We start from the raw sequence: 57,148 nt of genomic DNA, 5'->3' as shown, positions 1-57,148 counted from the left end.
ATAGTAAACTTGTTTCAGTTGAATTTTCTATTGTTAGACAATTATTAAAGGGAATTTATAGAAGAAATTTTAATCTTGTACGCAAATCTATATGTAACCTTATGTATTTAATTTACTTTCTTGTATCTAAAAACAAACAAATTATTATTGGCGCTGCACCTTATGATTCAATTATATGGTACTTATTAATTTTGAAAAAAAGACATAATGTAATATATTACTCCTCATGGCCTTATTGGGATTTCTCAAATTACCCTAAATATGTATACATAAAAAAACAAGTTGTATTATGGGAAAAATTCTTAAAAGGAATACAGGTAGTTGCTGTAACTGATGATGTAAAAAAAGGTTTAAAAAAATATACAGATAATACTACAATAATACCTCATTGCATTAACTCAATAACATTTACACCATCAAATCGCTTTAACGATTCAAATATAATAAGAATATTATACGTTGGAAGATTGATACCTGAAAAAGGTGTTGATATTATTATTGAATTAATAAAGGATCTTAGAGAGACAAAGCATATTGAATGGTGGTTTATAGGGGACGGTATTTTAAGAAATGAGATTATAGATCTTCAAACCCAATTTAAAAATGTTAGTTATTTAGGTTTAGTTAAAGACCAAACGAAATTAGCGAAGCTTTATCAACAATGTGATATACTGTTGCTTCCTTCATATTCTGTAAAAGGATGGGAAGAACTTTTTGGAATAGTTTTAATTGAGGCAATGGCGTGCGGAGTAGTACCTATTTCCACAGTTTGTGTGGGTCCAAAAACAATTATTACTGATGAGAATGATGGATTCTTAGTGCCCATTGGAGATAAGACTGCATTCAAGAAAAAAATAGAATATCTTACAAATAACAATGAAGTATTAAAAAGAATGGCTTCTGAAGCACGAAAAACCGCTGAAAAAAGGTATTCAATTGAAATAACTGCAAGCTTGTGGGAAGACGTATTAATAAATTAGATACGAGGAATTGGAAAAATGTCCCTAATTAATCGCGGAGCTAAAGCTTCTAAGTGGGCAGCTCTCTCAATGATAGTCCTGACGATTGTCCAGTTTGTACAATTAATAATCTTATCTAGATTATTGCAACCGAGTGATTTTGGATTAATGGGAATGACTATGGTAATTATTAGTTTTTCCCAAGCTTTTGTAGACATGGGTGTTTCAAATGCACTAATATCTCATAAAGAAATTAGTAGTAATCAACGTCAAAGTTTGTATTGGTTTAATATTTTTACAGGTTTTTTCATTTTTATAATAATTTTTTCAAGTGCTACATTGATTTCTAGTTTTTATAATGAACCACAGTTAATACAGCTTATTAGATTGATGTCTTTAATATTTTTGATTATTCCAATTGGTCAACAAATTCAGATTTTACTTCAAAAAGAGTTAAATTTTAAATTGATATCTTACATAGAAATAACCTCCGCCATGTTAGGTTTTTTAATGTCATTTATGACTGCTTATAATGGATTTGGGGTTTTTTCACTTGCGGTTGGGCAAATAGTAAATTTTTTTATTAAATCTTTGCTCTTACTTTTAGTTGGAATGCGTAAATGGCCAATTCAACTACACTTCTCGTTAAGTGAGATAAGACGCTATATTAATTTCGGTTTATTTCAAATTGGTGAAAGATCCGTACATTTTCTAAGCTACAATTTAGATTATATTATCATAGGCCGTTTTTTAGGTGCTGAAGCACTTGGTTTCTATACATTTGCCTATCAATTAATAGTACTGCCAATATTAAAAATTAATCCAGTTATTACTCAAGTTGCTTTTCCCTTATTAGCAAAGGTTCAATATGACACCATAAGATTGAAAATAGGTTATTTAAAAGTAATAAAATATTTAAGTTATATTAATTACCCTATTTATTTTGGTTTATTTATCACAGGACCAATGATTGTACCGCTACTATTTGGTGAAAAATGGAGTGACAGTATTGTTTTGATACAAATTCTTTGCGCGATGGGTTTGCTTCGTTCTTCTATAAGTCCTGTAAACACATTGCTATTATCAAAAGGGAGAGCTGACTTAGGTTTTAAATGGAGTTTAATTTCTATGGCTTTACTGATACCAGCGATATCACTTGGAGCTTATTTAAACGGAGTAGTTGGAATATGCATTTCTTACGTAATACTTCAATTCATTTTACTGCTTTTGAATTATTTTTTGTTAATTAAAAAAATATTAGGTCAATGTTTAATACAATATGCTTTTAGTATGCTTCCAGCATTTTTATTCAGTAGTGTAATGTTAATTACTTTATGGATAATATTAAATTATATGAAACTTGGAATTATGTGGTTGGAACTTTCTATTCAAATAATAATTGGAATAATAGTATATTTAAGTCAAATTTACCTCTTTAAATATCATGTATTTAAAGAAATGTTACACTTAATAATAAGTAAACAAAAAATTGACAAAGATGAAGGGGCAACTATTTGAATTTTTGAAGGAGTGTAAATTAATGAAAATAACTGTTATTGGGACAGGATACGTCGGACTTGTTTCTGGAGTTTGTTTTGCGGAAACTGGAAATCATGTTACATGTGTTGACAAAGTTTCTGGAAAAATTGATATGCTTAACGAAGGAATTGTACCAATTTATGAGCCTGGATTAGAAGAGCTGATGATGAAAAATATGGTTCGTGGAAATTTAAATTTTACTACTAATATTACCAAGGCCATTAAGGATGCAGAACTTATAATTATTGCCGTAGGTACACCTTCGTTAACTAATGGGGAGGCGGATTTATCATCTGTAGAAGAAGTAGCAAGACAAATTGGCGTAGAATTAAATAGTTATAAAATTATCGTCACAAAAAGTACTGTTCCTGTTGGTACTAATGATATTATTAAGTCAATTATTAATGAGTTAACGACTATTCCATTTGATGTAGCCTCGGTTCCTGAATTTTTACGAGAAGGGTCAGCAGTTCAGGATACTTTAAATCCAGATCGGGTTGTTATTGGCTCACAATGTGAGCACGTACACGATATATTAATAAGCTTGCATACTCCCTTAACGAATAATTTCTTGATAACTGATATACGAAGTGCTGAAATGATTAAATATGCTTCTAATGCATTTTTAGCTACTAAGATTTCATTTATAAACGAAATCGCAAATATATGCGAAAAAGTTGGGGCAGATGTTCAAGAAGTAGCTAAAGGAATGGGCTTGGATAAAAGAATTGGCTCTTCATTTTTAAGAGCTGGAATCGGTTATGGTGGATCGTGCTTCCCAAAAGATACAAATGCTCTTGTGCAGCTTGCAGGGAATGTAGACTACGACTTTAAACTGCTGAAGTCAGTTATTGAAGTGAATCAAAATCAACGATTTAGTATTATAAGTAAATTGAAAAGTTCCTTAATTGATCTATATGGAAAAACCATAGGTATTTGGGGACTATCCTTTAAACCTAATACGGATGATATAAGGTATTCGCCTGCAATTGAGATAATTGAAGAGATTATAAAAGCAGGTGCTAATGTCAGAGTTTATGATCCAATCGCATTAAACAATTTTAGAAATTTTTTCAATAACGGAAATATAGAGTGGTGTGATAGTGCAATTAAAGCATCCCAAAATTGTCATGCTCTATGTTTATTGACTGAATGGGAAGAATTTAAAAATATTGATTTGTTTGCTGTGGAAAAATCTATGCATACCCCTATATTAATTGATGGAAGAAATGTATATTCATACGAAGAAATTAATAATACAAACTTTATTTATTTTTCTATTGGTAGACCTAATAAAAAATCAGAAAGATATGTTTCTGCTTAATCAAGATCTTAACTACCAGTTGATTAAGATATATTTTTAGGTATCTTTCCGAAGAAATTGAAAAAGGGAGTGTGTATATGAAAGGAATCATTTTAGCCGGTGGAACAGGTTCACGTCTCTACCCATTAACAAAGGTAACAAACAAACACTTGTTACCAGTCGGGCAATACCCAATGATCTATCACGCAATCTACAAATTAAAAGAAGCTGACATTAACGACATCCTCATTGTCACTGGACGTGACCATATGGGCGATGTCGTTAATTTATTAGGAAGCGGTTATGAGTTCGGGGTAACTTTTACGTATAAAGTGCAAGATCAGGCTGGTGGTATAGCACAGGCATTAGGTTTGGCTAAAGATTTTGTGGGTAACGATTCAATGATTGTAATTCTTGGAGATAACGTGTTCTCAGATGATATTTCTGAGTATGTAAAGAACTACATTTCTCAAGCATCCGGTGCAAAAATATTACTTAAGGAAGTTCATGATCCTCAAAGATATGGCGTTGCAGAACTCGCGGGTAAACAGATTGTTTCAATTGAAGAAAAGCCTGCTCAACCCAAAAGCTCCTATGCCGTTACAGGTATCTACATGTTCGACAATAATGTATTTAATATCATCAAAACGTTGAAGCCTTCTAATCGGGGAGAACTTGAAATAACAGATGTTAATAATGCCTACATCCAAAGCTCACAATTGACATTTGATATTCTATCCGGATGGTGGACGGATGCTGGTACGCATGAATCACTAGCTTACGCTAACGAACTGGTTCGCGACTATGATTTTGATTTAGACTTTGGTCGTAAGGTTGCCGTTGCTACAGCTAAGTAAGCAAAAAAAGGTTTAAGGAAGTGAAGCATTGAAATGAAAATTCATGAAACAAAGTTTGATGGAGTACTTATCATTGAGTGTGATGTCTATGGTGATCATCGTGGATTCTTTACGGAAAGCTACAGCAAACAAAAATTTGAAAAAGAAGGTATACACTTCGATTTTGTTCAAGACAATCATTCTTTATCGGCTGAACCAGGTACATTAAGAGGGTTGCACTTTCAAATAGAACCTAAAGCACAGACAAAATTAGTAAGGGTAATTTCAGGTGCTATTTATGATGTAGTTGTAGATATCAGATCGACTTCGAGAACTTATGGAGAATGGTTCGGAGTCATTTTAAGTGAACACAATAAACAACAATTGCTAGTACCCAAAGGTTTTGCTCATGGATTTTGCACTATATCTCCTAATACTCAAGTGGTTTACAAAGTAGATGAATATTATTCACCGGAATATGATAGAGGAATAATTTGGAACGATCCTGATATTGGAATTCAGTGGCCGGTCGTTAACCCGATACTTTCGGACAAAGACGGGAAACACCCTAGCTTAAAAGAGATTAATTATATATTTGCATAGGAGAGTTACATATATGAATTTATTAGTAACTGGCGGGGCGGGGTTTATCGGAAGTAACTTTATCAGATACATGCTTAATCAATATGACGATATTTTTATAGTCAATTATGATAAATTGACCTACGCCGGAAATCTGGAAAATTTAATTGACATTGAGGAGCATCCTAACTATGTTTTTACAAAAGGAGATATTTGTAACAAGGAACTGGTAGCCTACCTCGTTAAAAAATACGACATAGATATCATTGTGAATTTCGCAGCCGAATCCCATGTTGACCGAAGTATTTTGAACCCAGAATTATTTTTGAATACCAATGTATTGGGAACGCAGGCTTTACTTGACATCGCAAGAGATTATAACTTAAAGAAATATGTGCAAATATCCACTGACGAAGTATATGGATCATTAGGGGAAACGGGGTATTTTACGGAGGGGACTCCTATTGCACCCAATAGTCCTTACTCGGCAAGTAAAGCAGGGGCAGATTTAATCGTAAGAGCTTATCATGAGACGTACGGGCTTCATACCAATATTACTCGTTGTTCCAACAATTATGGCCCCTTTCATTTTCCTGAGAAGTTAATTCCGCTTATGATTTCGAACGCAATGGAAAATCAACCTCTACCGGTTTATGGGGACGGTAACAATGTAAGGGATTGGCTGCATGTTATGGACCACGCTTCGGCAATTGATTTGGTTATTCGTAAAGGTGAGCCCGGCGAGATCTATAATATTGGCGGACACAATGAAAGACGAAACATTGAAATTGTTGAACAGATATTGAAAACTTTAGACAAACCAAACCACTTAATCCAATTTGTGGATGATCGGCTTGGTCACGATAGAAGATATGCTATTGATCCCAGCAAAATACAAAAGAACTTAGGGTGGATTCCTAAATATACATTTGAAGTAGGACTTCAAGAAACGATTCAATGGTATATTGATAACCCAACCTGGTGGAAACGTATCAAATCGGGTGAATATATGTCGTATTACGATAAACAATACGGGGTACGCTTATATGGATAAGCCAATAAAAATTCTGGTAACAGGCGCAAGTGGGCAGTTAGGAACGGATATGATTCGTTTATTAGCAAATTCTGGCTGCGATGTTTATGGATACGTTAAATCTGAATTGGATATCACCGATATAGAGGGAGTCAAATCGCTGCTCCATATGGTTTTACCCGATGTAGTCATTCATGCTGCTGCTTATACCAAAGTTGATTTGGCTGAATCGGAATGCGAAGATGCGTTCTTAATTAATTCATTCGGTACAAGGAATATTGCAGTAATTGCGGAGCAAATCAAAGCAAAGCTGGTATATATAAGTACTGATTATGTTTTCAATGGTGAAAAGAAAACGCCACTAAACGAATTTGAACAAACTGAGCCGATCAATATTTACGGAATGTCAAAATTAATGGGTGAACATTTCGTGCAAAGTTTTCACTCCAGGTACTTTATCGTTAGGACATCGTGGGTGTATGGTCAACATGGTTCTAATTTTGTAAAAACGATGCTGAATTTGGCAAAAACACATCGGCAATTAACCGTTGTCGATGATCAAACCGGATGTCCAACATTTACTGAGGATTTGGCGAAATGTATTCATGACCTTATTCTAACGGATAAATATGGAATCTATCATGTTTCCAATGCAGGTAACTGTACATGGTATGAGTTTGCCAAAGCTATTTTTGAAACAGCTAAAATGGATGTTGGGGTTCTTCCTGTATCTTCAGAGCGGTTTCCAAGACCGGCGAAGCGTCCGAGTTTTTCTGTTTTTGATCACATGTCTCTTAGATTAAACGGCTTTCATGAAATGAGGCATTGGAGGGAAGCGTTAACTGAGTTTATCGAAAAATATAATACAGTAGAAAATCAAAAAATATCGGAGGAAGTTTGATGAAACTTATCTTGCTATCCGGTGGCTCCGGCAAAAGGCTATGGCCGCTATCGAATGATGCTAGGTCAAAGCAGTTCTTGAAGGTGCTAAAGAATGACTTAGGCGAGAATGAGTCGATGGTGCAGAGGGTATGGAGACAATTAGGCAATGTCGGTTTACGTGAGGAAGCTTGTGTTGCTACAGGAAAAGGGCAGGTTGAAATGATTGTGTCTCAATTAGGATCATCTGTTCCGATTGTTATAGAACCATCACGCAGGGATACATTCCCTGCCATTGCCTTATCAGCTACGTACTTATACTCCATTCTGGGAATTAGTTTAAATGAAGTCATCGTTGTTCTGCCGGTTGATCCATATGTTGAGGATGATTTTTTTCAGAAGGTTAGACAGCTGGAAGATATTATGAAGCATTCCAATGCAGATTTAGGTTTGATTGGTATCAAACCCACCTATCCTTCAGAGAAATATGGCTATATCGTACCGGATCAAGATCTTCTTTCAGAAGGAACGGATTATGTACAAGTAAGCCATTTTAAAGAAAAACCCCGCGAGGAAGAAGCGAAAGCCTTACTTAAGGCTCATGCGCTTTGGAATGGCGGGGTTTTTGCATTCAAGCTTAACTATCTGATTAATATGCTGATCGACAAGGGTCTGCCCATTCAATATGAAGAAATGCAGCGGCAATTTGATAAAATGCCTAAGATCAGCTTTGACTATGAGGTCGTTGAGAGAGCTAAACAAATCGTTGTTGCACCATATGATGGCTATTGGAAGGACTTAGGGACCTGGAACACACTGACAGAAGAAATGAACATGAATATTATGGGGCAAGGGCTCATTTGTGATCAATCCCAGAATACTCATGTGGTCAATGAGCTAGATATCCCAATTACGGTTTTGGGTGTTTCCAATGTCGTAGTGGCAGTTAGTCCAGACGGGATATTAGTCACGGATAAAGAAAGCAGTCCGAAGCTGAAAGACATGCTCAAAGATTTAGATCAGCGTCCGATGTATGAAGAACGCCGTTGGGGCCATTACCGGGTGATGGATTACCAACAAACGGATGAGGGACATGAAGTATTGACCAAGAAAATTGAAGTAACTGCAGGACAATGCCTAAGTTATCATTCACACCAAAACCGGAGTGAATGCTGGACCATTCTGTCTGGACGCGGGGAATTCGTATTAAATCATAAATTCATACCGATTGGACCAGGGGATGTGCTGCAAATACCGGCGGGCTCGATTCATAGTGTTCGCGCATTAACGGATCTGGAGTGGATTGAGGTTCAGATCGGGTCTGACTTAATGGATGAGGATACTACTAGAATGTATGTTCATTGGGATGACATTGAGAAGCATTGCCGATCGGTCAGCTAATCCAAGGAAAAGGATGCGTAGGTTTTGAGAGTGAGAAAACGCAGCAGGAGCGGGAACTCCTTCTGGAGTCATTGGTTGCCGCTCCTCTTTTGGATGTCGGTGATTTTCTTTATGTCGGCGCAGTCCTATGAAAAGCAGGATCTGAAACCATGGCTGCAGAGCAGTAAGGCGGAACAAGCCGTGAAAGAGCATTTCTCCGAAATGCAGCTGAACTATGGCGGTAAAGAGATTAGTGTACACAAGAATGGGGCTGCCGCGTTTATTGAGTTTTTCATCCGGAAATTAGCTCATATCCTGGAATATTTGATTCTAGGTTTTCTTATCATTCGACTTTTGACAATAATCATCCGCGATAAGGCTAAGATAAGTATGGTCTTATCCCTTCTTCTATGCGGGATCTATGCCGGATTGGATGAGATGCATCAAATCTATACCACCGGCAGGACACCTATGGCAGCGGATGTCATTCTGGATACTTGCGGAGCGGCACTCGGAATTATGACCTACTACTTATTTAAACAAATGCTTCAGAGACGCGGTGATACGAATTGAGTATGAAGTTAAAACAACCGGTGCGTTGGTGGAAATGGTGTTGTATTGGATTTTTGGGAATCATGTTGTGCTTAATTATTTATATAGGCTATATGTATGGGCAGATTCGCTCTACAACGATTGAAGATGTGGTTCAGCGGCAGCAAGGGCAAGAGAATACGAACGGGGAACAGGAAGTACCTGGGAGTTCATCGCCTATAATAGGGTCAACCCTGGAGAAAGCGAATGAATTCGCGAACAAGCCGATCAGCAAGCAGGATGCGATGGATGCGGCAGCCATTCTGTTAAATTCCGGGTTGTCCATGCGGGATATTTATTTCTTGCTGGGTCAGGCCACCGATAAGTTAAGCAATGAGGAGAAACAGCATATACGGGATTTTCTGCTCCAAAAACTAACTCAAGAGGAGATTGAAGCTTTAAGAAAAATCACTGGCAAATACGGAAAACACCTGATCATCTTAGACCCTGACTATCCTATTGAATTAGTAGGCGTATATGATGAGGAAGAACGTCAGAAGATTAAGAATGAACTGGAGGAACGTAAAAAGAATCAGGAAAGGATGGAAGAGACTCAGGCTCAAGCCGTTATTACCCTGCCTGAGACATCTCCTTCAACACCCTCTGTACAACAACGGGAGAACGTGTTGGTATCTTCCGGAATGGAGAAAAAATATAGAGCTCAGCTGGAGCAGCTTAAGGGTAGATGCCAAGCAGAAGCTGACGGGATCGTAAATGAAATTGCGGCAGCTATGGGCGGCCAGGAGCAATTGGACGAGAAGTTTCTTCAAATGCTAAAGGACAAATATCTCAAACGAATTGCCGATGCTGAGAAACGGTGCAGCGGTCAGGTAGATCGTATTATTCAGAATGCGAAGCAAGAACTGCGTGAAGCCGGATTAGATGACACTGGGCCGAACGCATGGAAGCAGGAGTACGAATCGGTCAAGAACCAAGCCCAATCCAAAGCAATAAATCAATTACAAAGAAGATGATCTAGAAGCTAAAACCAAATTTAAAACAGTTTAAAGGTGATATTATGATTGGAAAGCGTATTCAAGAATTAAGGCAAAAAAAACGATTGTCACTCTCGGAGCTTGCCAGCCGGGCGGGAGTGGCCAAATCGTATTTAAGCTCCATTGAGAGGAATATTCAACATAACCCTTCTATCGAATTTTTGAATAAAATTGCTATGGTATTAAGTGTAGATATTCATAACCTTATTAGAGAAGAAGGGCAGTGCGAGGTTGAATATCTGGAAAGGGAATGGGTGCAGCTGGCCAGAGAGGTACGTGCCTCCGGATTAAGTATTGAGGAGGTCAGAAGCTATTTAAGCCAATATAGATAGCCACTCTTTGGGGTGGCAGATCTATAATTCATGCACAGTCACTTCGCTGCGAACAAACAAACGGGCATTGAGTCCAGTCTGACCGATCCCCTTGGAGATATAATAGGCTCCGTATGGCCCTTGATGCAGTCCTTTATAGATGCCCATGGCAGGCAGCTTGCCCATGGGTCGAAACCGGTAAAAGAACGGGAGATTCAATTGCTTGCCGTGGAGATGTCCCGCCATAAGATAATCGAAGGGCTCCTTGATCTCAAGCACAATATTCGGATCATGGGTGATCACGATGCGCGGCCGTTCGGTGCTTGCTGTCTGGAACGCCTGGCCGATATCACTTTTGCCGCTGTCGTAGTCGTCGATCCCGATGAGCTCAAACCCGGGCAGCCGAACCGATTCGTTGCGCAGCAGATGGATTCCGCTTTGCTGAAGCAGCTTGACAAGCTTGCTTACTTTCCGCTGCTGGTAATCGTGATTCCCGAGAACGGCATATACAGGAATACCGCTCGCTTGAAATACGTTCAGATAGCGTTTCAGCCGGGGAAGGTATGCTTCGAGCTTGGTATAATCTCCTGTCAGGAAGAGATAGTCCGGCCGCTCCTGTTCAATCATCTGCGCTAATTGCTTCGGACGGATCCGAAGACGCTCCACATGCATATCGCTAATCTGCAATACCTTCAGGTTTAGTCCCATTGAGCGGCTGACACGTTCCACCTTCAGCCATTGCGTAGGAAGAATCAACAGCAGATAACCGGCCGCCATGGCTATGATCGTTCCCCAAAACAAAAGTCTACCCCTCGTTTCTTCCCTCATATTGACATTTAGTATCATATTACTATAATTCCAATGAATTTGATACATAATGTTTCGTTTTTGATAAAGAAACCCCATCCACTCTAATCTGCCGGCGGATCTAAATAGTTCATCATCCGGCTGTGCAGCTCCGTAGGATCGGTTAGAGCATGCAGATCGACTTTGTTCAATGGGTGGTATTTGAAAAACAATTGTCCTTTGATTTGCTTGATCTCCTGTTCTATTCTGTCCATGCAGGGAAGTAAATTGGAATTGTATACGATCAAATGTTCTATATTTTCCCGAACCTTGTTTAAAATAATGAATTCCCTTAATAACTCCTCGGCATTCATGGATGATCTATTCGGTCCCATTGAGATTTTCTCCTATATTCAATAGTCTAAAAGTATTATATCACTGATAGGAGTTAGTTCTAAATACCTAATTTACCAAATTTACAAAAAAAATTTGCAATAAGAAGGTCAAGCTCATTTCATTAATAAATCTTTATCTTTACCGACATCCTTCGAGTTACTTTTTAGTAGTAAACTGGTAAAGTAACCTTCGTAGACATTATTTCGGAGGTAAACGGTATTGAGCTTCTTCAAGTGGTCTATCGTAGCGCTATTGCTTGTATCGAATGTCGGGGTTATTGTGTTGGGGAAGAGGCATTTTGAGAATCAGGCTTCCGCTGCAGGCAGTTATGTACAGACAAACATCGTCAGCGTTAAAGAAGCGGTCTATGAAGACTCTATAAATCGGGTGGTCAAATAATGAATAATAAAATTGAAATTGATGTAAAAAAAATATTACTATCCTTAAATCTGGACTCCAAATATCCTTATCCGGTAAATGGAGAATATCTGCAACATCCGATAGCATCAGGTCTGGATTCCCCGCAGCCGCAGATTCAGTCTATGATGCCTGGCGTGATGGATGAAATAGAGAATTGAATATGGGGAATGGCTTAGTACTAATATAAGAAAGAGTGCACCTGTCAGGTGCACTCTTTTAACAATTCGCATTTTAGAAAATGGATAAATCTCATGGCGCTTTCGGTGGATAACGGTTCCCCTTCATGGGTAAAAGAAAATTTCTCCATGATTACATCTTCCGGAAGATGTAAGCTGTTCACTAATTCCTGTACGTCTTGATCAATAAAGCTTTGCATGATGCTCCAACCCCTTCCCATTTGTCCCACATCAATCAACGGAAGCCAGTATTCGGCAGCTGGCAGGCATTTTGAAGCGAATAGCTCAAGGCAGCCCCTATAGCTTTGCGTCACCACTTTTCAATGGTTTTGCCAATTTTTCGTTATATGGTGGTTGTAAATCTATCATATACGAATTTTCAATGAACAACAACATCATTTCTCAAGTTTTCGTTGTTGTTCTTTTATAAATTTTCTTTTACACCTGTAGAGCACGAGGATGATATCTGGTATGTCTGGTATGAAGCCTTTGGGTCAACTATTGAGGCTTTCAGCGCGGCGTATCGGAAAATAAATGTTCTCCTTTGGATCTTATGATCAATCCTTCCCCAAATTCCTCCACCATGACGTTATATCTATCGCTAATCCGCGGAGCAGCAGCCCTCTAATAACACCTTCGTTTTTGGTGCCCTTGGAATAACCGTCACAGGATATGGGCTTAAGGATATCCTTCGTAAACAGGTAAAAGATTCGAGGGGTGACCGTTCCATTTTCGATACACAATGTTTCTGGATATGTATATGTTTTTCTGGTTGAAATTGTTTATTTAAGTGTTGAAAATTTCGACGGAATTAGCTAATATAATGTTACAAAATGTATCTAAAGTAGGAAGGTAGATGGTTCATGCCGCCAAGACTTATGAGAAAAGTACCAAGGGAAAGAAAGATGACGATCGTTGAAGAGCCGGAGAAGATTACTTTTCCGGTCCTGCAGAAGACGAATAAAGATTTCAGCCCTTTTTTCGTAGGAACGGAGAAAGGAATGGACTTTGTATGCGGCTCCTGCAATCTGGTACTGCACAAAAATGTCAGAATTGTATCTCTTCCTATTCTGGCGGTATATGAATGCCCCCAATGTAAACAATTAAACACCCTTTAACCTTTATGGCCGTTGGCCAGCGGAAAATGCTCGATGGCTTCATACATCGGATTCTGATGCAGATGACTTTGGTACAAGACCACGCTTTGAACCCGCCACGCCTGCTGGACTGTAGAGGATTCAGCGGGATCATCTGTCCATGGAGTCGCTGGGAACGCGGTTTTTCCAATATATCTTCTAGCCAGAGTAATGTGAGGGCTGTATGGGCGCGCCTCGTGCTCGAATCCGGCTTGGCCGGCTGCCTGCTCGACTTTGGACTGCAGCATGGATAAGCGGGGCAAATCACCCCCGACCCCTGCCCAGAGGATACGGGGGGAAGCGAGACGGCCGAAAGCTCCCCAGCCTTCCAGACGGAGCTCAAATGCAGGGTAAGACCCGGTAAGCCCGGACAAGTCTTGCGCAATTTGACGGTGGGCTGCTGCGGAGGCTGCCCCCAAAAATTTCAATGTAATATGCAGATCCTGGGGATGAACCCAGGTGTGAAAAGCATATTCCTTCTTCATGGCCTGCATGTTCTCTTTCAAGACGGTTCGAATGTCATCCGGAATAGGGATGGCGATAAACAATCGCGGATCGGTCATGCGATATTCACCTCGTTGTGTCGGCTGCTGCCGCTTTATAGCCTTATACTTTACAAAGTAGGGCAATCTGATGAATCCTGTAAACAAATACTTGATGAAGCGTGACGAACTTTGCTATCATAGCGTATATCCTATGAAAAGCGAAGGTGTGAAACCAGTGACTAAGCGCGCATATAATTTCAATGCGGGACCGGCTGCGCTGCCTTTGGAAGTGCTTCAGAAGGCGCAGGCGGAATTCGTGGAGTATCAGGGAATCGGTATGTCCATTATGGAAATTTCCCACCGCAGCTCACAGTACGAACAATTAAATGCGGAAACGCAGAGCCTGCTTAAAGAATTGTTCGCTATCCCGGACGGCTACAAGGTATTGTTTATGCAGGGCGGGGCAAGCACTCAGTTTGCCGCAATTCCGATGAATTTCTTGAAGGCCGGTCAGGCGGCAGGCTACGTTCATACCGGAGCCTGGGCGGATAAAGCGCTCAAGGAAGCGAAGCTGTTCGGTGAAACGAAGATCTTAGCCAGCTCGGAAGCGGACAAGTTTACCCGTATTCCGGATGTAAGCCAATTGGCCTTGGATCCCGGCACGGCTTACGTGCATATCACTTCGAATGAAACGATTGAGGGAACTCAATACCAGCAGTATCCGGATACCGGCAGCGTTCCGCTGATCGCCGACATGTCCAGCGACATTCTGTGCCGTCCTGTAGATATTTCCAAATTCGGGATGATTTATGCAGGGGCGCAAAAAAATCTCGGTCCATCGGGTGTGACGGTTGTCATTTTGCGGGAGGACATGGTTCAGGATACGCCGAAGCACATTCCGACCATGCTCCGTTATGAAACGCATGTAAAGAACGATTCCTTGTACAATACTCCGCCGGTTTACTCCGTATACATGGTGAATCTGGTGCTGAAGTGGATTAAGGACAACGGCGGGCTGGCGGCTATGGAGAAGCACAACCGCGAGAAGACGAACCTGATCTACAATGCGATTGACGAAAGCGGCGGCTTCTACCGCGGCGTTGTTGATCCGGAAAGCCGCTCCATCATGAACATTACCTTCCGTCTGAAGGATGATGAGCTGGAGAAGCAGTTTATTAAAGAGTCGGAGCAGCACGGCTTCGTAGGCCTCAAAGGGCACCGCAGCGTCGGCGGACTGCGCGCATCGACATACAATGCCGTACCGTATGAGGCTTGCAAGGCATTGGCTGAATTTATGGCTGATTTTCAGAAGCGCAACGGTTAAGAACGATAACTCGAAGATGCCGGTGAAGGGGTTTGCCGGCATCTTTTTTTATACTTTTTGATACATAATGTTTCGTGCTCTGTTGAATATATATGAAGAAATGTAGGATTTCCACCCTAAATATTTCTTGAAATTCATAATAAATGATGGAAAAAAGGCAGAGGATAAGATACAATTTGTATCATGTAGATGCATAGTCTCGTATCGGATGGAGGAGGACTTGATTTTGGGAGTTGGAAGCCGGTTATGGAAACGTACGGTTTGGGTAACCGCCTTATTAGGTATGGTTACAACGGCTGAGGTTAGCGCCAATGAAGCTTTTAGCGATTTGAAGGATTCCTATGCACAAACCGAAATATTGCGGTTGGTCGAAGCGGGGATTATCAGCGGGTATGAGGATGGGACTTTCCGGCCTGATCAAGCCGTAACCCGTGCGGCTCTTGCCAAAATTCTCGTGATATCCCTGCAGCTTTCCGAAGAGCCGGAGTCCGCATCGGGATTTGAGGATGTTCCGGAGGATGCCTGGTACAGAGGCTACGCAGGAGCATTGGTGAAAGCAGGAATAACGCAGGGGACTTCTGCAGCGGCATTCTCCCCGAATGAACCCGTTACAAGAGAACAGATGGCCGTTTTTTTTGTTCGTGCGTTCGGTCTGGAAGACAAGGCCGGCAAAGCGGCTCTGGAGCTGCCCTTTACGGATAAGGATCAGGTGTCTGATTGGGCGAAACCCTATGTAGCGCTGGCCTATCATATGGGCTTTATTCAGGGAATCTCTCATGCGGAGGGGATATTGAGCTTTGCTCCGGGCGAGCCTGCCCAAAGACAAGCGCTGGCCAGGCTGGCCTTTCAATTCAAATATAATCGCGATCCCTATCTCGCGGCTGCCCATCGCATCGTCAATGAACGCTCCGGTGCCGCCGACCCGGGGCAGGCTCCGGGCTCTGGCAGGGGCGGGGAGGATAAACCTGCTGCTCCGGGAACCAATCCGGCTTCAGGTACGGGAGGAGCACCGGCTTCCCCGGGTTCGGGTACAGGCGGAGGCGGAGGTGCTGTCCCGGCGCCTGTTCCTGCCGTTCAACAGGCGATTCGAGCGGCTATCGATGCCATTCACGCTTTACCTAGCGCAGATCAGCTCACCCTAAGCCATAAACAGGCGGTAACAGCGGCCCGAGAGAAAGTAGAAGCGGCAAAGGGCCAAGGAGCCGCCGATACGGATATCACGAATCTGAACCTTCTGCTTGCAGCCGAGGCCAAAATGACAGAGCTGGAATCGGTGCCCCAGCCTGGAAGCGGGCCGAGGATTCAGTCCGCGCTTGCTCATATTGGCGGGCAAAGCATTGCCGCCGAGATCGGTGAAGGCAATGTGATCTCATTTACGATACCGGGTTCTGTTGCTGATTCAGAACGTTTCACCGGCTTTTCTATTCAAGCCTCTCCGGATGTCCAGTCCATTTCCGTGACCGCATTGGGGATGACAAGAAGCATTACATTCCATAACGGTACAGCCCATCTTGAGGTGAGCCACATATTGGGAGGTGCAGATCCGCAAGGTGACGGTGTCACGATCCAGACGCTAAGGTTACTGTCGGGAGGCTCGACGATTCATCTTCAAGCCAGAGTCAGTCTTCAGTCCGGTGCGACGGAGCAGCTCACACTTGTGCTTAATCCATAGCGTTTAATCAAGGAAGCCGGGATAAGAATTTACCAAGGAAGCGGGGGAATGCTGCTTGTATTCCATGAAAATCAATTCGGTTCGTTATTATCTGTCCATCCTTTTAATTGTATCGATGGTCTTATCGATGTTCGGTGCGGGAACCGCACGTTCCGCAGAGGCGGATCCCGGTGCGGCGGTTGAAACGGCGGAGCAGCTGTATTCGTTCTCCGATATTGCCGACTCATATGCCGTACAGGAAATTCAGTCTTTAGTGCAGGCGGGAATTCTCTCGGGCTATGAAGACGGGAGCTTCAAGCCGCGGGAGGCGATGACGCGTGCTCAGCTGGCCAAGGTTCTGGTCCTGGCATTGGGACTGGAAGAAGACGCTGCGGCGGCCGGAGTGTTTGCCGATGTTCCTGCCGGCTCTTGGTTCCAGGGATATGTAGGGGCGCTTCTCCAAACCAGCATGACAGACGGGACGTCCGAGACCACATTTTCTCCGGATCAACCTGTAACCAGAGAGCAGCTTGCTGTATTTTTTATCCGCGCGTTGGGTCTGGAAGCTCTGGCGGCGAGGCTGCCTTCGGATATGGCGTTATCGGATGCCGGTCAGATTTCGGATTGGGCGAAGCCTCATGTGGCGCTCGCGTTCAAAATCGGTTTCCTGCAGGGCATCGATAATGGGGACGCAACGCTGCGGTTTAGTCCGCAGGATGCTGCCGACAGGCAAGCTTTGGCGAGATTGGCTTACGAATTTAAATTTAACCGGACGATATATATGAGCAGAGCCAACCAGCTTGACCCGAGTGGAGCATGGGCAGCGGCGGTGAAAGCGGCCAATGAGGCCATCGCTGCGCTGCCGGCCGTTTCCGCTTTAACGATCAATGACAAAGCGGCTGTGGAAGCAGCCAGGGCAAAGGTCGAGGCCGCACGGAAGCTGGGGGCATTAGACAAGGACTTTCCAGGTCTGGGCAGGCTGGCGGATGCCGAGAAAAAGATAGAAGAATTAAGCAAGTCCTCGGGCAGTATTGGCGGGGGCGGCGGTGGTGGCGGAGGCGGCGGCGGATCTGTCGGCGGACCGCAGACCTTATGTACAATCAATGCAGGCACGTATACCGGCCGTATTAAAGTTTGTTCCGGAGTAAAAGTATTCGGACCGGAGCAGGGGCTTGCCACGATCCAGGGAACGCTTATTCTTGACCCTGGTTCTGCCGGGGAGCTGGAGCTTCGTAATATTAAAGCGGACAATGTCGAGATTCTATCCGGTGCCGGGAACTCGATTCACTTCTCTACGAATGTGACCATTACGAATTTGTACATCAGTGCATCCGGTCAAACGAATCAGGTAAGAGTGGTTACCTCTGCTACCACCGTTGTGACCCGAACTCTGGTTTCGTCCCAGGCGATTCTGGAGTCGCAAGACGGTACTTTAGGAAATATTGATTTGCTTGGAGGTGCCGCCAACAGAAGAGTGGAGCTTCGGGGAACGATCAACGGGAGTGTCAATGTCCGTGCGGCGAGCTCAACGCTGGTCATTGCTCCAAACACGACGGTTGCGCAAGTCAGCGTAGCGACCAGCGTCTCGGTCGTATCCAGCGGTACAGTAAATCAGCTTACGGTAACGTCGGCTGCGGTTAACAGTACGGTCAATTTGTCAGGCTCGTTCACAACGACAACGGTCAGCGTGGCCGGAGCAGGGGCGACCTTAAACGTAGGCCAAAATACAACGGTGTCGCAGGTTCAGGTTTCCGCGGCGGCAACCATCAGCTCCAACGGCCGGGTAAGTCAAATCAGTGTTACATCGGCCGTAGCCGTCAGCCTGTCGGGTTCCTTCACGACAACAACGGTAACCGTTGCAGCTTCAGGGTCTACACTCAATGTAGGTCAAAATACTACCGTATCTGCGGTAGTCATTTCTCAGACGGTTACCAGTGTCACACTGACTGCGAACGGCAGCATCACAACGATAGAAGCCACTTCGACAACGACCATTGTGTTGACGGGCAGCACCACGGACCAGATAAGGAACAACGCCAAACAAGCAGCGCTTCAAGCCATCAGTGCTTTGCCTGCCGATATTACTTTTAATGATAAGGCAGCCATTGAGGCCGCTCAGAGAAAAGTAAACGGTGCAAAAGGAGTAGGGGCGGCCTTTACCTCTGATGAATTAAGCAAACTGGTGAATGCGCAAAACAAGCTCATCGAAATTAAGAATAAAGCGATTCAGGATGCCATGAATGCGATCGCAGCGCTTCCGGCTGTCATTACATTGGCCGATAAACCGGCTATCCAGGCAGCCCGTGCCAAAGTGGAAGACGCTGTAGCCAAAGGCGCAGCATACGCTGATATTAGCAACCTGCAAGTGTTGATTAATGCCGAAAGCAAAGTGGCAGATAACGAACCGCCGGTCATTCTCTCGGGATCTGCGACGATCGGAGGGGCATCGGTGCCTGCAGTCGTATCCAACAATGAGGTTACCTTCACATTGGGGCATTCCTTGAACAACTCGGACATGATCACGGCCTTTGCGATGGCGGCATCACCCGACGCAAATAAGCTGATCGTTACGGCATCCGGCTTGAGCAGAACGATAACGTTCACCAGCGGCACGGCCCATATGACCGTAGCCCAGCTGCTTGGCCCCGGCTTTGATCCGCAGGGGGACGGAGTTGCCGTAGGTACCATGAGAAGCCATCTTGCCGGCGGCAATCTGGAGTTAACAGGAGAACTGTCCGATCAGGTAGGCAATAAATCCGTAGTCAAGCTGAAAATAGTCAAAGAAGCGGGTGCTCCGGCCCCTGTGATTACCTCAGCTTCCGCTGTGATTGGAAACCAGACGATTCCTGTCGTCATGACTGTGCCCAATTACATTGCATTCATCATCGACGATGCTTTGCCGGATTCGGCTATGCTCACCAGCCTGACGGTGGCGGCTTCTCAAGGCGCCAATAATCTAACGTTTACCGATAGCGGGCAAACCAGAACGATTACCTTGGTTAACGGAATGCAGCGCACCGTGCCGGTAAGCGAACTGCTCGGACCCGCATTGGATCGGCAGAATGACGGTGTATCTGTAGGAAAGCTGAGATCGCTGCTTCAAAACGGAAACATTACGGTGCGGGGGATATTGACCGATACCAGCGGATCTCATTCGCCTGTGACCTTAACGATCATCAAAGGAAACCATGACTCGGTGCCTTCGTTGATCGCCGCTGCAGCTCTCATCGACGGGATTACCGAACCTGCCGTCATTACCTCCGGCAATACCATCACGTTTACTTTAAGCGGAGCCTTGAACGATTCCCAAATGTTAAAGGGCCTTGCTATCCATGCTTCAGGCAATGCCGACATGCTTACGATAACGGAATCCGGCATCACAAGAACGATTCACTTCTCCAACGGCTCAGCGAATTCGACGGTAAGTCAGCTGCTCGGAAGCGCCTTTGATCCTCAAGGCAATGGGGTTTCCGTCGGAAAATTAAGAAGTACGTTCGGAAGCGGAACCATCACCGTTACCGGAAAACTGTCGAATTATCAAGGGGTTACCAACGATGTTACAGTAACGGTGATCGTGGAGTAGTTGGAATGAGAAAATAAAGCTCTAGACTGACTGCCCGGTTCATTAAACTAACGGGCAGGTTCGACAAGTTCCGCTATAAGCGCTACGGCGTGAAAAGCGGGAGATTACATGACTAATCTTAACTTTACAATCGAGGATGGGAATGACGGAGCCATGTTTCCTGAAACCATCCCGCCAATACTCCTGCATGCGTCATGCCTGACAGGCTATGGGGTATGGAGTACAGGTAGATTCGGCAGAACGAAGGCTGAAGCCATTCAAACTGAAAAGGGATGCCAACGGATATGCCGCGCGGAGTGCTTTGGAAACTGTCACGCTCCGTGCGGAGCAGGGCAAAGCTGGAGATCACATCAAACGCTTACCTATTGCTGCGTTAGTTGAACAAGTTGTAAATATAGCATTTTAAAGTAAGAGCATTTCTTTGTAATGAGAAATGCTTTTTTTTTTTGCTTAAAATAAAAAGAATATTCCATTAACAATAACAATATAATAAAAAACGATATGAATTTATTGTAAAACAATAAATTGCGTGTTAAAGTCATTTTATAATTAAATTAGCGAGGTGCTCTTTATGAAACGGGGAACAACACTCTTTTTGAAGATGGCTGTTATTCTTATTGGAATCCCAATTCTTGCTTTGTGCATATTTTTAGTGCCTAAGATCGGGAATTTTGCTGGAGAATTGTATCCAGATATCGCTTATATGAAATCTCTCGTTTTAATCGATATGTACGCGGCAGCGATACCTTTTTACTTTGCTCTGTATCAAGCTTTTAAACTTTTAAGATATATTGATAAGAACCAAGCGTTCTCGGAATTATCCGTAAAGGCTTTAAAGAATATAAAATACTGTGCCATCACAATCAGTACCTTGTACCTGCTAGGTATGCCACTCTACTATCTCATGGCGAGGAGAGTTGACCCTCCAGTGATCACAGTCACCGGATTGGTCATTATTTTCGCTTCTATGGTGATCGCCGTTTTTGCTGCTGTTCTCCAAAGACTTTTACAGGAAGCTATAAATATAAAATCAGAAAATGATTTAACGATCTGAGGTGAATAACATGGCGATTATCATCAATATTGATGTGATGCTAGCAAAACGAAAAATGAGCGTAACGGAGCTTGCGGAGAGGGTTGGAATTACTATGGCGAATCTTTCCATTCTGAAAAATGGGAAAGCAAAAGCGGTTCGTTTTTCAACATTAGAAGCAATATGTAAGATTTTGGATTGTCAGCCAGGTGATATTTTGGAGTACAAAAGCGACGAAGACACTCAATAAAAACAGACAACAAATTTATTTAACTAACGTTTCCCATTAGCTCAACGGCAAAGCTTTTTTTGCAAAACAATGGCTTGGATATCATTTACAAGTTGTTTGTATTATGATATTATTTATTTACGTAAATACGTATTACGTAAATAAATAATACGGGGTGAAGTTTTTGACTCGTGACTATGGTGTAGAACTGGATGTACTCAAGACACAGCTGGCTGAACTTCAAGAGATTGTTAAACAGACCGCGAAAAACTCTTCAAGCAAAGAAACACGAATCAAAGAAGATTGCGACCAATCGGGCAAACCTCTTGTAGACATTAACACTGGACAGGGAGAATTGGGTGGTATATTTTTTTCAGGTCAATACCTTGGCGAGAAGTCGCGTTATAGATGGGAACCACACGGACGGGATGTCAAACAGCTGTTAGATCTCGATAGTGATAAAGTTGCGAAAATTTTATCTGCACTTGGCCATAAACAACGTATCGATATCATAAGAGCCGTCTTACAACAACCCTTGACGGGCGCCGAACTCGTAGATCGCTTAAATATGGGTACCACAGGACAATTGTATCACCATATTAAAGCATTGCTAGGAGCTGACCTCCTAACGCAAGAAGAACGCGGCGGTAACTACACATTTCCTGGACATCGAGCACTCCCATTTTTGCTTTTATTAGCTGCAGTATCAGAGTTGCTTGATACAAGTGACTACATGGAGTTATCGGAAGCTAGAAATAACGCAGGTGATTATTTAGGCACCTCACCAGAGGAATACGATCCACACCTATTGCTTCGGTCAGTATTGGAGAATACAATCCTTGAACATCAGGCGGGCTATTGTTCCGATGTTAGTGTGGTTTTTCATAGCGACGGCAGCGTGACTGTTGCCGATAACGGTCGAGGGATTCCTGTTCAGGCTTTTTCAAACTCGGAAAAGCCGCGTGTTCAAGCTGTTCTCACCGAAATAAGCCGTTTTTCTGCTTCATTCAATGCACCGAACAGCCAAAAGGGTATCACGATTCCAATCGTTAACGCGTTGTCACAAAGGCTTACGGTAGAAGTGCGAAGAGAAGGCAAGGTGTTCCGTCAGGAATACAAGCACGGTATCCCTCAAACTTCTCTTCTCACTGTCGGACTTACAAATGAAACAGGAACAAGCCTTACGTTTTTTCCCGACAAAGAAATATTCCATTCAGGCTTCGACCAAAGTCTGTTTGCCAATGAAATCGCCGACATTTCGGAAACATTTCCAAATCTGAAAATACATCTGCTCACTGACTGATTGGCAAGGTGGAGGCTCCTCTTTACAGGGAGTCTCTTTTTCTATATACGAATCATTTATGACAATAGAAAAGGCCGTAGGCGTCCTGACAAAAAGTATCCGTTAGTATAAACTGCTGCCCGTTAGTATCAATAAAAAGGACGCTCCCGCGTCTTCCGAAACAATCAAAAGAGCACCGGCCATGATGGCCGGTGCTCTTCCGCTTTTATGCCAACGATTCTTTGGCGTTAGGCTCCGTTAATTTGTATCCGACGTTGCGAATGGTTAAAATATATTCTGGACTGCGAGTTTGAACCTCGATTTTGTCGCGGAGATGACTGATGTGCACATCGACGATGCGGGTATCTCCCAGGAAATGATAATCCCAGACGCCATGAAGCAGCTGCTGCCGGCTGAGGACTTTGCCCTGGTGCTTGCACAAGAATAGGAGCAGGTCGAATTCCTTGGGCGTAAGCTCGATGAATTCATCTCTTACTTTCACCTCGCGCTGCTCCGGCAGGATCTCGATGTCACCGATCATGAGAGGCGATTCATCCCCGGCCGACGGGAGCAATTGAGAGCGGCGCAAAATGGCCTGGATGCGCGAGATCAGCTCCTGCGGGCTGAACGGCTTGGTCATGTAATCATCCGCTCCATTGTCGAGTCCGGCAATTTTGTCGGAAAGATCATGCATGGCGGTAAGCATAATAATAGGAACCAGATTATTTTGGGCGCGCAGCCGGCGGCAGACCTGGATACCGTCTACCTTGGGCAGCATGAGATCCAGAACAATCAAGTCCGGACGATAGTCCTTGATGGCGCTGAATACGGATTCTCCATCATAAATGCAATGGACGTCATAGCCGACCAGTTTGAGGTTGAATTCAATGAGCATCGAAATCGAAGGTTCGTCGTCAACGACAAGAATTTTTTTCTTCAACATTCGAGAATCTCCTTTTTATGTGCGCTTGATGGTTGTATTATCGCACCGCAGGATCATCCGCGTATTAAGAAAGCGTAAAATGTATGTTAAAATTGACAAACTTTTGTAGTATAATGGTTGACGTTGAAAGAGGAGTGAAGAAAGAGCAATGGCATTTCATATCGTATTGGTTGAACCGGAAATTCCCGCAAATACCGGCAATATCGCCAGAACCTGCGCAGCGACGGGAACCTGGCTTCATCTGGTTAGACCGCTGGGCTTTAACACGGATGACAGGACGTTAAAGCGGGCAGGCCTGGATTACTGGCATGCAGTTAATATCGAATATCATGATTCGTTTCAGGAAGTGAAGGATAAATACAAGGATTCCCGTTTTTTCCTGGCAACGACGAAAGCAAACAAGCTGTACACGGATATTGCATTCCAGGACGAAGATTTTTTGGTCTTTGGCAAGGAAACCAAAGGACTGTCTCCCGAGATTTTGGAGCAGCATCCCGAGACGCTGATGCGTATGCCTATGACCGATGCGGTCCGTTCGCTGAACCTGTCCAATTCCGCTGCCATCATATTGTATGAAGGACTGCGGCAAACCGGCTTTCAAGGGTTGAAATAAGCACGACGGAAGGAATTCTCTCATGAGCGTCGAACTGTATAGTAGAATGGAGACAGTTTGTCGATAAGTGAGGTGAATTGATGATGAAACCGGCAGGTGTGGTTAGAAAAGTTGACCAATTGGGGCGGATTGTACTGCCTAAGTCTTTACGTAAACGGTATCAAATGAATGAGGGCGATCCTGTGGAGATCTTGGTAAGCGGTGATCATATCATTTTGGAGAGGTACCGTCCGCGCTGCGTTTTTTGCGGCTCGATGGAACAGGTGAACGAATTCAGAGAAAGACATATATGTGCCGAGTGTCTGGGTGAAATGAAATTATTGAGGCACAATGAAGAATAGAGAAAAGCATCACGTCTCCGGGTCATCATTGAGACGCGATGCTTTTTTCTTTGTTCGGGTCCATTTACGCAGTTCTTTTTTATTATTGGTTAATTTTTGAATCGCCACCATGCGTTCGATTAAGCCTTCATCATTCGGATCGGAATACAGGCAGCTGCTGATAAACTGGGCGGCCTCCTCAAATTGCTTCAGCCTGCAGCAGTAATCCGCTGCCCACAAGGCGAGCTTCTCCCAGTCCCGAACGAATTTCTCCTTTAATGAAAGAGAAAAGGTATCGTAGCAGCCCGGCAGGATATGCTGGGTCGCACGCGGCAGAATAAGCTTGCACATCGCATATTTCAGCACGGGATCCTTCTCCTCAAGGCCCCGGCTCATTTCCTCCATCAATTCCGCCAAATCGCATTCGATCGTACATGTAAAATAAATCGAATCCCGGTCTATGACCAAGCATGACGGCTCATCAGGCTGAGGCTCGAACAGCTTCGCAAAATGATTGAGATACACCCTCAGATTGCCCAGCGCCTTCTTGAGCTCCATATCCGGAAAAAGCGTATCGCATAATTCTTCCCTGGTGGCGGTTTGGTGAAATGCCAAGTAGATTAGAATATTTTTGGCATAACGGGTGTTCAAGCCCTCCCGAATCAGCCGGCCGTTCATTTCGATTTCAAAGCCGCCCATACATTGTATAGAGATCTTGTTCCTTGCAAAAAGCCGGTTATACCCCTCGAGAAAAGTCTGTTGCAGCAACCCCTCAGTGAAGAGATGATGATCTGTTCTTATATTTTTCGGCTTTTGAATAAATTGCAGGATCCATTCTCCGGTAACCACCGGCTGATCGAAAAAAACCATATTCGAAGCGTCCGGAACAATGAGGAACCTGGAATGATGAAGAAAGGAATTATACAGGGATGTGAAAGCAGGCGGAAACAGAGGATCCGCTTCACCCGACAAGACAAGTGCAGGTTTATGAATCCGGCGCAAAAACTCCAGCTTAAAATGAATTGCGATTTCCAAATGATTCATATACATGTTTACAGGAAGTCGCGCATAGGATTGAACAATCCTTTTCACAACCAACGGATCCTTATGCTTCACGGTTAGGCGTTGAGCCGTGAATTCTCCAAGCTTATCCAGCGTTTGGGCTTTGGCCAGTTCTCCCCTTAATTCCTTCTCCTTGATCAAAGGCGGCAGGGGCAAAAAAATCTGGGGCGAGATCAATATCAGGCTTTCGACATGCGGTTCATATTTATAGGCAAAATGAACAGCGATGGCGGCCCCGAAGGAATGACCGACGATGACCGGCTTGAGAAGCCCCAAGCCCTGCACCAGCGATAACAAATCATCGCAAAGCAGATCTAAAGTCACCGTCTTGCTGCCGTCCCCGCTTTGGCCATGGCCTCTTAAATCATAAAGCAGTATGGAGCAGCGCTGCCTTAAGATCGGGATAAGATAGTGAAAATAACTGCTGTCGAGTCCCGTTTCATGAATAAATACGACGGTTGCCAAAGACGAAGATGCGGATTCATAATATTCATAATAAGATTGAATATCGCCGGTTTGCAGTTCATTCATGTGCTGGAAGTCCTCCGTTATCCAAAGAAGTAGTCTTTAAGAACTAGGACCCGTGGGTTAATTATAGGAAACTTTTATGTAAATTAAAAGAATCGTTGAAAATCAAATGAAATAACTGGAATTTGTAACTATTTTGTAACGCTGGATTTGGTAAGATAGTCAAGAGGAGGAAAATAATCGAAAATATCCCGGATTACGCAGACTGGTCTCAGTTTGAGCTATATATAGGTCCATAGAAACGGAGTGTTGAAATGGTGTCGGAGCCTGTGGAAATCATTCATATCGATGTTGCTAAATTATTGAATCAACTTGGAATCAGCACTCAAAAATTCCCGTTGAAAAATCAAGTGATGCCGACGGAATGGACTTGGAACCAGGAAAAAGCGGAATTAACCAAGGTGTTAAAGGCTGAAAATCATGATCAGATTGGCAATATGGATCAGTTGTTGTAATTCTAACCAGGTTAAGGATGTACGATAACCCTCATTATGATACAATATGTATCTAAAGTCAAATGAGAAGGCGATGAGGGCTTGCAGCCTAAAGCAAGCCAAAACCCCTAAAAAAATAGTATCAACCCGTCTCATGACAGGCCGATACTATTTTTTTCGATCACAGACCCTTTGTTTTATCATCATTATAGGCTGCTGTAAGTATCGCGGTGATGAACATCAAGAAGATCAGATTCATAATCCAGAACGTGGCTGACATCAAAATTGCACCTCCCATTGCATATTATACCCAACGGTACATGAAAAGAAAACGTATAAATATGTGAACAAGCTTCCAGTATATCATTTCGATTTAGAAGGAATGGAAATCATGATCGATATACACACGCATATTCTCCCCGGAATCGACGACGGCGCGAAGGATGAGCAGGAAGCGATCCTTATGGCGCGGGCTGCAGTGGAAGAAGGAATCGCCGTCATTCTGGCGACTCCGCACCATGCCAATGGAAGATTCGATAATCCGGGAAAGGAGATCCAAAACCATGTTCAAGCCCTCAACCTGGTGCTCAGCCATCAGGAAATCCCTCTAAAGGTGCTGCCCGGGCAGGAGGCTCGAATTCATCAGGGCTTGCTGGAGGAGCTTGAACAAGGACATGCGATCGCTTTGGCCGATTCGAATTACCTTTTGCTCGAGCTTCCGTCCAGCTTTGTTCCTCCGTATACGGAGGAGATGATTCATGAATTGAGAGTCCTGGGCATTACCCCTATTATCGCCCATCCGGAGCGGAACGCGGAATTGGCGGCGTCTGCGTCCGGGCTGATGCGGTTATTGGAGCGGGGAGCCTTGACGCAGCTGACCTCGCATTCGGTTGACGGGCGATTCGGTCGCAAGCTGCAAAAGCTGTGCCTGGAATGGTGCAGACAGGGCATGGTGCATTTGATTTCATCCGATGCGCATGATATAAGCGATAGGCCCTTTGGACTTAACCAAGCCTATTCGTTGATCTCCTCTCAAGTGAACAGCACCGCGGCGGCGGAGCTTAAAGATAATGCCGAGCGATTGATCAGCGGATTCGAGCTTCGGACGTTACAACCGGTATTGCTGGACAAGAAATGGTGGAAGCTGTGGTAAAACCTCATTTAAAGAACAAAAAGTGTGTGGGCAGCCGTCTAAGCTTTCCATTATCCGATGGCCTGTTTATGACTTGTCCTTCAAAAATCAGGCTTGAAGACCCGCCTCCGTCCAGATTGTAAGCATCCTTTACTCCCAGAGAGAGGAGCTTGTCCTGAAGCTCGGCCAGCGTAGCCCCCGAATTCCCGCTCTCGTTGTAGCCGTCGGTCACAAGGAACAGCAGCTGATCATTCTTAAAATTGCCTACGACCGTCCGCGGCGCACGAGCCGGTGATGTGAGCCACTGCTGCGGGATCGCCTGTTTATTCCCGTTTTGAAGCAGAACAGGGACAAAGGTCGCTCCGAAGCTGGGATTCAGCTTGTCCAGGTCCGCCTGCCTTGAAAATTTCCCCCCGATCAGCTTACGGTCCTTGTTCAGTCCGATGAACGCCAGGTCCTCAAAGGTCGGCTCGAACCCGTATACATACTTGCCGTTATACATTGTCGTGCTGAGAGGATACCGTCTGCCGCTCCGGCTGTCGTCGGCAAACCCGCCGGCATTCACACCGGCCACGGCGCCATAGCGGCTTGCTGCTTCAAGCGTCGTCTCGCTGCCGCCGACCTTATCCTGCCCCAGTATCATTTGCATCGCTTTATCCGATTTCAAATCCACTTTAAGCGCATAAGCTTTATAATTCGGTTCGTTAAAGGTATACAGCTTGATATCCGCATTTCCGCCTGACGAGGCACGTACAGCACCGCCTCCCAGCTTGAGCCCGATCCGGGCGTCAAAAATCGCTTTGGGACGCTGTGAAGCGAGCTCCGCCGTCTGGATCATGCCGGCTGCTTCGGCAGCGCTCTTGGTATATAGCTCGTAATGCTTCTCAATCGTCGTCCGGGTCAAAGCGGCATCCGCTCTGGCCTTGTCCAGCTTGCTTACGGCCGTCTGCACACTGTCCTGCAGATTCCAGCCGGCTGCGGGAATAGGCTCCTGCTGCGGAAGAGCCACGGTCATCTGCGCAAGGAGCAGGTAAAGCATAACGCCTGCAAAAGGCGCGCAAACGAGCAGCATCAAACGGTTTATGTGCTGTAATTTGTTCATGACGCCGGCACCTTCCTTATTACTTCAGCGCGTCGAGCTGATTCTTCAGCTCATCGAGCTTCTGCCTTACGTCGGCTAATTGGGTGTAAAGCTGATTGCTGTTATCGGTTCTGCTGCTGGCACTGTCCTTGGTAAAAGAGAGCAGCTCGTTTACGGAATCGATTTTGGTCTGGAGCTTGGCCATATCCGCCGTCATGCTTTCCTTCAAGCCGGCAATCTCCTGCTGGTATTGCCTTTGAATGGCATCGAGCTGATCGCTGGTCTGACGGGCGATTTCCTCTGTCAATTGAACCTTCAGATGGTCGGTATACAGCTTGGCGCCCCAGGCACCCAAACCGGCCAGAAGCACCCAGGCCGCAATCAGCACCACGTAGGCTTTTTTCTTCGCATTTACTCTGCCGGGGCCTTCGATCTTTTGAGGCGCCCGCGGCTCGAGAGGTGTATTCATGGCTGGTTCACCTTCCTGTATTCGTTCGGGGATACGCCAACCGCCTTCTTGAACACTTTGCTGAAATATTTCTCGTCATCATACCCGACCATAGCTGCGACCTGGGCAATGCGAAGGTGGGGATTTAACAACAGCAGCTTCGCCTTGTCGATCCGAATGCCGCTGATATAATCGGAAATATTAACCTGGAATTCCTGCTTAAACTTGCGAGAGATATATTCCCGGCTCAAGTAAAAATGATTGGCGATCTCCTGAAGCGTAATATCCTGATGATAGTGGTGCTGAATATACTTGGCAATTTCAAAAATGACATTGCTGTCCTGCTGCTGCCGCGTAAGCAGAAGACGGGACAGCTCCGTCAAGCTGCGAACAAGCTGCTGCTCCCACAAATCGATGGAGAACGTCCCTTCCTCGTTCATCGGGACAGTGAAAACCGAGTCTTCGTTCTGTCCGAAGAAGGGAGGCCCTTCCCCGAACATCTCGGTCAGCCACCGGTTCCGAAACGCATTGTACTCATGCCACCACAGCTCCAGCTGATCGATCGTAATGAGGGTCAGCTCGCGCACGGCGGAGGTCCATTCCAGGACCGCTTTGCGGATCTGCTGCTCACTGCCGCTCTGTACGGCCAGCTTGGAGCCTTCCGCATAGTCTGTAAAGGAAATCCTCTTGGGCGGCGCAGGCGGGCTGGGGTCAAATGTATATACGGCCTTGGTTTTGGCCAGCAGATTACGGCTCCTTAGCGCAAGACGCGCTTCCGTATAAGCCTGCGGCAAACCGCTTGGGAACGGCTTGCGCAAGCTGATGCCGATATCCGGCGTGTTCCCCAGAACAGAGCGGACCCCCTGCTGCAGCCGTCCAAGCAGCTGCTCTGCGGCATCCAGCTCCTCGTATAACAAGATCAATACCTCATTGTCGCTGTTCCAATACCGGTAAGCCACCCCTTGGCGCCTGCCGCTTTCGGCAAGCAGTTCATTACCGATGTTCGTTAAAGAGAAGAAAAGTAAGTCCGTATGCTTATCAAATTTTTGCTTCAGTGCGGCGCTAAGCGTATCGACGCTCAAAATCGCCACTCTGCATTCGCGAACGTTCCGGCTTAAGTCAAACTCCTCCTGCAGGGCATCGGCCATGAGCTCGTACCCTGACGGTTCGGTGATCAGCCCCGATAGATTCTTCTCCCAGTATACCGGCCGGAGCTGGTTCCTCTCGATGTTGCGTTCGGTTTGCTTGAACCGCTCGGCTTCCTCCTCGCGGATGCGCGTTACGGCTTTGCCGAGTGCGGCATGCAGCTGCTCGGCGTCGATGGGCTTGAGAATATAGTCGATGCCGCCGTATTTAATGACATGCCGGAGCAGCTCAAAGTCGTCATGTCCGCTCACTACAATCGTTTTCCCCGAAGGATAGTGCGTTTGAAGCCATTCCAGCAGCTCCATACCGCTCTTGAGCGGCATCATCATATCCGTAAATATAATTTGCGGTTTATGCTCTTCTATTTGCTTGATGGCCTCCACGCCGTCCTGGGCTTCCAGCACGGCGGTAATGCCAAAGTCATTCCAGGGCACGAGCAGCTTGATGGCATCGCGCACATGCTTCTCATCATCTACAATGATGGCTTTCATAATCTTAAGGAGCCTCCTTTGGCTGTGTCGGTATGCGAAGGGTTACCGTAACTCCGGAAGGCTCGTTATGCCCGATGATCATTTCCGCTTCATCCTCGTAAAAAAGCTTCAAACGGGACATGACATTGATGAGGCCAATGCTTTCTTCTCCCTGTTGAAGCTGAAGCCGGGCTTCGAGCTTGCGCCGCAGCTTCAAAAGCGTATCATCGCTCATGCCTGTTCCCTCATCCTGTATCCGGATCTCCATGCGTCCGTCCTCTGTGAGACCGGCGGCTATCGTCAACGTTTCCGAGCCCGATCGCTGATCGAAGCCGTGCTTAAAATAATTTTCCACGAGCGGCTGCAGGATCATTTTGGGCACTGGAATAGGCAGCAAATGCTCATCCACTTCATAATGAACCGTCAGCTGATGTTCAAAACGCTGCATTTGCAGCCCCAGATAAGCTTTCACATGGGAAAGCTCGCTTGCAAACGGGACAATCGTATCGCTGTTCATGCTGTATCGCATCAATTTGGCCAGCGAGGAAAGCAAGGAGTAGACCTGCGGAGCGTTGAGCTGCAAAGCCAGCGTCCCGATCGACTGCAGTGAATTGTACAAAAAGTGCGGATTGATTTGGGCCTGCAGCGCCTTGAGCTGATTGGTCTTGTTGGCGATTTCGAGCCGGTATTCCCGCATGATCAAATTATTGATCGTTTCCATCATACTGCGGAAGCGTCCGGCCAAAATGGCAAGCTCGTCACTGCCTTTGACGTCGATATCGGCATGCATGTTGCCGGTTTGAATTTTTCCGATCGTTCCGATCAACCGTTTGATAGGTGTCGTGAACCGGATCGAGATCGCCAGCGTGGCGAGAATGACAACGATCATGAATGCAATCAAAATCAGCATATTGATTTCCGTCAATTGTCTGGCGCTGCTGTTGAGCACCTCGTTTGGAATCCGTTTGACCAGCACCCAATGACTGAAGGGCGAATCCATGCGTTCATAAATGTGAATGCCCTTAAACCCGTCGCTGTCCCATTCGAAGCTGCCGCTCGGCTGGTTCAACAGCAGCAGATGCTTTACCCAGCCGGCTTCAATGGTTTGGCCCAGCTGGGCGGAATCAGAGCCGTAAATGACCGTGCCGTTCGTATCGAGAATGTACAGCTCCTCTTTTCCGTGATCGTACAGCTGATCGGAAATGGACTGTATCACATTCAGGTTCACATCGATCGATAGCGTTCCGAATTCCTGCATCGTCACGGCGTTCGTAATGGAACGGTGTAAGGTAAACACGGGAACGGAGGGAAGCGGGTTAAAGCCGCTCGATTGGTACGTATGGCTTACATGCGTCGGCTCCAATACGGTTTCGAATTTGCCTACCTGAGGGATATATTTCGGCTCGGTTCCTTCGTTGCGGAATATATTCCCGTGTGAGAATAGATAAGATTTGTCGGATTTGGACAAATATAAATAGGCTTGTTGAATTTCCTTTACGGACGTGGCGATGGCCTGCATGCCCCGGAAGATTTCATTGCGGTCCAGGTAATCGACTGCGCCGTTCTCGACCGCACTGTAAAGAGACGTATCGTTATAAATGGATAACGAAGCTTGCTGAATAACGTTCAAATGGTTTGTAATATTGGTTTTGCCCTGATAGATCAAGTTGGAATTCGTCCGGATCGCCTCATCGATCACATTGTGCTTCGTTATATAATAAGTCATTGCAATGGAGGTGGAGAACGGGATGATGGTTGCGGCTAACAGGAATACGATCAGCTTGTTCCGGATGCTGTTGCGAATCATGTCGAAAGGTCCTCCTCCAAGTGTTTGCGCCCTTATTGTATCAGGTGAGGTCAATAAATTCCACCTGTTACGTCACCAGAATCCGTGTTGTTCCCAACCGTCGGCTTCTATACTAAGGGTATACTTTCCCTGCCATCTGCAAAATGTATAAAAAACTTCTATGTAAGGAAAAAGGGGGCGTAAAGCCATGAAAAAGAAACAGCGTTCGTCTGAGCTGCTGCAGCAGCTCGTGTTCGTCGGACCGGCATTATTGTTCTTTTTGATTATCATCATCATTCCGTTTCTCATGAGCATCTACTACTCCTTCACGGAGTGGAACGGCGTCACTTCGGATGTAAAGTGGGCCGGATTCGATAACTTTACACATATCCTGCTTACGGATACAGACTTTCACAAATCGTTCTGGTTTACCACCCGGTTTACGATAACCAACGTCATCCTGGCTAACGTTCTTGGTTTCCTGCTGGCTCTTTTGCTGTCCCAGGCCTTAAAGACCAAAAACATGCTGCGCACCATCTTTTTTATGCCTAACGTTATCGGGGGGCTGCTGCTGGGCTTTATTTGGCAGTTTATTTTCGTCAAAGGCTTTGCCACAATCGGAGAGCTGACCCAGCTTGCTTTCTTCCAGCTGCCTTGGCTCGGAGATGCGCCTACAGCCTTCTGGGGCTTGATCATCGTCAGCGTTTGGCAAACGGCCGGTTATTTGATGGTCATCTATATCGCGGGCCTGGCCAACGTGCCTAAGGAGCTGACGGAAGCGGCATACATTGACGGGGCTACCCGGTTTCAAACCCTGCGTCACATTACGCTGCCTATGATTATGCCGGCCGTCACGGTTTGCTTGTTCCTGACGATCTCCTGGGCGTTCAAAATGTACGATCTGAACGTTTCGTTGACCCAAGGCGGACCTTTCAACTCGACTCAATCGGTTGCGCTCAACATTTATGAAGAAGCGTTCCGCAATAACCGTTACGGTCTCGGGACGGCGAAAGCCTTTATTTTCTTCGTTGTCGTGGCGCTGATTACGCTGGTTCAGGTGAGCATCACGAAGAAAAGGGAGGTTGAGGTATAATGCAATCGACCAAAAATTACAACAGCCGTACTTTCCTGCTGGAGGTGCTCGGGGTCCTGCTGGCCGTGCTGTTCCTGGTACCGTTCTATTTCGTCATCGTCAATTCCATGAAGACATTTGGAGATTTGCTGGTCAACTCGGCCAACCTGCCGAAGTCGCTTAATTTTGATAACTATGTCAAAGCATGGGACATCATGAAGTTTCCGAAGGTGTTCATGAACTCCTTGTGGATCACGGTGGTTAGTAATGCGGGGCTTGTGATTATCAGCTCCATGGCCGCCTACCGGCTCGTCCGCCGGCCTTCGAAGTTCAATAACCTGATTTTTCTTGCGTTCGTTGCCGCCATGGTCATTCCGTTCCAATCCATCATGATTCCGCTGGTACGAGTGGCAAGCGAGCTCAACCTGATGGACAGCCGGACCGGACTTATCATTTGCTATTTCGGCTTTGGCGTATCGTTGAACGTGTTCTTGTATCACGGATTCATTAAATCGATCCCTAAGGAAATCGAGGAATCGGCGACCGTAGACGGCTGTACCCCTTTCGGCGTGTTCTGGAAAATTATTTTCCCTCTGCTCAAGCCGATGAGCGTAACCGTCATTCTATTGAACAGCTTGTGGATTTGGAACGACTTCCTGCTTCCGCTGCTGGTGTTGAACAGCCCTGATCTGCGGACGATTCCGCTGGCCACCTTCGCCTTCTTCGGCCAGTATACGAAGCAGTGGGATCTGGCTTTGGCGGCTTTGGTGCTGGGCGTCATTCCGATTATCCTGTTCTTCCTGTCGATGCAAAAGTACATTATTGAAGGGATTACGGCGGGTTCGGTCAAAGGCTGATCCAACGCGAGGGAAGCGCAATGAAAGCGGTTGTTCAAAATGTTCCACCTTTTCGATCAATATTCTCGGTGTTCGAAGTGAGGGGCGTTTTATACAATAAACATGCAAGCTAGATAAAAAGAGGCAAAAAAATAGGGAGGTTCCCACAATGAAACTTAAAAAGTTTGCAGGCATGAGCCTGGCAGCCGTGATGCTGATGTCGGTGGCCGTAGGCTGCGCGAAGCAAGAGGAAGCGCCTGGCGCAGGCACGGACGGTGCTGCCGGCGGTAAGAACGTAACACTGAAGATGTTCCAGTTTAAAGTGGAAATCGCCGAGCCGCTTGCCAAGCTGGCTGCTGAATATGAGAAAGAAAATCCTGGCGTAAAAATTCAAATCGATACCGTCGGCGGCGGCACGGATTACGGCGCGGCATTGATGGCTAAATTTAACTCCGGAGATAAGCCCGATATTTTCAACAACGGCGGTTTCTCAGACCTGGATAAGTGGGTCGAGCATCTGGAGGACTTGTCCGACCAGCCTTGGGTGAAGGATCTGGTGCCGGTAGCCAAGGAGCCTATGACCAAGGACGGCAAGCTGTACGGCCAGCCGCTGAACCTCGAAGGCTACGGCTTCCTGTACAACAAAGACCTGTTCGCGCAAGCGGGCATCACCGAGCTGCCGAAGACGTTGTCCCAGCTTGAGGATGCGGCGAAGAAGCTTCAAGCCAATGGCATTACTCCGTTCGTAAACGGTTATGGGGAATGGTGGGTGCTCGGCAACCACTTTGTGAACATTCCTTTCGCCCAGCAGCCTGACGTGAATGCCTTCGTAAAAGGCCTTAACGACGGAACGGCGAAAATTCCGGGGAATCCGGTGTTTGATAACTGGGTAAAACTGTTCGACCTGCAGCTTCAATACGGCAACAAGAACCCGCTGCAAACCGACTACAAAACACAAGTTACCGATTTTGCTACAGGCAAAGCGGCAATGACACAGCAGGGCAACTGGACGCAGCTGCAGCTGACCCAAACGAATCCGAACCTGAATGTCGGCTTCCTGCCGATGCCGATCAGCGACGATGCGGCTGCTAACGACAAGCTGCCGGTAGGCGTTCCGAATAACTGGGTAATCAACAAAAACTCCCCGAACAAAGAAGAAGCCAAGAAGTTCCTGAACTGGCTGGTAACTTCCGATATGGGTAAGAAATACATGGTGGAAGAGTTCAAGTTTATTCCGGCCTTCACCAACATTCAAGGCGACGAGAAAATCCTCGGACCTTTGGCGGCCGATATCATGAAATACAGCAAAGAGAACAAAACGCTCAGCTGGAACTGGTTTAAATTCCCTGGCGGCGAAGCGTCCAGCAAGAAATTCTCGGCAACCATGCAAGCTTACGTTGCGAAGCAGAAGACCAAGGACCAAATGCTGACCGAGTTTCAACAAACCTGGGACAGCTTGAAGAAGTAAAGCACATTAGCCTGGCGGCAAAGCATGCGCGCCAGGCTTTTTTGCGCGGTCTGAACAAGCATCGCCGGAAGCGGCATAGAGAGGCTTTTTTTATTTGTGCGAAAGGCTGTTAGTCGATACGTATGTAAAAAAAGGGAAGTGGGAAGCTAAAGGAAACGGTAGGAAAGGACGATAAGGATGTACGATTGCATCATCGTTGGCGGCGGGATTGCCGGGCTGCAGGCCGCCATCCAGTTGGGGAGATACCGCCATCAGGTGCTTGTAGTGGATAAGGGACAGGGAAGATCCGCGCTTTGCCGCAGTTACCATAACGTGCTGGGATGGCCCGAGGGCATTGCAGGCGCTCAATTGAGGCGTTTGGGGAGGCAGCAGGCGGAGAAGCTGGGGGTCGGCTTTCGGCAGGACGTTGCGGTGGCGGCCGCAAAATCCGGGGACGATATTGAAGTAAGCTTGTCGGATGGCGGCGGAGCGGTCAAAGGACGGATACTGCTGATTGCCACGGGGATAACGGACCGCTATCCGCCGCTGGCCGGGCTGGAAGAGAAGCTGGGAATCAGTGTGTATGTCTGCCCTGATTGCGACGGGTATGAAGTCATCGGACAACAGACGATCGTAATGGGAGCGGGAGATACCGGGGCGGAGATGGCTTTGACGCTGCGCTATTGGACAGACCGGATTATCTATGTGAACCATGAGAGGACGGCTGTCGGTACCGGTAAACTGGACAAGCTGTATGAAGCAGGGATCGTAATGGAGGAAGCGGAGATCGAACAAGTATTGGGCGGATCCGATGGAGCCGAAGGAACATTCGGCGGCGTTCGGCTTGCGGATGGACGGATTCTGGAAGGGGAGAAGGGGTTTATCGCTTTCGGCGGCAACCGTGTTCATACGGACTGGGCGGTATCCTTAGGTGTAGAACGGCTGGAGAATAAACATATCGTAACCGATCCCCGCACCAAAATGACGAGCGTGCCCGGCGTATGGGCAGCCGGAGACATCGGAGTGCACTCGGAGCAGCTGACGATTGCCATGGGAGAAGGGGCGCAGGCCGCCATCTGGATGCACAAGGAATTGATGAAGCGCGCAGCCGATAAGGCAACCCGGAAGCGGGATTAAAGAAAACCTTTGCATGTCTTTAAAGCAGTTGATGTCTGCGGGCCGCTTCCTGTTCCGAAGGTCTATAAGCCCCTATTTTGCGGAATAGGTAAAGTCGGGTATCGGAAGGGCCTCGGCCACATGCGCATAGGTCGTCAGGGCTTCCATACCTAAAGGGGAAAGAGTATAGACCCCCCGGTCTACGCGCTGAAACCAAAGATAAACGTTTTTCTGCAATATGCCTGCCGCTTGGGCATTGCCTGTCAGATCGCGCAGCTGGCGGGGGCTCATCGGTCCGAATTGCTGAAGCAGGGAGGCCAAATGAATCGATTTTTCACGATAGGCGGTGATCAGCTTGCGCTTCGAGCTTCCGCCGATGTTGTAATCCGCTCTTCGTTCATGAAACTCCCGCATGAGTTTACCCGCGGCGTATTTGTTATGGCGCGGTCCTTTCGGCTGATCGACTGCAGCCGGAGCGTCCGGCGGATGGCATTCCACCTCGACACGGGGCTTGCGGGTTTTGTAGAACTGTACAGTGATCATCCCCACTCCCAGCATGCCGCACAGCCTGCGCAGCTCAGGCCAGCTTGCGCCGTGGGGAGCACGACCTTTATTCGGGCGCTCAAAAGCGACATATACCCGCCGGCTGATCCGTAAACGGTCAATGGCCTGCAGAAGGAGCGGGATAGAGAAGCTTTTTTTGAGCTCAACGATAAGAGGGGGTTCATCCTCGCGAACCGCCACCAGGTCGCAGTGGCGCACTTCCCCGCGGACCTGGTAGCCAAGCTGCTCCAGATAACCCTTGACCGGGGCGTACAGTTCGGTTTCGCTTTTGATCGTCATGGTGTCGTTCTCCTTTAAATTTCATTGTAATCCCATTATATCACAACGGTACTTTTGCCTTCCTCCCCTATGACCGCTCCCCCTGGATAAGCCTGCTGCCTCTTTTAAGGATTTGGCCAAATTTGTCTAAAATTTCGGTCAACTTACTCCTCTTCACTGCATAGTTATTTAATACACTTCAAATTTTAAAGAAGATTCAGGGAAGATAACATAAGGCTGTTTAAAGCATCTATGGACGTCACCCTGTAAGAGCTTTTCGAAGCGGGTTTAGTACTGTGCCATGCAGCAGAAGTGGTATATATCGGTTTTGTTCTGCAAAACCCGGCTGATGCTATTGAAGAAGGTTTTGCTGTGCAAAACCCAGCCGATGCTTTCGAAGATGGTTTTGCTTTGCAAAACCCTAAGGAGGTAGAATCATGGACTTATTCAAAAAAATCGCCGATTTTCGTACGGAAACAGAAAGATTGGCCTGGACAGGAACGTTCGCCGAGTATATCGAGAAGCTGCGGGAGAATCCCCGGTTAGCTATGACCGCTCATGCAAGAGTATATGAGATGATTGCTTCCCATGGCATTGTTGAGGAGAATGGGTGTCGAAAGTATAACTTTTTTGAAAAAGAGATATTCGGACTTGACCTGGCGATCGAAAAGCTCGTAGAGGAGTATTTTCATTCTGCGGCCAGACGGCTGGATGTTCGCAAACGGATCCTTCTGCTTATGGGTCCGGTGAGCGGCGGTAAGTCGACGATCGTGACCATGCTCAAAAAAGGGCTCGAACAATTCTCCCGTACGGATGAAGGCGCTGTTTACGCGATTCAGGGCTGCCCGATGCACGAAGAGCCCCTCCACCTGATTCCCCTTGAGCTGCGGCCCGAGGTGGAAGAGGAGCTTGGGGTCAAAATTGAAGGCAATCTGTGTCCGTCCTGCCAAGTCCGTCTTCGCGAGGAATACGGCGGCCGTATTGAAGATGTGCCGGTTGAGCGCGTGCTGATTTCCGAGGGCAACCGGATCGGGATCGGGACATTCAGCCCGTCGGATCCCAAATCACAGGACATAGCGGATTTAACGGGCAGCATTGACTTTTCGACGATCACCCAATACGGCTCCGAATCGGATCCGCGGGCATACCGGTTTGACGGGGAGCTGAACAAAGCCAACCGCGGTCTGATGGAGTTTCAGGAAATGCTTAAATGCGACGAGAAGTTTCTGTGGAACTTGCTCTCGCTTACTCAGGAAGGCAACTTCAAGGCCGGCCGCTTTGCCTTAATTTCGGCCGATGAATTGATTATATACTCATAATACCAAAAAATCTCTTTTAAGCAAGTCTAACTTTAAGACGGGATAGAGCATAAACTTAGCCGGCCTCCTACCATGTCCTCTCTCCGTTATCTCCACAATCACCTTATCAAAAACCTTCCTGAGAATCGTGTTTTTCTCGGTCTTATCCTGGCTATTACGATACGCATCAAGAACTGAGCGCAGATTTTGTTTAACGGCATCTACGTCGATTTGTTGTGCTGCTGAACCCTCTGATGAATCATTTTGAGATGTGCTTTCCAGCTTCATACGATCAAGGTCTTTTCTCTCCGCGTCGATTGCAGCTTTGCGCTCCTCGAACATTTCGTCGGTGTATATGCCTGATTCGTACTTCTCATAGATAAAGTTCATTTTCTGTTTTAGCTCTTTTTCACGCTGATCAATATGCTTTTTTACGTCCTCGGCAGTTAATCCACCACTATCTTTCCGCTCTTCAAGTACCAAAGCCATTTGATCGGCTAAAATATCGCCGTTAAGGTCTTGGAAATACCGAAGTACCTCAATAAGGTCTTCTTCCACGGCTCTGTATTTGACAAAAGTACACCCGGGAGTTGTACACCATAAAAATTCTTTCTGATACACAGAAACATCTCCGGAACCGTCACGTTTCTTGTAATGCTGCACACTGTATTGGCGGACCATCTTTCTTCCGCATTCCTTACATACAGCTATGCTGGCCAGTTCGCAAGGGGCAAATTCTAACTTATTGCGGGGCTTGGCTGAAGAATCATTGACCTTCGCCAGCGCCTTTTCCCATGTATCCATGTCAATAATAGCGGGAATAGCGTTAGGCACGACGATGTGCTCCTCTTCAGGTCGCTGGACTTGCTTTCCGCCGATACGCTGGGTCGTTCTGAAGCGCATCGTGCCGATGTAACGCTCGTTAATGATGAGCTGCTTCAGTTGAGTCGGTTGCCAATCTCTGAGGCCTTTAGGGGTACGCAGCGGTGTCTTACGTCTTAGGTAGGTGGACAGGGCTCTAAAACTTACGTCACGACGCTTACCGTCCTCCGTAGGCACGCCATTCACGTACAGATCAAAGATGGCACGAATGGTTTTGGCCTCTTCCTCATTTATTTCGAGTTTCCGGGTATTGCTGTTGTACGTAAACCCAAAAGGGGCAGCACCGGATACCCAACGCCCTTCCATGGCATTGCTGATCCGACCACCCATAAGGCGTTCTCGTGTAGTCTCAAACTCCTCTCTGGACATGAACAACTCAAATCGGATCTGACGCAGATCGGCTTGGTTTTTTGGGTCATACACTTTCCAAGGGGTGATAACGAATATTCTTTTCTCGTTGAGAAGGTCATAGATAACACCCATATCTGTGTACGAGCCGCGCCCCATCCGGGATATTTCCTTTACAGCAATAGCCTGATACTTGCCCTTGCGTAAGTCCTCAATGACGGACTGGAACACTGGACGAGTTGCAATTTTATCACCTGACCCTAATTCGGGTCGCTGATCATATGGTATCCCTATCGGAGCAAGAATGCGTTCCATAAGCTCGTTTTGGGCCTTTAGAGTATCTTCCCCTGTCCGCTTCTCCATCTCCTCATCCTGACGTGATTTTCTCGTATAGTTGATGATATTCTCGATCCCCAAGCCTGCTAAGTATGAGGCGCTTAACATGGACGCTTACCTCTTTTCGTTTAAAGTAGTGACCATAGTATATACCACATACGAAAAAACTTCAAAAAAAATAATTGAATCTTCTGCGGACCAGTTCTGGTAAAAGTTGAGCCCCACTTGAGCCTTTTCCCGTGGTATATTCATATTGTCAAAGTTTGAGATTTACCCCAACCGGCTCGGGAAACAGGAAGCAGCCGGACACGTAGAGAAGCGATTCGCTACCGCTTCTCCTGCATCGCTTATACGGGCACTCTCTTAACCGAGGGTGCCTTTTCCTATATCCGAACACTCCGCATCTCCCTAAAAGGCAGCTGATATCTCTCCTTATCCGGGGCAAAGGATAAGGGTAAACAGGCTGCGCCTCCTTTCGACCGTGACTTCAACGGCAAAGGTGCGGATCGAAGGCGCATGCTGCCCGCGTGAGCAAGTGGTGGTTCTTTAGGAAATCTTTAGGATGTAACTAAAGGAAATTCCTCCCTAATGAAGAAAGGTTAAGGTCAGGGATGAGGTGTTGCTAAAATGGCTCGTTCTAAATGTCCCATCTGCAATGGTCATAGCTTTGAGCTATCTAGTGATTTTGCGCCTAGTGGAGGAAGATACAAATATTACTTCATTCAGTGCTCAAGTTGTGGTGCAGTCGTGAACAGCGTTGATTATTTTAATACTTCTGCGAGAATTCAGGAAATTGAAGATAATTACAAAGATGAAATGAAGAAAATGACAGCCAAACTGAATCAAATGCAAAGTTATTTGGAGTATATCGCAAATACATTGCGAAAATGAGAGCACCCATCGCGGTGCTTTTTTTATTGCGGTGACAAGCGCTCCGGCGCATCACATATTGGCATCCCAAGGAGCCTGCCCCGTTACGCATGCGGGAAGTATAATACATGCGCTTATTTTGGTTGGTGCGAGGTGATCGAAGGTATGACGTATGAAGAATGGCTGAGGATCCATCCGGAAGCGCAACGTCATTATTTCCAAACGATTGAGCGGACCCTGACGGAATCGTTAATCATGTGCGAGGTGGCACCGGACAATATGACAGCATGTTTATTCCAACGCGTGGCGATCATGGAAAAGCTGCATTTTGCGTTATCACATATACCAATGACTGAGGTAAGAGAAGGTGATATGGCATGAAGATGGTCTGCAAAGGCTGTAGCAACTCCGGACGCCACCTATTCAGCAAAGACGGTTTCTGTCAGTGCTCAAAGGGACGCGAGATGAAGGAGCAGCATGAGGCGAGGCTGGATAAGTATTTTGACTCTCTAGGAAAACCAGCCCACCTCATGCCGCCGGGATTTATGATGCGGTAGTTTCAGTCGTAAGACGTTGTCAATTGATTGGATTATAAAACTTCTATAAAAACGAATGAGGTGAACTAATTTGAGAACTGAAAAATGCTTAGCTCTCATGTTTTACGATAAAGACAATCATCTTGTCGGATCGGTTGGATTGCCCGAGGATGCCTCAGATGAAATGATCGAATCTGCAATGGAACAAGCGCTGATGGATGTGTTCTCCGTTGAAGAGTACGAGAAGATCGCTTATGCCAAAGTCGAAGAACATTTCCTGATTTTTAAGTAAAACCCGCGCCACAATCCGCTTTCATAACCTATTCAGGCACGAAAAACGGAGATATTAAGAGATTTAACGGGATTGTATGCACTAAATCGACTCATACGGCGTTTTCATGAGGTAACAGCAAAGTAACAGCGAAAACCCTTGATATGACTGGGTTTTTGGCACCTCAAGTTAATTCCGAGGTAACAGGTCGTGGATATAAACAATAATGTAAAGAATGTAATAATAAAAAGATATTAAAAGATATAGTGTTTTTCACTCTAAAAAAGAAGGTGAAAAACGATGCCTCAAAAATTAAAACGGGCATGTAATCAACCCGGATGCCCTGAGCTTACACACGAGAGATATTGTCCTGCACATAAGAAGGAGAAGCAGCAGCGGTATGAGCAGGAAAGAGGAACGTCAGCACAGCGCGGTTACAATTACCAATGGCGGAAGTATAGCAAAAGATTTATAAAACGAAATCCACTATGTGTTTGTTCTGAATGTGCTAAGCTGCCCGTTCCGCTACCTGCTGAGGTTACTGATCATATCATTCCACATAAAGGCGATCCCGTTCTATTTTGGGATTCGAATAATCACCAGCCAATGGCTAAAGCATGTCACGATAGAAAAACAGCAACTAATGACGGTGGATTCGGAAGGTAGTTCAAATTGTGAACTGCCTTTTTTTATTACAACGACATGGAGGTAAATATGTCCGATAAGTTCTGGGACCATGTTGATAAGTCGAAAGACTGTTGGGAATGGACCGGTTCTTTAAATGGCAAAGGATATGGCCAGATATACATTAACGGGAAGTCGTGGATGGCACACCGGTTCTCTTGGACCATATCCAATAGCGATATTCCTAAAGATAAATTCGTCCTGCATTCTTGTGACAACAGGAAATGTGTAAACCCATCGCACTTGTTCATCGGTACACACGAAGAAAATATGCAAGACATGATCGATAAGGGCAGACAACCCAAGCAGCGTGGAGCACTGAATAACTATAGCAAGTTGAAAGAGAGCGATGTTGCACTCATTAAAGATTTATATCGAACCGGAATGCACTACAAAGAAATTTCGAAGCTGTTCGCGATGAGTTCAAGCCACGTGAGGAATATCTGTACTGGAAGGTTCTGGGGACACGTCCTTTGAGTACCCCAAAGGGTATAGGGGCCTATGATTCCTTAAGCGGGCTCCATTTGGTGACCGGCGGCCAACATCGTGTGCAAAATTTTCGATTTTTGAAGTAAGCCTTAGGGGAGGTGGTGGAAATGCCGGGGAGAAAATCGAAACCGATAGCAGCAATTGAAGCAGAAGGCAACAAAAGCAGGTTTACCCAAGCGGAATTAGATCGCCGAAGAGAGGCAGAAATCAAGCCGGCATCAGATAATATAACGTGCCCGCCTTGGCTTAAGGGTGAGGGGAAAAAGGAATGGGATCGTATATCTGCTGATCTCCAGGTGTTGGGTCTGTTGACTAACATCGATGTAGGTACCCTTGCTATTTGTTGCGATGCTTACGGGAAGTATGTCTCTGCCTCACGACAAATCAAGCAAAAAGAATTGCTTGTAGAACATCAAAATGCTGCCGGTAAAAAGAACAAAGTCACGAACCCTCTGATCCAAATCGCTGCGAAGTATGCCGACATGTACAAAAAGTATATGGCTGAGTTTGGTTTGTCACCTACGGCCAGAGCTAGAATATTGGCTGCAAAAGAGAATGAAGGCGACGAAGATGAAGATGACGACCTCGACTGAGTATTTGCATCCTGTGACGCGCTACGCGGCCGATGTGATCGCCGGAAGGATCGTTTCTGGCAAATACGTCATTTTGGCCTGCAGGCGCCATATGGGCGATTTAGAGCGTCAGGGAATGGATGAATTTCCATATGTGTTCGATGAAGAGAAAGCAAACAAGGTTTACCGATTCGCTGAAAAGTATTGTCGCCATATTGAAGACGGTCTCACTGTAAAAAAAGGTGACCCCATAATTCTTGATGATTTCCTGCAGTTCATAATCGGCAGTGTCTTTGGCTGGGTACATAAGGACACGGGGCTGAGGCGCTTCCGGAAAGTGTATGAGCAGGTAGCTCGTAAGAATTCCAAGTCCACAACGCTGAGCGTCGTGGGCCTTTATATGTTCACAGCTGATGGCGAAGGTGGCCCGCAGATTTATACGGCAGCTACCCAGAGAGATCAAGCCAAGATCGTTTATGACGCTGCCGAGGTTATGGTGAAGCAAAACAAAAAGCTCAAGGCCAAAATCAAAACAAGACGCAATACCATGCTTCACTTAACAAATGGCGGGAAGATGCTGCCATTGTCCCGGGAAACGAAAAAGATGGACGGTTTTAATCCGAGCCTTGGAATTTTGGATGAATACCATGCGCATCCAACAAGCGACATGTACGACGTTCTTATCTCCGGTATGGGTATGCGCCGGCAGTGGCTCATGTTCGTTATCACAACGGCCGGATTCAATCTATCCGGTCCTTGTTACGCCGAATATAGGTACTGCAAACAGGTCCTGGATGGTGTCTATACAAACGAGGAGTATTTCATTTACATCGCTGAAATGGACAAGGATGACGACATAAACGACGAATCAAACTGGATCAAGTGCAATCCATTGCTCGCTCGTACTGAAGATGGTTTGAAATATTTGCGCGGCGAATTGAAGATTGCTCAGGAGATGCCGGAAAAGCGTCGTGGAGTGCTTACAAAGAACTTCAATATCTGGGTAGATCAAAAGGACAACGGGTTCATACCTTTGAATAGGTGGGATGAGTGTGGCGTCGATCCAAAGGATTTACCGGGTTTAGCAGGACGAGAATGCTATGTTGGAGTGGATTTATCCAAGAAAATCGACTTAACAAGTATAGCTTTTGAATTTCCGTTGGACGATGGTCGATATGTTGTTTTATCGCATTCATTCATTCCTGAGGAAACGCTGCAGGTCAAGACTCAGACGGATAACGTATCTTATGCTCTTTGGGTAGAACAAGGGTGGATAACAACGACGCCGGGGAGCGTCACAGATTACAAATTCATTGAGTCATACATCTTGAAACAGGTGGAACAAAATGGCTGGAAGATCAGAGAGTTTTGTTTTGACCCATACAATGCGACTCAATTTGCAATAGACTTACAGGATAAAGGGTATGAGGTCATCGAGATCCGTCAAGGTTACCAAACTCTTTCTGGACCGACCAAAGATTTTAGGGACATGGTGTATTCCCGCAGGATCATTCATAATCGTGACCCGGTCCTCAGGTGGGCACTGTCTAATGCGGTTATCCGTCAGGACCATAACGAGAACATCATGCTAGACAAGGATAAATCAATAGAACGGATTGACCCGGCAGCTGCATTAATTGATGCTCATGTTCGTGCAATGCAACGTCCGAAAGTGAAGGTATCCATTTACAAGAAAAGAGGGATCGATGCGCTATGAAACCTGACTTAAACGACGTAATCGCTATTCTTGGCTTAGTTATGCTCACGTCGGGAATTTGGTGGTTGTCACCGCCTGTGGCACTAATCATCTCGGGAACACTAATTCTTATTCTAGGTGTGGCAAGGAGTCGAGGCTAAATGGCTATTTTAAAAGGCGTGTGGTCCCCTCGGGCTGCTGCTACTTCTGGGATAGCAAGGCCTGCTGAGTGGCTGACAAGTTGGTTTGGTGGTCGTTCTTCATTCTCGGGCGTGAATGTTACCGAGATGAAGGCTCTTCAGTCTACAGCGGTATATGCTTGCGTCCACATCTTAGCTCAAACATTGGCGATGCTGCCGTTAAATGTGTACAGCAAGTTACCAACAGGCGGAAAAGCAAGGGCCCCAGACGAGCTTTTTTTCTTGAATTACGTGCTTCACAAAGCGGCTAATTCCGAGATGAGTTCCTTCGCTTGGAGGGAAACAATACAAGGACATGTCGGTCTATGGGGCAATGGTTATTCGGAGATTGAATACAATAATGCCGGCCAAATCATTGGGTTATGGCCTTTACGACCTGACAAAACATATCCTTATCGGGATCCAGACACGCAAGAATTGAAGTATGTCACCACCCTTCCAGGTGGCACAACTGTTAAGATTCCAGCTAAACGAATCTTGCACATTGCTGGATTTGGGTTTGATGGCATACGTGGATATAATCCGATTGATCTTGCTTGTCAGTCCATTGGTCTAGGGCTTGCAGCTGAAGAGTTCGGAGCACGATTCTTCGGAAATGGAGCTACGGTTAGTGGTGTCTTGGAACATCCTGCAGAGCTCGGTGAGGATGGTCGGAAGAATGTACGAGAATCCTTTGAGGAAATGCACCAAGGATTGGATAAATCACACCGGTTACTCATCCTAGAAGAAGGACTTCAGTACAAACAAATAGGCATACCGCCTCAAACGGCACAGTTCTTGGAGACGCGTAAATTCCAGACCACGGAGATTGCGCGTTTTTATCATGTACCGCCGCATATGATCGCCGATTTGGAGAAATCAACAAACAACAATATCGAGCATCAGTCACTTGAGTTTGTTAAGCATACGATGATGCCGTGGTTTGTTCGGTGGGAGCAGTCGATGGACTTGAAATTCTTCAAAAAGCCAAAAAATCCGACTGATTTGGAGATTTTCACGAAATTCACGGTTAACGGCTTGCTTCGAGGGGACATTGAAAGCCGGTATAACGCCTATCATCAGGCTCGTCTTGATGGTTGGATGAATGCGGATGACATCCGAGAACTTGAGGATATGAACCCGATTGGCGGGGACGTAGGCACTAAATACTGGATGCCAACAAACATGACCTATGCCGACAATCCATCACCGCAAACGGGTCAAAATCCACCGGGAGGAGGTGAACCAACAAAATGAAGTGGAAAATGAAAAAGATGCAGGCTAAGTCAGCGGAAATCATGATATACGGTGATATCAGCACTTATGACTGGTGGGGCGATGAGGTTACACCTCAAAAGTTCAACGATGAATTGAAAGCATTAGGCGATGTGGACGAAATTTCAGTCCGTATCAACAGTAATGGCGGCAGCGTATTTGCTGGTGTAGCTATTCACTCCATGCTTAAGCGTCACTCGGCCAAGATTACCGTTTACGTGGACGGACTTGCTGCTTCCATTGCCTCTATAATTGCTATGGCCGGTGATGAAATAGTCATGCCTCACGGTTCTATGCTAATGATTCACAACCCGTGGACATATGCGATGGGCAATTCAAAGGATTTCCGCAAAATGGCGGAAGATTTGGACGCTATCTGTGAAAGCATGAAGGATGTTTATGTCTCCCGCACCGGTATTGACCGTGAAGAATTGACATCTCTTCTTGATGCTGAGACTTGGTTGAGCGCTACCCAAGCAGTTGAAAAGGGGTTCGCTACACGGATTGAAGAGAACTCTCAGCCTGTGGCTGCGTCTCTTCGCGGTGGAATAGCCGTTATTAACGGCGTTGAGATGGACTGGAGCATGTTTAAGAACGCTCCGAAGTTTCCGGAGGAGAAATCGGCACAAACGGTAAGTATTGACGTTGAATTGATCAAATCAATTGTTACAGAAACCGTTAAAAGTCTTCTACCTGATGCTAATACGGATGATAACAAAGGAGGCGCGGAGCCTCCGGCTGATCCGTTCATAAATGAAGATGATGACAATCAACTCGACGCTCAGGACAATGATCCGGGCGTTTTTATTATGCGAAAAAAGCTTGAATTGAAATCCAAAACACTTTAAGGAGCTGATTTATCAATGTCCGTAAAAATCGATGAAAAGAAACAACAACGCGCCCAACTAGTGGTTGATATGCGCACAATTTTGGACAAGGCAGACGCCGAAAAGCGTTCTTTGACTTCCGAAGAGCAGCAGCAATACGATCGGATGGACAAGGATTTCGACAATCTCGGGGAAGACATTGCTCGTTTAGAAAAGCAGGCACAACGCGAAGAGCACATGCAGGCTAGTAGCGGTCTTATGGCTGGTAAACCAGCTCCAAACCAACCAGAAGACAAGAGGAATGCGCGCGAAACCGAGGCTTATAGTAAGGCATTTAACAACTATGTTCGTGGCGGCCGTGATGCAATGGTGCCGGAGGATTTTAAAGCACTACAAGCCGATACCAGTACAGCCGGCGGCTTCGTCGTTACACCGCAACAGTTTGTGTTGGAATTGATCAAGGCGATGGACGACGCTGTAATTGTGCGGCAGTTGGCTCGCAAGTTCAAAGTTGAAAAGGCGCAGAGCTTGGGTGTGCCAACGCTTGATTCCGATCCGAGTGATGCTGACTGGACAAGCGAAGTTGATACCGGACAAGAGACGGACATCTCCTTTGGTAAGCGTGAGCTGACGCCACACGCTGTTGCAAAGCTTATCCGCGTATCAAATAAACTCCTGAATTCCGCATCCATTGACGTGGAAGCGCTGGTACGCGATCGCCTGACGTACAAGTTTGCCGTTACCCAAGAGAAGGCATTTATGACCGGATCTGGCACAGGTCAGCCGCTGGGCTTATTTACAGCATCGACAAACGGCATTTCTACCGCTCGTGATGTAAGCACAGGCAATACTGCTACTGATATCGGATCTGATGGTCTAATTGAAACTAAGTTCAAGCTTAAACCTCAATACTGGAAGGGCGCTCAGTGGATTTTCCACCGCGATGCAGTTAAGCAAATCCGTAAAATTAAGACCTCCGACGGTGAATACATTTGGCGTCCAGGCATCGAGACAGGTCAGCCAGACACCATTCTCGATGTCCCTTACCAAATGTCCGAGTTTGCACCGAACACCTTCACCAGTGGAAAATACGTTGGCATCATCGGCAATTTTGAGTACTACTGGATCGTTGACGCGCTGGATATGGCGATTCAACGTCTGGTCGAGCTGTATGCCCGGACAAACCAAGTTGGTTTCATTGGCCGCATGGAGTCTGACGGCATGCCCGTATTAGAGGAAGCATTCGTTCGCGTGAAGCTGGGCTAATCAAATTAGGGGTCGCGACTCAATCGCACCCCTAAAAAATAAATTAGGAGCGTGATTCCAATATGTTGGATCAAAAAAATCATTTAGATACAGTAAACACACTAGCGCCGGCGGCAAGAACCGCTTCTGCAAACGGCACTGGCGTTGACCTTCAAAGCTTTGAAGCGGCAACTATCGTATTTAACGTAGGGGCTATTACTGACGGTACTCATGTGCCTGTCGTGCAAGAAAGTGACGATAACGTAACGTTCACCGCTGTAGCTGCGGTTGATTTGATTGGAACTCTTTCCAATCTAGCAGCAAACACAACTCAACGGATCGGTTACAAAGGTATTAAGCGCTATGTCCGAGCTGCTACAACGGTAACCGGAGCGACTACAGGCGGCGTTTATGGAGCTTTGGTCATCCGGGGCCGTGCCCGTAAGCAGCCGGTAGTATAAGGAGGCATAACGCATGAGTGAAATCGTTAAAGTAAAAATGAACACCTTAAGTGCGGGTCCAGAAGGTACGCTGCAACAAGGCGGCGTTTATGCACTGCCAGTTGAAGAGGCGAAGCAACTTGTCGAAGGGCGATATGCAGAATATGTGGATGAACCGGCCGATGATTCTGACGCTGCAAATGATCTGGAGGATCTTACAGACGAAGAGATCATTGCCCAACTGCAGCATATTGGCGGTGGCGTGTACGAGCTTCCGGACGGCGAGCGCGTGAAGGGTAAGGAAGATGCAATTGCTGCTGTTCGCGAAAAGCTCAAGCAGGAAGCCAATCAACAACAATAACGATTAGAGAATGAGATGCGCCTTCAAATTTGGAGGCGTCTTTTTCTCCAGACTGAGGTGCTTTATTATGGCCGGTTTAAAGTTTATCACCCCGCCGGCTACTGAGCCGGTTGATTTAAACACCGATGTCAAGCCACAACTGCGCATAGATCCATTGGACACATCATTGGATGACACGCTCTCTCCACTTATCACCGCAGCTCGCGAGTGGTGCGAGGGGTTTCAGAACCGGGCATATATCACACAGACGCTGGAGATGGCCCTTGACGAATGGCCGAGCGGGAGCACACTAAAACTGCCGCGCCCACCGCTGCAGGCGGTCAATTCTGTCCAGTACATTGACGATAAAGGCTCGGTTACGACATGGGCGCCGGGAAATTACGTGGTAGACGATTTCGCTGAGCCTGCGAGACTAGTGAAGGTATATGGTGTGTCGTGGCCATCAGCATCGCTGGCCTCCGCTAACGGCATCAGGGTTCGTTACACGGCCGGATACGGTGATGCAACCAAAGTGCCAAAAAAGGTCAAGCAGGCCATCATCTTGCTCGTTAATGTGTGGTTCGAATCACCTGGGTGCGATCCTCCGCAAGCTGTAAAGTCATTGCTTTGGCAGGATCGGGTGATGCCGCTATGAAGAAAGACGATAGCCTGACCGGTAAATTGCGGCACAAAATTACAATCAAACATCTGCAGAGCATGGATGATGGGGCTGGTGGGAGCGTAGAAACATGGGTAACGTTCGCTTCACCGTTTGCTTCAGTGGAGCCGCTTAGTGGCAGGGAGCTCTTCCAGGCACAGCAGCTACAATCTGAGATTACACATAAGGTCCGAATGCGGTATCAGACCGGTATTACGGCAGACATGCGGATTCACTTCGGTAGCCGCATTTTTCTGATCACTTCTGTCATCAACTGGGAGGAACGTAACCGGGAGCTCACTCTTATGTGCGTGGAGGTGCAGAATCCGGATTGAGTAAAATAACGATCAAGATTAACGGTGTAGAAATATTGTCCCGTAAGCTCGACACGCTAAGTGATGACGCCAAAAAAGCAATCAGCAAGTTTGTCCAGCGGTCCGCTTATGCTATCCGTGGTGCTGAGATCAAGCGTGCTCCTAAAGGCCGGAGATTCTACGGAAAAGTGAAGGAGCAGTTCGGCCACAAACAAATGCCGGGCGCCCTGAGAAAGTCTATCCGGGCGAAATTTTCACGCGGGAAGCTGTCCGCAGAGATCGGGCCGCGGCGTTTTTACGCCCCATTTGTTGAGTATGGAACAAAAGCGAGTGATAACCCGCATCACCGCTTCTCGACCCGGCCACAGCCATTTGTACAGCCTGCATGGGAGTCTCAGGGGCAGAAGTATGAAAAAGGTATTGTTGATGTTATTAACACGGCAGTAAAAGGGGCTGGGTTCAAGTGAAGGCTATTTCGCCTACCCAAAAGGCGCTGTACGACGTTTTAAAGGGAAATGCAACGCTCATTTCCCAAGTAAAAGGCGTATTTGATGATGTCCCACAGGATCAAGCCTTTCCTTATGTGGTGTTTGGGGATTTCACCAGCACTCCATACAAGACATTCGGCAGAGGTGGCGAGAGTGTCGAGGCGGTCATTTGGGTCTGTAGCAGGTACAAGGGGTATAAGGAGTTGACTGATATCGGCGGAGTCATTATGGACCTGCTGGATGGCGATGTTCCTGCCTCATTGAACATCGCCGGGTACGAGCATGTGATGACCAAATACACCAAAGCTCAAACACAACGGGATAATGACGGGGTAACGCGTTATGCAATTCTCACATTCGACATTATCGTCCAAAAACAACAATAGGAGTGATTGCCGGTGGCGATTTCAGGTAAAGGTGGCGGGGTTTTTCTCGGTACCAATAAAGTAGCGGAAGTGACAAATTGGACACTGGACATTGAGGCGGACATGCTTGATTCCACGTCATTTGATTCGAATGGCTGGCGCCAATTTATTGCTGGATTGAAACAATGGTCCGGTTCTTTCGAAGCAAAATGGAAGGTTAGCGGCGATACTACTGGTCAAAAGGCGCTGCAAGATGCCCTGCTTGGCGGGACAGTATTAGCCATCAAACTTGATGTTAACGGAACTAATAACTATTCAGGTTCGGCCCTGGTATCAACGCAAAGCATCGAGACACCAGTCGATGACATCGTAACATCGAATTTCGATTGTCAAGGTACCGGAGCTTTGGCTTACGTATGATCACACTTCAATATGTCGGTGATGAAGACTATGTTGACGAGAGGGGGCGCTTTATTGCGGTTCCTCTTCGCTATGTGGAGTTTACAGAAGATGAAGCAAAGTTGCTGTTAAAGGAGGCGGGGGATAAATGGCAGTTAGCGGAGCTGTCGGAGCAATCTACAAAGCAGCCGGTACGCCGGCGGCGTTCACGGCAAAACCAATGACGAACAGTGGGGATAACAAGCGGTATTTTGTCACCGATCGCACCGTTTGTTATTGGGACGACAGAACGCCGGTGACGGTGGAAAAATCCACGGACAGCGGGACTACTTGGGTTACGGTAACGACTGGGTTTGTGATTGAGCATGCTGGAGGATTTATCGAATTCGCGGCATCTCAGGGAACTGCCATCTTCCGTGTTTCTGGAAAAGCATTAGTTATCACTCAGATCGGCGGCGGGTTTAATTGGACGATGGACGTAGAAAGAGAAAATTTTGATTCTACGACATTTGAATCCGGCGGCTGGCGTGAATTCACTCCAGGACTTGGCGGGTTCTCCGGTTCGTTCGAGAAATACTGGTCAAACGGTGAGATTTTCAGTGAATTAGGCAATGAGCAGCTGGTATTGGTCCTTTATGTCGACGCCGGGCCAAGCAAAACGAGGTATGAGGGGTACGGAATCCTTAACACGAATGGCATTGAAACACCAGTGGATGATTTGGTGTCAGAAAGCATCGATTTCCAAGGTGACGGAAAAATCTTTTACAGGGCGGGATGATAGATGAGAACAAAACCAGTAACGGTTAACGGAAAACAAGTTGTTGTGCGTGAACATAAGATCAAAGAATTACGCAATGATGTCATCCCGAAGATAACGGGCGCTTTGGATGGTGCTGATCTCAGCAACACAGATGTGAAAGATCTGATCCCGTTGCTAGAACAAAAACTCGCGGAGTTTTTTCCCGAGTTGTCCGAGGCGGATATCGACGAAGCTTATCCATCTGAGATTGAGGAATTGATTGATGCATGGGTTGATGTAAATTTTTTCGGAGTAAAGAAGCTGATGAAGCCGTTACTTTCCTTGACAAAATTAGGCTCGTCGCTTCCGAAGCTTGGTTCGTAGCCACATCAATAAACCTCAGCCTTGCCTTCGGGTGGCAGCCTAGCGAATGGCAAGAGTTCACTTTTTCTGCTGTTGAAATGGCTCTCGTACAAGCTGAAGAAGTGATTGAGGACAAGAGATATGAGGAACAGGCCAATCATGCCTTGGTGGCAGCCACGATTGCAAATGTGAACCGCGGTAAGAGAGGCAAAAAAATGAAAATCACCGACATTATCGGTGAACCTCCGTGGAAAGAGCGGGAGAAGAAGCGAAAGAAACAAGCGCAGGAGCAAGAAAAGCTTGAACTGGATAACGAAACACTACGGCAGATCGCCTTGAATAAGGGGTTGTCGGCTGACTTTTAAAAGGTAGGGGGTGATTTCATGAAGGCAAAAGACTTATTGATCCGAATTGGTGCAGATCCGGACGACTTAAGGCGCGGGTTAGGGAATGCCAAAAAAGAAGTGCAGCGGTTCAGCAAAGACATCACTGGTCATATGGACAGAGCTGCTAATTCGATACGGGACTTGGGAGCCGTTCTGGCCACGGCATTCGCCTTTAACAGCCTTAAGGAAGTCGGGTTAAACATCATCAACCTTGCAAAGGAAGCCGAGAGCTCGGAAGCAACGTTCAAACAAATATTTGGCAGTATGACAGAAGAAGCGAGGAAGTTTTCAGAAGAGCTTTCCAAAACATTTCAAGTAAATGCCTATAACTTGCGAAAAAACATGTCAACCGTGAATGCCATTGTTAAAGGCATGGGGTTGGCTGATAGAACCGCTATGGATATGTCTAAGGGAATATCTCAAATGACATATGACCTTGCCGCATTCCGAGATCTAAGCATTGAGGAAGCATTCTATAAGCTCAGGTCAGGTTTAACTGGCGAAACGGAGCCCTTAAAAGAGGTCGGTATCCTTGTTCTTGAGAACACGATCAAGGAGGTAGCATACCGTAAGGGGATAGCCAAAACGGGGAAAGAGTTGACCGAACAGCAAAAGGTCCTCGCTCGTTATGCGGCCATCCAAGAGTCGTTAACTCGGCAGGGGGCAGTAGGGCAATGGATCCGTGAGCAGGACCAAGCTTCAGCGCAGGCGAAAATAGCAAAAGAGAGATATGAACAATTGGCAGCGACTATAGGTCAAAGGTTACTGCCCATCTACACAAAACTGTTCAATATCATTAATTTTGTTCTCGATAGATTTTCACAGCTACCGGATTCGGTACAGGGCGGCGTCTTATGGTTCGGAGTGGCAGCTGTTGCGCTCGTCGGACTTACCTTTGCGCTAGGCGCCGTATTAGCAATCGTCCCATTTGTCGTTAGTGGTTTCGGCATGCTTGCTGGAGCAGGCAGGGCTGCAGCTCTTTTAGTCGGTAGATTTGGTGTTGTTCTACGTGGAGTTCTGGCAATAGGAACTAGGCTGCATCCTCTCCTTGCGATTGCCGCAACACTGGTATATGTAGGCGCTCAAAGTGAGTGGGCACGCAGGAAGGCCCAGGCACTTTGGGACACGTTAAAGGGGTTCTTGGGAGTCCAGACGGCGAATGCTTCAGGAACATCGGGACAGACGGATGCGGTCGGAGATTTGACGGATGGCTATCAGGATTACATCGACGTTATCGGCGGAGTAGAGGATGGCCTAAAGGATGCTGGTAAGGCATCTGAAAAATTCCTTGCCTCCTTCGATGAAGTGTATTCTATACCGGATAAAGGTGGGGGCGGAAATCATCCGTCATTGCCAACGTTACCTGCACCTCCGAATAATGAGGGAAACGCCGGTGGAGGTTCAGGAACCGGCGAAAGCTGGATCAAGAAGTTCCTTGATGAAATCAAACTCCTACCAAAAGTCATAGATATGCCAAAGCCTATGCCACCAGACGGCGGATCAGGAGCTGTGGCAACGGCTTGGACTACATCGATTAATCAAATCGTCAGTGCGGTTGCTACACTTCCAGAGCGCTTCAGAACAGGCGTATCCACGATACCTGGAATTGCAGCAAACTTAGGGGCTCAAGTTGCCCAAATATTTTCAAACATGTGGGCGGCAATTAACAATGGAACGATAATCGGCACATACGGCGTAACTTCTGCAATCAATACGATGTTTGCCGGCATGAACAGTTCCGCAGCAACTGGTACCTATGGTGTAATAGCTGCCTTCACATTAATGTGGTCCATGATTAATGCGACTAATCTGTCCAATTCAGCGCTGCTAACCGATCAATGGAACTTAATGAATTGGGGCCTTGTCACTGCAACGACCTTGGCAGCCGCGTCAATAAGCGCGCAATGGTCGGCGCTGACAAGCCTATTAACTACAAATACAAGCGAGCTCGCCACTTCTGTGAAAAATCAGTGGCATGAGATGCTGGATTATATGCAGACCCAACTCAATGAGTACAATCCGTACTTGATGTACGGATGGGCAATGCTGATCCAAGCGCTTGAGGAGATAATCCCATCGAGTGTAGGTGTTTCTATTGCTTGGCATGAAATGCTTGACTTTATGCAAGTAGATTTGAACGCCTACCGCCCGTATTTGGAGTACGGATTAGGACTCCTGGTTGTCGCGTTAAAAGGATTGATTGACTCTACACTTAACACAGCAACTGCTTGGGACAGAGCATGGAACTGGATGTTGGATACCGCAAGAAGCATAACTGCTCCAATATTGTCCTATATCGATATGGTGATGAGTCAATGGGCGGCTATGGCTGCGATGATAGGCCAGCCTATAACCTTGCCTAATATACAGATGCCGAAGATTGAATTGCCGGACTTATCAGGTGTCAAAAGCGTGTTGAGCGAAGCTGGGCAAACCGCTACAGGCTTCTTGAAAGAGGCAAGCAAGAACCTCGATTCTTTCCTAGATGCCGGGGCCAATGCGCTAACTCTGGGGCTCCATAATCGGCTCTTGAAGGCCAATGAACAAAATCAGAGGGTCGATAACCAGAGCGGTGCAGCCGGTACGGCGGGATCGCTTTTCGGCGGTGCTGTTGGAGCAGGAAAAGCAGCAGGAGCTATTTCCAAAGGTGCTGCAAGAGGCAAAGATCTTTTGGAGCAAATAAGGGATGCCCTTGGAAATTTAGGCTCAGGCCGAGCAATAACAGGTTTTGCAGGCGGCGGTATTATAGGCAGCGATAGTATCGTCCGGGTAGGTGAACGCGGTCGGAGAGAGGCCATCGTACCACTGGATACTGAAGCCATGAGGCCGTTTGCCAATGCTATTGCTGAGGCGCAGGGTAACGGCGGAGGTGTTCGGGACGTCGTTATACATGCTGGTGTGGTCGTGGCTGACAAACGCTCTGTGAAAGAATTTGCGCGTATGATCAAAACTGAGCTTAACAATGACGACACGAGGGGGTTAA

The 57,148-nt window shown here is 46.5% G+C and carries 60 protein-coding genes, 1 pseudogene and 1 riboswitch (2 of these 62 running past the window's edge); of the genes and pseudogenes, 50 read left to right on the top strand and 11 right to left on the bottom strand.

Annotated features, from left to right (window positions below; all coding sequences use genetic code 11):
• The 11 genes from ACZYR9_RS16095 to ACZYR9_RS16045 all read left to right on the top strand — a co-directional run.
• Positions 1-980: the 3' portion of a glycosyltransferase family 4 protein gene (locus ACZYR9_RS16095; protein WP_488979508.1), read on the top strand. The gene continues 91 nt to the left of window position 1, outside the view; the window shows 980 of its 1,071 coding nt (coding positions 92-1,071); its start codon lies off the left edge, out of view; the stop codon is at positions 978-980.
• 18 nt (positions 981-998) lie between these two features.
• Complete coding sequence (locus ACZYR9_RS16090; protein ID WP_488979507.1) at positions 999-2,477, top strand: MOP flippase family protein; 1,479 nt, start codon at positions 999-1,001, stop codon at positions 2,475-2,477.
• 22 nt (positions 2,478-2,499) lie between these two features.
• Entirely contained in the window at positions 2,500-3,822 is a 1,323-nt protein-coding gene (locus ACZYR9_RS16085; protein ID WP_488979506.1) for a UDP-glucose dehydrogenase family protein, read from the top strand.
• Positions 3,823-3,899: 77 nt separating this feature from the next.
• Complete coding sequence (locus ACZYR9_RS16080; RefSeq protein WP_488979505.1) at positions 3,900-4,658, top strand: sugar phosphate nucleotidyltransferase; 759 nt, start codon at positions 3,900-3,902, stop codon at positions 4,656-4,658.
• Positions 4,659-4,691: 33 nt separating this feature from the next.
• On the top strand, positions 4,692-5,240 hold the full coding sequence (rfbC, locus tag ACZYR9_RS16075; RefSeq protein ID WP_488979504.1) for a dTDP-4-dehydrorhamnose 3,5-epimerase: 549 nt from the start codon (positions 4,692-4,694) through the stop codon (positions 5,238-5,240).
• Positions 5,241-5,253: 13 nt separating this feature from the next.
• A complete protein-coding gene (gene rfbB, locus ACZYR9_RS16070) occupies positions 5,254-6,273 on the top strand; it encodes a dTDP-glucose 4,6-dehydratase (RefSeq protein WP_488979503.1) in 1,020 nt (339 codons plus the stop codon).
• On the top strand, positions 6,266-7,153 hold the full coding sequence (gene rfbD / locus ACZYR9_RS16065) for a dTDP-4-dehydrorhamnose reductase (protein ID WP_488979502.1): 888 nt from the start codon (positions 6,266-6,268) through the stop codon (positions 7,151-7,153). The genes rfbB and rfbD overlap by 8 nt, the downstream gene beginning before the upstream one ends.
• Positions 7,153-8,532: a sugar phosphate nucleotidyltransferase gene (locus ACZYR9_RS16060; protein ID WP_488979501.1), complete on the top strand. Its 1,380-nt coding sequence runs from the start codon at positions 7,153-7,155 to the stop codon at positions 8,530-8,532. The genes rfbD and ACZYR9_RS16060 overlap by 1 nt, the downstream gene beginning before the upstream one ends.
• A 30-nt stretch (positions 8,533-8,562) precedes the next feature.
• Positions 8,563-9,084 carry a VanZ family protein gene (locus ACZYR9_RS16055; RefSeq protein WP_488979532.1) on the top strand — a complete coding sequence of 174 codons (522 nt, stop codon included), beginning with the start codon at positions 8,563-8,565 and terminating at the stop codon, positions 9,082-9,084.
• A 2-nt stretch (positions 9,085-9,086) separates the two neighbouring features.
• Complete coding sequence (locus tag ACZYR9_RS16050; protein ID WP_488979500.1) at positions 9,087-10,076, top strand: hypothetical protein; 990 nt, start codon at positions 9,087-9,089, stop codon at positions 10,074-10,076.
• Between the two features lie 44 nt (positions 10,077-10,120).
• The gene (locus ACZYR9_RS16045; protein ID WP_488979499.1) at positions 10,121-10,429 is read left to right on the top strand and encodes a helix-turn-helix domain-containing protein; all 309 of its coding nucleotides are present in this window, start codon (positions 10,121-10,123) and stop codon (positions 10,427-10,429) included.
• Between the two features lie 21 nt (positions 10,430-10,450).
• On the opposite strand, the gene ACZYR9_RS16040 is transcribed toward ACZYR9_RS16045, so the two are convergent.
• Entirely contained in the window at positions 10,451-11,209 is a 759-nt protein-coding gene (locus tag ACZYR9_RS16040; protein WP_488979498.1) for a metallophosphoesterase, read from the bottom strand.
• Positions 11,210-11,319: 110 nt separating this feature from the next.
• Positions 11,320-11,589: a hypothetical protein gene (locus ACZYR9_RS16035; RefSeq protein ID WP_488979497.1), complete on the bottom strand. Its 270-nt coding sequence runs from the start codon at positions 11,587-11,589 to the stop codon at positions 11,320-11,322.
• Between the two features lie 220 nt (positions 11,590-11,809).
• On the opposite strand from ACZYR9_RS16035, the gene ACZYR9_RS16030 reads away from it, so the two are divergent.
• From ACZYR9_RS16030 to ACZYR9_RS16020, 3 genes are all read left to right on the top strand, one after another.
• Positions 11,810-11,989 (top strand): hypothetical protein, encoded by a 180-nt coding sequence (locus ACZYR9_RS16030; RefSeq protein ID WP_488979496.1) that lies wholly within the window; start codon positions 11,810-11,812, stop codon positions 11,987-11,989.
• Entirely contained in the window at positions 11,989-12,168 is a 180-nt protein-coding gene (locus ACZYR9_RS16025; protein WP_488979495.1) for a hypothetical protein, read from the top strand. Before ACZYR9_RS16030 ends, ACZYR9_RS16025 begins: the two co-directional genes overlap by 1 nt.
• A gap of 269 nt (positions 12,169-12,437) precedes the next feature.
• A riboswitch (cyclic di-GMP riboswitch) is annotated at positions 12,438-12,530 on the bottom strand.
• Between the two features lie 561 nt (positions 12,531-13,091).
• On the top strand, positions 13,092-13,304 hold the full coding sequence (locus tag ACZYR9_RS16020) for a hypothetical protein (RefSeq protein ID WP_488979494.1): 213 nt from the start codon (positions 13,092-13,094) through the stop codon (positions 13,302-13,304).
• On the opposite strand, the gene thpR is transcribed toward ACZYR9_RS16020, so the two are convergent.
• A complete protein-coding gene (gene thpR, locus ACZYR9_RS16015; protein ID WP_488979493.1) occupies positions 13,301-13,885 on the bottom strand; it encodes an RNA 2',3'-cyclic phosphodiesterase in 585 nt (194 codons plus the stop codon). The genes ACZYR9_RS16020 and thpR overlap by 4 nt on opposite strands.
• A 157-nt stretch (positions 13,886-14,042) precedes the next feature.
• Here thpR and serC point away from each other — a divergent pair, with 157 nt between their 5' ends.
• The 6 genes from serC (at position 14,043) to ACZYR9_RS15985 (ending at position 22,930) form a co-directional block, all read left to right on the top strand.
• On the top strand, positions 14,043-15,131 hold the full coding sequence (gene serC / locus ACZYR9_RS16010) for a 3-phosphoserine/phosphohydroxythreonine transaminase (RefSeq protein ID WP_488979492.1): 1,089 nt from the start codon (positions 14,043-14,045) through the stop codon (positions 15,129-15,131).
• A 226-nt stretch (positions 15,132-15,357) separates the two neighbouring features.
• The gene (locus ACZYR9_RS16005; protein WP_488979491.1) at positions 15,358-16,803 is read left to right on the top strand and encodes an S-layer homology domain-containing protein; all 1,446 of its coding nucleotides are present in this window, start codon (positions 15,358-15,360) and stop codon (positions 16,801-16,803) included.
• Positions 16,804-16,867: 64 nt separating this feature from the next.
• Entirely contained in the window at positions 16,868-20,365 is a 3,498-nt protein-coding gene (locus tag ACZYR9_RS16000) for an S-layer homology domain-containing protein (protein WP_488979531.1), read from the top strand.
• Between the two features lie 571 nt (positions 20,366-20,936).
• Positions 20,937-21,419 (top strand): DUF2975 domain-containing protein, encoded by a 483-nt coding sequence (locus tag ACZYR9_RS15995; protein WP_488979490.1) that lies wholly within the window; start codon positions 20,937-20,939, stop codon positions 21,417-21,419.
• 10 nt (positions 21,420-21,429) lie between these two features.
• Positions 21,430-21,648, top strand: a complete 219-nt coding sequence (locus tag ACZYR9_RS15990) for a helix-turn-helix domain-containing protein (protein WP_488979489.1) — start codon at positions 21,430-21,432, stop codon at positions 21,646-21,648.
• Positions 21,649-21,811: 163 nt separating this feature from the next.
• Positions 21,812-22,930, top strand: a complete 1,119-nt coding sequence (locus tag ACZYR9_RS15985; RefSeq protein ID WP_488979488.1) for an ArsR family transcriptional regulator — start codon at positions 21,812-21,814, stop codon at positions 22,928-22,930.
• Positions 22,931-23,135: 205 nt separating this feature from the next.
• Here the strand turns inward: ACZYR9_RS15985 and ACZYR9_RS15980 are convergent, their stop codons facing one another.
• Positions 23,136-23,852, bottom strand: a complete 717-nt coding sequence (locus ACZYR9_RS15980) for a response regulator (RefSeq protein ID WP_488979487.1) — start codon at positions 23,850-23,852, stop codon at positions 23,136-23,138.
• Positions 23,853-24,000: 148 nt separating this feature from the next.
• Between ACZYR9_RS15980 and trmL the strand changes: the two genes are divergently transcribed.
• Complete coding sequence (gene trmL, locus ACZYR9_RS15975; RefSeq protein ID WP_488979486.1) at positions 24,001-24,465, top strand: tRNA (uridine(34)/cytosine(34)/5-carboxymethylaminomethyluridine(34)-2'-O)-methyltransferase TrmL; 465 nt, start codon at positions 24,001-24,003, stop codon at positions 24,463-24,465.
• Between the two features lie 83 nt (positions 24,466-24,548).
• Positions 24,549-24,806: an AbrB/MazE/SpoVT family DNA-binding domain-containing protein gene (locus ACZYR9_RS15970; RefSeq protein WP_488979530.1), complete on the top strand. Its 258-nt coding sequence runs from the start codon at positions 24,549-24,551 to the stop codon at positions 24,804-24,806.
• 9 nt (positions 24,807-24,815) lie between these two features.
• Here ACZYR9_RS15970 and ACZYR9_RS15965 read toward each other — a convergent pair whose 3' ends face one another.
• Complete coding sequence (locus ACZYR9_RS15965; RefSeq protein WP_488979485.1) at positions 24,816-26,378, bottom strand: alpha/beta fold hydrolase; 1,563 nt, start codon at positions 26,376-26,378, stop codon at positions 24,816-24,818.
• A gap of 251 nt (positions 26,379-26,629) precedes the next feature.
• Here ACZYR9_RS15965 and ACZYR9_RS15960 point away from each other — a divergent pair, with 251 nt between their 5' ends.
• On the top strand, positions 26,630-26,830 hold the full coding sequence (locus ACZYR9_RS15960; RefSeq protein WP_488979484.1) for a hypothetical protein: 201 nt from the start codon (positions 26,630-26,632) through the stop codon (positions 26,828-26,830).
• A 370-nt stretch (positions 26,831-27,200) separates the two neighbouring features.
• Positions 27,201-27,962, top strand: coding sequence for a tyrosine-protein phosphatase (locus ACZYR9_RS15955; protein ID WP_488979483.1), 762 nt, complete (start codon positions 27,201-27,203; stop codon positions 27,960-27,962).
• A gap of 4 nt (positions 27,963-27,966) precedes the next feature.
• Here ACZYR9_RS15955 and ACZYR9_RS15950 read toward each other — a convergent pair whose 3' ends face one another.
• From ACZYR9_RS15950 to ACZYR9_RS15935, 4 genes are read right to left on the bottom strand one after another with little or no spacing between them, the layout of a single operon-like run.
• Positions 27,967-29,043 (bottom strand): phosphodiester glycosidase family protein, encoded by a 1,077-nt coding sequence (locus ACZYR9_RS15950; RefSeq protein WP_488979482.1) that lies wholly within the window; start codon positions 29,041-29,043, stop codon positions 27,967-27,969.
• A gap of 19 nt (positions 29,044-29,062) precedes the next feature.
• A complete protein-coding gene (locus ACZYR9_RS15945) occupies positions 29,063-29,491 on the bottom strand; it encodes a hypothetical protein (protein WP_488979481.1) in 429 nt (142 codons plus the stop codon).
• A complete protein-coding gene (locus ACZYR9_RS15940; RefSeq protein ID WP_488979480.1) occupies positions 29,488-31,107 on the bottom strand; it encodes a response regulator transcription factor in 1,620 nt (539 codons plus the stop codon). Before ACZYR9_RS15940 ends, ACZYR9_RS15945 begins: the two co-directional genes overlap by 4 nt.
• A gap of 4 nt (positions 31,108-31,111) precedes the next feature.
• Positions 31,112-32,893: a cache domain-containing sensor histidine kinase gene (locus tag ACZYR9_RS15935; RefSeq protein WP_488979479.1), complete on the bottom strand. Its 1,782-nt coding sequence runs from the start codon at positions 32,891-32,893 to the stop codon at positions 31,112-31,114.
• A 187-nt stretch (positions 32,894-33,080) separates the two neighbouring features.
• On the opposite strand from ACZYR9_RS15935, the gene ACZYR9_RS15930 reads away from it, so the two are divergent.
• From ACZYR9_RS15930 to ACZYR9_RS15915, 4 genes are all read left to right on the top strand, one after another.
• Positions 33,081-33,965 carry a carbohydrate ABC transporter permease gene (locus ACZYR9_RS15930; protein WP_488979478.1) on the top strand — a complete coding sequence of 295 codons (885 nt, stop codon included), beginning with the start codon at positions 33,081-33,083 and terminating at the stop codon, positions 33,963-33,965.
• On the top strand, positions 33,965-34,801 hold the full coding sequence (locus ACZYR9_RS15925; RefSeq protein ID WP_488979477.1) for a carbohydrate ABC transporter permease: 837 nt from the start codon (positions 33,965-33,967) through the stop codon (positions 34,799-34,801). Before ACZYR9_RS15930 ends, ACZYR9_RS15925 begins: the two co-directional genes overlap by 1 nt.
• Positions 34,802-34,949: 148 nt before the next feature.
• The gene (locus tag ACZYR9_RS15920) at positions 34,950-36,248 is read left to right on the top strand and encodes an ABC transporter substrate-binding protein (protein WP_488979476.1); all 1,299 of its coding nucleotides are present in this window, start codon (positions 34,950-34,952) and stop codon (positions 36,246-36,248) included.
• A 177-nt stretch (positions 36,249-36,425) separates the two neighbouring features.
• A complete protein-coding gene (locus ACZYR9_RS15915; protein WP_488979475.1) occupies positions 36,426-37,364 on the top strand; it encodes an NAD(P)/FAD-dependent oxidoreductase in 939 nt (312 codons plus the stop codon).
• A gap of 72 nt (positions 37,365-37,436) precedes the next feature.
• On the opposite strand, the gene ACZYR9_RS15910 is transcribed toward ACZYR9_RS15915, so the two are convergent.
• A complete protein-coding gene (locus tag ACZYR9_RS15910) occupies positions 37,437-38,186 on the bottom strand; it encodes a DUF2161 domain-containing phosphodiesterase (RefSeq protein ID WP_488979474.1) in 750 nt (249 codons plus the stop codon).
• A gap of 416 nt (positions 38,187-38,602) precedes the next feature.
• On the opposite strand from ACZYR9_RS15910, the pseudogene ACZYR9_RS15905 reads away from it, so the two are divergent.
• Positions 38,603-39,475 (top strand): annotated as a pseudogene (locus ACZYR9_RS15905) (protein prkA); the annotation flags it as partial.
• Between the two features lie 3 nt (positions 39,476-39,478).
• Here the strand turns inward: ACZYR9_RS15905 and ACZYR9_RS15900 are convergent.
• On the bottom strand, positions 39,479-41,137 hold the full coding sequence (locus ACZYR9_RS15900; RefSeq protein ID WP_488979473.1) for a recombinase family protein: 1,659 nt from the start codon (positions 41,135-41,137) through the stop codon (positions 39,479-39,481).
• Between the two features lie 519 nt (positions 41,138-41,656).
• On the opposite strand from ACZYR9_RS15900, the gene ACZYR9_RS15895 reads away from it, so the two are divergent.
• The 21 genes from ACZYR9_RS15895 to ACZYR9_RS15795 form a co-directional block, all read left to right on the top strand.
• Positions 41,657-41,920 (top strand): hypothetical protein, encoded by a 264-nt coding sequence (locus ACZYR9_RS15895; RefSeq protein WP_488979472.1) that lies wholly within the window; start codon positions 41,657-41,659, stop codon positions 41,918-41,920.
• Positions 41,921-42,064: 144 nt separating this feature from the next.
• Positions 42,065-42,280, top strand: a complete 216-nt coding sequence (locus ACZYR9_RS15890; RefSeq protein ID WP_488979471.1) for a hypothetical protein — start codon at positions 42,065-42,067, stop codon at positions 42,278-42,280.
• A gap of 246 nt (positions 42,281-42,526) precedes the next feature.
• Entirely contained in the window at positions 42,527-42,727 is a 201-nt protein-coding gene (locus ACZYR9_RS15885) for a hypothetical protein (protein ID WP_488979470.1), read from the top strand.
• 279 nt (positions 42,728-43,006) lie between these two features.
• A complete protein-coding gene (locus ACZYR9_RS15880) occupies positions 43,007-43,372 on the top strand; it encodes a DUF8602 domain-containing protein (RefSeq protein WP_488979469.1) in 366 nt (121 codons plus the stop codon).
• Between the two features lie 36 nt (positions 43,373-43,408).
• On the top strand, positions 43,409-43,867 hold the full coding sequence (locus tag ACZYR9_RS15875; protein WP_488979468.1) for an HNH endonuclease signature motif containing protein: 459 nt from the start codon (positions 43,409-43,411) through the stop codon (positions 43,865-43,867).
• Between the two features lie 119 nt (positions 43,868-43,986).
• A complete protein-coding gene (locus tag ACZYR9_RS15870) occupies positions 43,987-44,472 on the top strand; it encodes a phage terminase small subunit P27 family (RefSeq protein ID WP_488979467.1) in 486 nt (161 codons plus the stop codon).
• Positions 44,456-46,168 carry a terminase large subunit gene (locus ACZYR9_RS15865; protein WP_488979529.1) on the top strand — a complete coding sequence of 571 codons (1,713 nt, stop codon included), beginning with the start codon at positions 44,456-44,458 and terminating at the stop codon, positions 46,166-46,168. The genes ACZYR9_RS15870 and ACZYR9_RS15865 overlap by 17 nt, the downstream gene beginning before the upstream one ends.
• A 140-nt stretch (positions 46,169-46,308) precedes the next feature.
• On the top strand, positions 46,309-47,583 hold the full coding sequence (locus ACZYR9_RS15860; RefSeq protein ID WP_488979466.1) for a phage portal protein: 1,275 nt from the start codon (positions 46,309-46,311) through the stop codon (positions 47,581-47,583).
• Positions 47,580-48,449 carry a head maturation protease, ClpP-related gene (locus tag ACZYR9_RS15855; protein WP_488979465.1) on the top strand — a complete coding sequence of 290 codons (870 nt, stop codon included), beginning with the start codon at positions 47,580-47,582 and terminating at the stop codon, positions 48,447-48,449. Before ACZYR9_RS15860 ends, ACZYR9_RS15855 begins: the two co-directional genes overlap by 4 nt.
• A 15-nt stretch (positions 48,450-48,464) precedes the next feature.
• Positions 48,465-49,694, top strand: a complete 1,230-nt coding sequence (locus ACZYR9_RS15850) for a phage major capsid protein (RefSeq protein WP_488979464.1) — start codon at positions 48,465-48,467, stop codon at positions 49,692-49,694.
• A 62-nt stretch (positions 49,695-49,756) separates the two neighbouring features.
• Positions 49,757-50,134, top strand: coding sequence for a hypothetical protein (locus ACZYR9_RS15845; RefSeq protein WP_488979463.1), 378 nt, complete (start codon positions 49,757-49,759; stop codon positions 50,132-50,134).
• Positions 50,135-50,147: 13 nt separating this feature from the next.
• Complete coding sequence (locus ACZYR9_RS15840; protein WP_488979462.1) at positions 50,148-50,474, top strand: hypothetical protein; 327 nt, start codon at positions 50,148-50,150, stop codon at positions 50,472-50,474.
• Positions 50,475-50,484: 10 nt separating this feature from the next.
• The gene (locus ACZYR9_RS15835) at positions 50,485-51,108 is read left to right on the top strand and encodes a head-tail connector protein (RefSeq protein WP_488979461.1); all 624 of its coding nucleotides are present in this window, start codon (positions 50,485-50,487) and stop codon (positions 51,106-51,108) included.
• Positions 51,105-51,446, top strand: a complete 342-nt coding sequence (locus ACZYR9_RS15830) for a phage head closure protein (RefSeq protein ID WP_488979460.1) — start codon at positions 51,105-51,107, stop codon at positions 51,444-51,446. The genes ACZYR9_RS15835 and ACZYR9_RS15830 overlap by 4 nt, the downstream gene beginning before the upstream one ends.
• Complete coding sequence (locus ACZYR9_RS15825) at positions 51,443-51,892, top strand: HK97-gp10 family putative phage morphogenesis protein (protein WP_488979459.1); 450 nt, start codon at positions 51,443-51,445, stop codon at positions 51,890-51,892. Before ACZYR9_RS15830 ends, ACZYR9_RS15825 begins: the two co-directional genes overlap by 4 nt.
• On the top strand, positions 51,889-52,299 hold the full coding sequence (locus ACZYR9_RS15820; protein WP_488979458.1) for a DUF3168 domain-containing protein: 411 nt from the start codon (positions 51,889-51,891) through the stop codon (positions 52,297-52,299). Before ACZYR9_RS15825 ends, ACZYR9_RS15820 begins: the two co-directional genes overlap by 4 nt.
• Before the next feature lie 12 nt (positions 52,300-52,311).
• Entirely contained in the window at positions 52,312-52,698 is a 387-nt protein-coding gene (locus ACZYR9_RS15815; protein ID WP_488979457.1) for a phage tail tube protein, read from the top strand.
• Positions 52,699-52,825: 127 nt separating this feature from the next.
• Positions 52,826-53,455 (top strand): hypothetical protein, encoded by a 630-nt coding sequence (locus ACZYR9_RS15810; RefSeq protein ID WP_488979456.1) that lies wholly within the window; start codon positions 52,826-52,828, stop codon positions 53,453-53,455.
• Between the two features lie 3 nt (positions 53,456-53,458).
• Complete coding sequence (locus tag ACZYR9_RS15805) at positions 53,459-53,800, top strand: hypothetical protein (RefSeq protein ID WP_488979455.1); 342 nt, start codon at positions 53,459-53,461, stop codon at positions 53,798-53,800.
• 77 nt (positions 53,801-53,877) lie between these two features.
• On the top strand, positions 53,878-54,144 hold the full coding sequence (locus tag ACZYR9_RS15800; RefSeq protein ID WP_488979454.1) for a phage tail assembly protein T: 267 nt from the start codon (positions 53,878-53,880) through the stop codon (positions 54,142-54,144).
• A gap of 18 nt (positions 54,145-54,162) precedes the next feature.
• Positions 54,163-57,148 carry the 5' portion of a phage tail tape measure protein gene (locus ACZYR9_RS15795; RefSeq protein WP_488979453.1) on the top strand. The gene runs 8 nt beyond the window's last position, so the window shows 2,986 of its 2,994 coding nt (coding positions 1-2,986); it begins with the start codon at positions 54,163-54,165; its stop codon lies beyond the right edge, outside the window.

It is taken from the genome of Paenibacillus sp. F024 (genome assembly GCF_057814255.1).
Note: the sequence above shows the minus strand (reverse complement) of the source record. Positions and strands in the feature narration are given on the sequence as shown.

What these genes read in the sequence shown, in the direction of transcription:
- thpR (WP_488979493.1), bottom strand. Translation starts at nt 13,885, where the DNA reads ATGACCGATCCGCGATTGTTTATCGCCATCCCTATTCCGGATGACATT.
- ACZYR9_RS15965 (WP_488979485.1), bottom strand. Translation starts at nt 26,378, where the DNA reads ATGAATGAACTGCAAACCGGCGATATTCAATCTTATTATGAATATTAT.
- ACZYR9_RS15980 (WP_488979487.1), bottom strand. Translation starts at nt 23,852, where the DNA reads ATGTTGAAGAAAAAAATTCTTGTCGTTGACGACGAACCTTCGATTTCG.
- ACZYR9_RS16000 (WP_488979531.1), top strand. Translation starts at nt 16,868, where the DNA reads ATGAAAATCAATTCGGTTCGTTATTATCTGTCCATCCTTTTAATTGTA.
- ACZYR9_RS15870 (WP_488979467.1), top strand. Translation starts at nt 43,987, where the DNA reads ATGCCGGGGAGAAAATCGAAACCGATAGCAGCAATTGAAGCAGAAGGC.
- rfbC (WP_488979504.1), top strand. Translation starts at nt 4,692, where the DNA reads ATGAAAATTCATGAAACAAAGTTTGATGGAGTACTTATCATTGAGTGT.
- ACZYR9_RS15970 (WP_488979530.1), top strand. Translation starts at nt 24,549, where the DNA reads ATGAAACCGGCAGGTGTGGTTAGAAAAGTTGACCAATTGGGGCGGATT.
- trmL (WP_488979486.1), top strand. Translation starts at nt 24,001, where the DNA reads ATGGCATTTCATATCGTATTGGTTGAACCGGAAATTCCCGCAAATACC.
- ACZYR9_RS16060 (WP_488979501.1), top strand. Translation starts at nt 7,153, where the DNA reads ATGAAACTTATCTTGCTATCCGGTGGCTCCGGCAAAAGGCTATGGCCG.
- ACZYR9_RS15950 (WP_488979482.1), bottom strand. Translation starts at nt 29,043, where the DNA reads ATGAACAAATTACAGCACATAAACCGTTTGATGCTGCTCGTTTGCGCG.
- ACZYR9_RS15830 (WP_488979460.1), top strand. Translation starts at nt 51,105, where the DNA reads ATGAAGAAAGACGATAGCCTGACCGGTAAATTGCGGCACAAAATTACA.
- rfbD (WP_488979502.1), top strand. Translation starts at nt 6,266, where the DNA reads ATGGATAAGCCAATAAAAATTCTGGTAACAGGCGCAAGTGGGCAGTTA.
- ACZYR9_RS16035 (WP_488979497.1), bottom strand. Translation starts at nt 11,589, where the DNA reads ATGGGACCGAATAGATCATCCATGAATGCCGAGGAGTTATTAAGGGAA.
- ACZYR9_RS15855 (WP_488979465.1), top strand. Translation starts at nt 47,580, where the DNA reads ATGAAGTGGAAAATGAAAAAGATGCAGGCTAAGTCAGCGGAAATCATG.
- ACZYR9_RS15880 (WP_488979469.1), top strand. Translation starts at nt 43,007, where the DNA reads ATGCCTCAAAAATTAAAACGGGCATGTAATCAACCCGGATGCCCTGAG.
- ACZYR9_RS15915 (WP_488979475.1), top strand. Translation starts at nt 36,426, where the DNA reads ATGTACGATTGCATCATCGTTGGCGGCGGGATTGCCGGGCTGCAGGCC.
- ACZYR9_RS15810 (WP_488979456.1), top strand. Translation starts at nt 52,826, where the DNA reads ATGGCAGTTAGCGGAGCTGTCGGAGCAATCTACAAAGCAGCCGGTACG.
- ACZYR9_RS15840 (WP_488979462.1), top strand. Translation starts at nt 50,148, where the DNA reads ATGAGTGAAATCGTTAAAGTAAAAATGAACACCTTAAGTGCGGGTCCA.
- ACZYR9_RS15910 (WP_488979474.1), bottom strand. Translation starts at nt 38,186, where the DNA reads ATGACGATCAAAAGCGAAACCGAACTGTACGCCCCGGTCAAGGGTTAT.
- ACZYR9_RS16045 (WP_488979499.1), top strand. Translation starts at nt 10,121, where the DNA reads ATGATTGGAAAGCGTATTCAAGAATTAAGGCAAAAAAAACGATTGTCA.
- ACZYR9_RS15900 (WP_488979473.1), bottom strand. Translation starts at nt 41,137, where the DNA reads ATGTTAAGCGCCTCATACTTAGCAGGCTTGGGGATCGAGAATATCATC.
- ACZYR9_RS15890 (WP_488979471.1), top strand. Translation starts at nt 42,065, where the DNA reads ATGACGTATGAAGAATGGCTGAGGATCCATCCGGAAGCGCAACGTCAT.
- ACZYR9_RS15865 (WP_488979529.1), top strand. Translation starts at nt 44,456, where the DNA reads ATGACGACCTCGACTGAGTATTTGCATCCTGTGACGCGCTACGCGGCC.
- ACZYR9_RS15835 (WP_488979461.1), top strand. Translation starts at nt 50,485, where the DNA reads ATGAGATGCGCCTTCAAATTTGGAGGCGTCTTTTTCTCCAGACTGAGG.
- ACZYR9_RS16025 (WP_488979495.1), top strand. Translation starts at nt 11,989, where the DNA reads ATGAATAATAAAATTGAAATTGATGTAAAAAAAATATTACTATCCTTA.
- ACZYR9_RS16090 (WP_488979507.1), top strand. Translation starts at nt 999, where the DNA reads ATGTCCCTAATTAATCGCGGAGCTAAAGCTTCTAAGTGGGCAGCTCTC.
- ACZYR9_RS15925 (WP_488979477.1), top strand. Translation starts at nt 33,965, where the DNA reads ATGCAATCGACCAAAAATTACAACAGCCGTACTTTCCTGCTGGAGGTG.
- ACZYR9_RS15960 (WP_488979484.1), top strand. Translation starts at nt 26,630, where the DNA reads ATGGTGTCGGAGCCTGTGGAAATCATTCATATCGATGTTGCTAAATTA.
- ACZYR9_RS15895 (WP_488979472.1), top strand. Translation starts at nt 41,657, where the DNA reads ATGGCTCGTTCTAAATGTCCCATCTGCAATGGTCATAGCTTTGAGCTA.
- ACZYR9_RS16050 (WP_488979500.1), top strand. Translation starts at nt 9,087, where the DNA reads ATGAAGTTAAAACAACCGGTGCGTTGGTGGAAATGGTGTTGTATTGGA.
- ACZYR9_RS15800 (WP_488979454.1), top strand. Translation starts at nt 53,878, where the DNA reads ATGGCTCTCGTACAAGCTGAAGAAGTGATTGAGGACAAGAGATATGAG.
- rfbB (WP_488979503.1), top strand. Translation starts at nt 5,254, where the DNA reads ATGAATTTATTAGTAACTGGCGGGGCGGGGTTTATCGGAAGTAACTTT.
- ACZYR9_RS15955 (WP_488979483.1), top strand. Translation starts at nt 27,201, where the DNA reads ATGATCGATATACACACGCATATTCTCCCCGGAATCGACGACGGCGCG.
- ACZYR9_RS15945 (WP_488979481.1), bottom strand. Translation starts at nt 29,491, where the DNA reads ATGAATACACCTCTCGAGCCGCGGGCGCCTCAAAAGATCGAAGGCCCC.
- ACZYR9_RS15920 (WP_488979476.1), top strand. Translation starts at nt 34,950, where the DNA reads ATGAAACTTAAAAAGTTTGCAGGCATGAGCCTGGCAGCCGTGATGCTG.
- ACZYR9_RS15860 (WP_488979466.1), top strand. Translation starts at nt 46,309, where the DNA reads ATGGCTATTTTAAAAGGCGTGTGGTCCCCTCGGGCTGCTGCTACTTCT.
- ACZYR9_RS16080 (WP_488979505.1), top strand. Translation starts at nt 3,900, where the DNA reads ATGAAAGGAATCATTTTAGCCGGTGGAACAGGTTCACGTCTCTACCCA.
- ACZYR9_RS15850 (WP_488979464.1), top strand. Translation starts at nt 48,465, where the DNA reads ATGTCCGTAAAAATCGATGAAAAGAAACAACAACGCGCCCAACTAGTG.
- ACZYR9_RS16085 (WP_488979506.1), top strand. Translation starts at nt 2,500, where the DNA reads ATGAAAATAACTGTTATTGGGACAGGATACGTCGGACTTGTTTCTGGA.
- ACZYR9_RS15875 (WP_488979468.1), top strand. Translation starts at nt 43,409, where the DNA reads ATGGAGGTAAATATGTCCGATAAGTTCTGGGACCATGTTGATAAGTCG.
- ACZYR9_RS15805 (WP_488979455.1), top strand. Translation starts at nt 53,459, where the DNA reads ATGAGAACAAAACCAGTAACGGTTAACGGAAAACAAGTTGTTGTGCGT.
- ACZYR9_RS15990 (WP_488979489.1), top strand. Translation starts at nt 21,430, where the DNA reads ATGGCGATTATCATCAATATTGATGTGATGCTAGCAAAACGAAAAATG.
- ACZYR9_RS15845 (WP_488979463.1), top strand. Translation starts at nt 49,757, where the DNA reads ATGTTGGATCAAAAAAATCATTTAGATACAGTAAACACACTAGCGCCG.
- ACZYR9_RS15940 (WP_488979480.1), bottom strand. Translation starts at nt 31,107, where the DNA reads ATGAAAGCCATCATTGTAGATGATGAGAAGCATGTGCGCGATGCCATC.
- ACZYR9_RS15930 (WP_488979478.1), top strand. Translation starts at nt 33,081, where the DNA reads ATGAAAAAGAAACAGCGTTCGTCTGAGCTGCTGCAGCAGCTCGTGTTC.
- ACZYR9_RS15935 (WP_488979479.1), bottom strand. Translation starts at nt 32,893, where the DNA reads ATGATTCGCAACAGCATCCGGAACAAGCTGATCGTATTCCTGTTAGCC.
- ACZYR9_RS16020 (WP_488979494.1), top strand. Translation starts at nt 13,092, where the DNA reads ATGACGATCGTTGAAGAGCCGGAGAAGATTACTTTTCCGGTCCTGCAG.
- ACZYR9_RS15995 (WP_488979490.1), top strand. Translation starts at nt 20,937, where the DNA reads ATGAAACGGGGAACAACACTCTTTTTGAAGATGGCTGTTATTCTTATT.